This window comes from Candidatus Zixiibacteriota bacterium (assembly GCA_016933955.1).
Taxonomy (GTDB): domain Bacteria; phylum Zixibacteria; class MSB-5A5; order GN15; family PGXB01; genus JAFGTT01.
Window position 1 is genome coordinate 1 of sequence record JAFGTT010000002.1, and the last position, 47,942, is coordinate 47,942.

Annotated in this window: 45 protein-coding genes; 15 read left to right on the forward strand and 30 right to left on the reverse strand. The window is 50.1% G+C overall.

What is annotated here, in order from left to right; translation table 11 throughout:
* On the reverse strand, positions 1 to 1,506 hold a 1,506-nt coding region (locus JXQ28_00265), incomplete at its 3' end, for a thrombospondin type 3 repeat-containing protein (GenBank protein ID MBN2276157.1).
* A gap of 503 nt (positions 1,507 to 2,009) precedes the next feature.
* Between JXQ28_00265 and JXQ28_00270 the strand changes: the two genes are divergently transcribed.
* From JXQ28_00270 to JXQ28_00305, 8 genes are read left to right on the forward strand one after another with little or no spacing between them, the layout of a single operon-like run.
* Complete coding sequence (locus JXQ28_00270; protein MBN2276158.1) at positions 2,010 to 2,501, forward strand: Rrf2 family transcriptional regulator; 492 nt, start codon at positions 2,010 to 2,012, stop codon at positions 2,499 to 2,501.
* Between the two features lie 39 nt (positions 2,502 to 2,540).
* On the forward strand, positions 2,541 to 3,314 hold the full coding sequence (gene sufC, locus JXQ28_00275; protein ID MBN2276159.1) for a Fe-S cluster assembly ATPase SufC: 774 nt from the start codon (positions 2,541 to 2,543) through the stop codon (positions 3,312 to 3,314).
* A 2-nt stretch (positions 3,315 to 3,316) separates the two neighbouring features.
* Positions 3,317 to 4,747 (forward strand): Fe-S cluster assembly protein SufB, encoded by a 1,431-nt coding sequence (gene sufB, locus JXQ28_00280; GenBank protein ID MBN2276160.1) that lies wholly within the window; start codon positions 3,317 to 3,319, stop codon positions 4,745 to 4,747.
* Positions 4,748 to 4,781: 34 nt separating this feature from the next.
* On the forward strand, positions 4,782 to 6,071 hold the full coding sequence (gene sufD / locus JXQ28_00285; GenBank protein ID MBN2276161.1) for a Fe-S cluster assembly protein SufD: 1,290 nt from the start codon (positions 4,782 to 4,784) through the stop codon (positions 6,069 to 6,071).
* Positions 6,064 to 6,384, forward strand: a complete 321-nt coding sequence (locus JXQ28_00290) for a non-heme iron oxygenase ferredoxin subunit (protein MBN2276162.1) — start codon at positions 6,064 to 6,066, stop codon at positions 6,382 to 6,384. Before sufD ends, JXQ28_00290 begins: the two co-directional genes overlap by 8 nt.
* Positions 6,385 to 6,410: 26 nt before the next feature.
* A complete protein-coding gene (locus JXQ28_00295) occupies positions 6,411 to 7,682 on the forward strand; it encodes a cysteine desulfurase (GenBank protein ID MBN2276163.1) in 1,272 nt (423 codons plus the stop codon).
* Complete coding sequence (locus JXQ28_00300; protein ID MBN2276164.1) at positions 7,675 to 8,142, forward strand: SUF system NifU family Fe-S cluster assembly protein; 468 nt, start codon at positions 7,675 to 7,677, stop codon at positions 8,140 to 8,142. Before JXQ28_00295 ends, JXQ28_00300 begins: the two co-directional genes overlap by 8 nt.
* Before the next feature lie 3 nt (positions 8,143 to 8,145).
* The gene (locus JXQ28_00305; protein ID MBN2276165.1) at positions 8,146 to 8,454 is read left to right on the forward strand and encodes a DUF59 domain-containing protein; all 309 of its coding nucleotides are present in this window, start codon (positions 8,146 to 8,148) and stop codon (positions 8,452 to 8,454) included.
* 30 nt (positions 8,455 to 8,484) lie between these two features.
* Here the strand turns inward: JXQ28_00305 and JXQ28_00310 are convergent, their stop codons facing one another.
* From JXQ28_00310 to JXQ28_00320, 3 genes are all read right to left on the reverse strand, one after another.
* Positions 8,485 to 9,243 (reverse strand): SDR family oxidoreductase, encoded by a 759-nt coding sequence (locus tag JXQ28_00310; GenBank protein ID MBN2276166.1) that lies wholly within the window; start codon positions 9,241 to 9,243, stop codon positions 8,485 to 8,487.
* Positions 9,244 to 9,288: 45 nt separating this feature from the next.
* On the reverse strand, positions 9,289 to 9,492 hold the full coding sequence (locus JXQ28_00315) for a DUF2892 domain-containing protein (GenBank protein MBN2276167.1): 204 nt from the start codon (positions 9,490 to 9,492) through the stop codon (positions 9,289 to 9,291).
* A 146-nt stretch (positions 9,493 to 9,638) separates the two neighbouring features.
* The gene (locus JXQ28_00320; GenBank protein ID MBN2276168.1) at positions 9,639 to 10,394 is read right to left on the reverse strand and encodes a ZIP family metal transporter; all 756 of its coding nucleotides are present in this window, start codon (positions 10,392 to 10,394) and stop codon (positions 9,639 to 9,641) included.
* 283 nt (positions 10,395 to 10,677) lie between these two features.
* Here JXQ28_00320 and lipB point away from each other — a divergent pair, with 283 nt between their 5' ends.
* The 3 genes from lipB to JXQ28_00335 all read left to right on the forward strand — a co-directional run bounded on the left by lipB (position 10,678) and on the right by JXQ28_00335 (position 13,198).
* A complete protein-coding gene (gene lipB, locus JXQ28_00325; GenBank protein ID MBN2276169.1) occupies positions 10,678 to 11,373 on the forward strand; it encodes a lipoyl(octanoyl) transferase LipB in 696 nt (231 codons plus the stop codon).
* An 88-nt stretch (positions 11,374 to 11,461) separates the two neighbouring features.
* On the forward strand, positions 11,462 to 12,088 hold the full coding sequence (locus JXQ28_00330) for an O-methyltransferase (protein ID MBN2276170.1): 627 nt from the start codon (positions 11,462 to 11,464) through the stop codon (positions 12,086 to 12,088).
* Between the two features lie 57 nt (positions 12,089 to 12,145).
* The gene (locus JXQ28_00335) at positions 12,146 to 13,198 is read left to right on the forward strand and encodes a class I fructose-bisphosphate aldolase (GenBank protein ID MBN2276171.1); all 1,053 of its coding nucleotides are present in this window, start codon (positions 12,146 to 12,148) and stop codon (positions 13,196 to 13,198) included.
* 65 nt (positions 13,199 to 13,263) lie between these two features.
* Here JXQ28_00335 and pgeF read toward each other — a convergent pair whose 3' ends face one another.
* From pgeF to JXQ28_00420, 17 genes are all read right to left on the reverse strand, one after another.
* The gene (gene pgeF / locus JXQ28_00340) at positions 13,264 to 14,163 is read right to left on the reverse strand and encodes a peptidoglycan editing factor PgeF (GenBank protein ID MBN2276172.1); all 900 of its coding nucleotides are present in this window, start codon (positions 14,161 to 14,163) and stop codon (positions 13,264 to 13,266) included.
* A 31-nt stretch (positions 14,164 to 14,194) separates the two neighbouring features.
* On the reverse strand, positions 14,195 to 15,592 hold the full coding sequence (gene lpdA, locus JXQ28_00345; GenBank protein MBN2276173.1) for a dihydrolipoyl dehydrogenase: 1,398 nt from the start codon (positions 15,590 to 15,592) through the stop codon (positions 14,195 to 14,197).
* 20 nt (positions 15,593 to 15,612) lie between these two features.
* Positions 15,613 to 16,899, reverse strand: a complete 1,287-nt coding sequence (locus tag JXQ28_00350; GenBank protein ID MBN2276174.1) for a 2-oxo acid dehydrogenase subunit E2 — start codon at positions 16,897 to 16,899, stop codon at positions 15,613 to 15,615.
* Between the two features lie 6 nt (positions 16,900 to 16,905).
* Entirely contained in the window at positions 16,906 to 17,889 is a 984-nt protein-coding gene (locus tag JXQ28_00355) for an alpha-ketoacid dehydrogenase subunit beta (protein MBN2276175.1), read from the reverse strand.
* A 60-nt stretch (positions 17,890 to 17,949) separates the two neighbouring features.
* Positions 17,950 to 18,981, reverse strand: a complete 1,032-nt coding sequence (locus tag JXQ28_00360; protein ID MBN2276176.1) for a thiamine pyrophosphate-dependent dehydrogenase E1 component subunit alpha — start codon at positions 18,979 to 18,981, stop codon at positions 17,950 to 17,952.
* 115 nt (positions 18,982 to 19,096) lie between these two features.
* Positions 19,097 to 20,113, reverse strand: coding sequence for a cytochrome d ubiquinol oxidase subunit II (gene cydB, locus JXQ28_00365; GenBank protein ID MBN2276177.1), 1,017 nt, complete (start codon positions 20,111 to 20,113; stop codon positions 19,097 to 19,099).
* On the reverse strand, positions 20,113 to 21,456 hold the full coding sequence (locus tag JXQ28_00370; protein ID MBN2276178.1) for a cytochrome ubiquinol oxidase subunit I: 1,344 nt from the start codon (positions 21,454 to 21,456) through the stop codon (positions 20,113 to 20,115). The genes cydB and JXQ28_00370 overlap by 1 nt, the downstream gene beginning before the upstream one ends.
* A gap of 154 nt (positions 21,457 to 21,610) precedes the next feature.
* On the reverse strand, positions 21,611 to 22,429 hold the full coding sequence (locus JXQ28_00375) for a ferredoxin--NADP reductase (protein ID MBN2276179.1): 819 nt from the start codon (positions 22,427 to 22,429) through the stop codon (positions 21,611 to 21,613).
* Positions 22,430 to 22,445: 16 nt separating this feature from the next.
* Complete coding sequence (locus JXQ28_00380) at positions 22,446 to 22,940, reverse strand: ferritin (GenBank protein ID MBN2276180.1); 495 nt, start codon at positions 22,938 to 22,940, stop codon at positions 22,446 to 22,448.
* A 23-nt stretch (positions 22,941 to 22,963) separates the two neighbouring features.
* Entirely contained in the window at positions 22,964 to 23,434 is a 471-nt protein-coding gene (locus JXQ28_00385) for a ferritin family protein (GenBank protein MBN2276181.1), read from the reverse strand.
* An 88-nt stretch (positions 23,435 to 23,522) separates the two neighbouring features.
* Positions 23,523 to 23,897, reverse strand: a complete 375-nt coding sequence (locus JXQ28_00390) for a desulfoferrodoxin (GenBank protein ID MBN2276182.1) — start codon at positions 23,895 to 23,897, stop codon at positions 23,523 to 23,525.
* Positions 23,898 to 23,934: 37 nt separating this feature from the next.
* Positions 23,935 to 25,341: an aspartate ammonia-lyase gene (locus JXQ28_00395; protein MBN2276183.1), complete on the reverse strand. Its 1,407-nt coding sequence runs from the start codon at positions 25,339 to 25,341 to the stop codon at positions 23,935 to 23,937.
* Positions 25,342 to 25,380: 39 nt separating this feature from the next.
* On the reverse strand, positions 25,381 to 25,896 hold the full coding sequence (tpx, locus tag JXQ28_00400; protein MBN2276184.1) for a thiol peroxidase: 516 nt from the start codon (positions 25,894 to 25,896) through the stop codon (positions 25,381 to 25,383).
* Positions 25,897 to 25,921: 25 nt separating this feature from the next.
* Positions 25,922 to 26,359, reverse strand: coding sequence for a hypothetical protein (locus JXQ28_00405; GenBank protein ID MBN2276185.1), 438 nt, complete (start codon positions 26,357 to 26,359; stop codon positions 25,922 to 25,924).
* Positions 26,360 to 26,464: 105 nt separating this feature from the next.
* The gene (locus tag JXQ28_00410) at positions 26,465 to 26,896 is read right to left on the reverse strand and encodes a transcriptional repressor (protein ID MBN2276186.1); all 432 of its coding nucleotides are present in this window, start codon (positions 26,894 to 26,896) and stop codon (positions 26,465 to 26,467) included.
* A 346-nt stretch (positions 26,897 to 27,242) separates the two neighbouring features.
* Positions 27,243 to 28,628 carry a S41 family peptidase gene (locus JXQ28_00415; GenBank protein ID MBN2276187.1) on the reverse strand — a complete coding sequence of 462 codons (1,386 nt, stop codon included), beginning with the start codon at positions 28,626 to 28,628 and terminating at the stop codon, positions 27,243 to 27,245.
* Between the two features lie 11 nt (positions 28,629 to 28,639).
* Positions 28,640 to 28,840 (reverse strand): GNAT family N-acetyltransferase, encoded by a 201-nt coding sequence (locus tag JXQ28_00420; protein ID MBN2276188.1) that lies wholly within the window; start codon positions 28,838 to 28,840, stop codon positions 28,640 to 28,642.
* A gap of 171 nt (positions 28,841 to 29,011) precedes the next feature.
* On the opposite strand from JXQ28_00420, the gene JXQ28_00425 reads away from it, so the two are divergent.
* Positions 29,012 to 30,367 (forward strand): NAD(P)/FAD-dependent oxidoreductase, encoded by a 1,356-nt coding sequence (locus JXQ28_00425; protein MBN2276189.1) that lies wholly within the window; start codon positions 29,012 to 29,014, stop codon positions 30,365 to 30,367.
* Positions 30,368 to 30,404: 37 nt separating this feature from the next.
* Here the strand turns inward: JXQ28_00425 and JXQ28_00430 are convergent, their stop codons facing one another.
* Positions 30,405 to 31,610 (reverse strand): cation:proton antiporter, encoded by a 1,206-nt coding sequence (locus JXQ28_00430; protein ID MBN2276190.1) that lies wholly within the window; start codon positions 31,608 to 31,610, stop codon positions 30,405 to 30,407.
* A gap of 161 nt (positions 31,611 to 31,771) precedes the next feature.
* Here JXQ28_00430 and JXQ28_00435 point away from each other — a divergent pair, with 161 nt between their 5' ends.
* Complete coding sequence (locus tag JXQ28_00435) at positions 31,772 to 32,632, forward strand: metallophosphoesterase (GenBank protein ID MBN2276191.1); 861 nt, start codon at positions 31,772 to 31,774, stop codon at positions 32,630 to 32,632.
* Here the strand turns inward: JXQ28_00435 and JXQ28_00440 are convergent.
* The 3 genes from JXQ28_00440 to JXQ28_00450 all read right to left on the reverse strand — a co-directional run bounded on the left by JXQ28_00440 (position 32,624) and on the right by JXQ28_00450 (position 38,964).
* Positions 32,624 to 35,809 carry a nucleotidyltransferase domain-containing protein gene (locus JXQ28_00440; GenBank protein ID MBN2276192.1) on the reverse strand — a complete coding sequence of 1,062 codons (3,186 nt, stop codon included), beginning with the start codon at positions 35,807 to 35,809 and terminating at the stop codon, positions 32,624 to 32,626. The two genes, JXQ28_00435 and JXQ28_00440, sit on opposite strands and share 9 nt — an antisense overlap.
* Positions 35,806 to 37,560 (reverse strand): hypothetical protein, encoded by a 1,755-nt coding sequence (locus JXQ28_00445; GenBank protein ID MBN2276193.1) that lies wholly within the window; start codon positions 37,558 to 37,560, stop codon positions 35,806 to 35,808. Before JXQ28_00445 ends, JXQ28_00440 begins: the two co-directional genes overlap by 4 nt.
* Positions 37,561 to 37,677: 117 nt before the next feature.
* On the reverse strand, positions 37,678 to 38,964 hold the full coding sequence (locus JXQ28_00450) for a Glu/Leu/Phe/Val dehydrogenase (GenBank protein MBN2276194.1): 1,287 nt from the start codon (positions 38,962 to 38,964) through the stop codon (positions 37,678 to 37,680).
* Between the two features lie 211 nt (positions 38,965 to 39,175).
* On the opposite strand from JXQ28_00450, the gene JXQ28_00455 reads away from it, so the two are divergent.
* Positions 39,176 to 40,441, forward strand: coding sequence for a YcaQ family DNA glycosylase (locus JXQ28_00455; GenBank protein MBN2276195.1), 1,266 nt, complete (start codon positions 39,176 to 39,178; stop codon positions 40,439 to 40,441).
* A gap of 87 nt (positions 40,442 to 40,528) precedes the next feature.
* On the opposite strand, the gene JXQ28_00460 is transcribed toward JXQ28_00455, so the two are convergent.
* The 3 genes from JXQ28_00460 to JXQ28_00470 are packed head-to-tail and all read right to left on the reverse strand — an operon-like array spanning position 40,529 to position 43,831.
* On the reverse strand, positions 40,529 to 41,746 hold the full coding sequence (locus tag JXQ28_00460; protein MBN2276196.1) for an ABC transporter permease: 1,218 nt from the start codon (positions 41,744 to 41,746) through the stop codon (positions 40,529 to 40,531).
* On the reverse strand, positions 41,746 to 42,537 hold the full coding sequence (locus JXQ28_00465; protein MBN2276197.1) for an ABC transporter ATP-binding protein: 792 nt from the start codon (positions 42,535 to 42,537) through the stop codon (positions 41,746 to 41,748). The genes JXQ28_00460 and JXQ28_00465 overlap by 1 nt, the downstream gene beginning before the upstream one ends.
* A 34-nt stretch (positions 42,538 to 42,571) precedes the next feature.
* Positions 42,572 to 43,831, reverse strand: coding sequence for an efflux RND transporter periplasmic adaptor subunit (locus JXQ28_00470; protein ID MBN2276198.1), 1,260 nt, complete (start codon positions 43,829 to 43,831; stop codon positions 42,572 to 42,574).
* A 261-nt stretch (positions 43,832 to 44,092) separates the two neighbouring features.
* Here JXQ28_00470 and JXQ28_00475 point away from each other — a divergent pair, with 261 nt between their 5' ends.
* The gene (locus JXQ28_00475; protein ID MBN2276199.1) at positions 44,093 to 45,376 is read left to right on the forward strand and encodes an NAD(P)/FAD-dependent oxidoreductase; all 1,284 of its coding nucleotides are present in this window, start codon (positions 44,093 to 44,095) and stop codon (positions 45,374 to 45,376) included.
* Between the two features lie 122 nt (positions 45,377 to 45,498).
* Here JXQ28_00475 and JXQ28_00480 read toward each other — a convergent pair whose 3' ends face one another.
* Both JXQ28_00480 and JXQ28_00485 read right to left on the reverse strand, forming a co-directional pair.
* Entirely contained in the window at positions 45,499 to 46,071 is a 573-nt protein-coding gene (locus JXQ28_00480; protein ID MBN2276200.1) for a hypothetical protein, read from the reverse strand.
* Between the two features lie 333 nt (positions 46,072 to 46,404).
* Positions 46,405 to 47,079, reverse strand: a complete 675-nt coding sequence (locus tag JXQ28_00485) for a hypothetical protein (GenBank protein MBN2276201.1) — start codon at positions 47,077 to 47,079, stop codon at positions 46,405 to 46,407.
* Positions 47,080 to 47,942 lie beyond the last annotated feature (863 nt).

Below are 47,942 nucleotides of genomic sequence, written 5' to 3' on the forward strand. Positions count from 1 at the left end.
GGCATCGGCCTGATCCTGGTTGGTCACATCCGGGCAGTTGTCGCAGGCATCGCCAAAAGTATCCTCATCGGAATTGACCTGATCCTCATTGGCCACATCAGGGCAGTTATCACAGGCATTTCCCCAACTGTCCGTATCCGAGTTTTCCTGCCCGGGATTGGCCACCGCCAGGCAATTGTCGCAGGCATCGCCCACCGTATCACTGTCGCCATCGGCCTGATCGGGATTGGTTACGGTCGGGCAATTATCGCAGGCATTGCCATACTCATCGCTGTCGGAATTCTGCTGATCGGTATTGGGGGTGCTGATACAATTGTCACATATATCCCCGACATCGTCGCCATCGCCATCTTCCTGAAGCGGATTGACATCATCGGGGCAATTGTCACAGGCATTACCCAGTTCGTCATTGTCATTATCGAGCTGATCCTGATTGGCCACATCCGGACAATTATCGCATAGATCGCCGACATCATCATTATCCACATCATCCTGCTCCGGATTGTAATCGGTTGGACAATTGTCGCAGACATTACCGACCTGATCGAAATCGCCGTCGGCCTGATCATTATTGGCGACACCGGGACAATTATCGCAGGCGTCACCATAATTATCGCCATCGGCATTCTCCTGCAATGGATTATATATCGATATACAGTTATCGCAGGCATTACCGACCCCATCACCATCGTTATCCTGTTGATTGGGATTATATGTCGACGGGCAATTATCCACATCCGCACAATAACCATCGCCGTCGGCATCGTTATCGGGGTCATACGGACATTCATCGCAGACATCGCCGATATCATCTTCATCGACATCATCCTGATCGGGATTGGCTATCATGGGACAATTGTCAGCGGCGTTGGGAATACCATCACAGTCATAATCATTTACGCAACCGATTGTCCAGCAATGCGGCCCGTAAAACGGATAATTGGAGCCATCCGGTTCAAACAACCAGTCAAATTTTCCGGGAGGCTCCACATTGGGAACACTGCAGGAATCGATACAGAACGTCCCGGCATCATCGATTTTAAAGGCAAACCGAAAATACAATTGCTCGCCGAGATCGGTCGGCCAGCCGGTTGTCGAGGCCACGGTGTTATTAAAGGTGTCCGGCAGATTTCCATCCCAGCCAAAACCCCACAGATCAAATACAAAATTCCAGAAGGTATTGAAATCATTGACAATAAGAATGGAACTGTCATTATAGCTGACGGCCGGGTAGGTGGGTGTCTTGGCGCTGAAACCCTGCACATTCCAGTGCTGGGCATAAGTGATACTCTGATCCGGACTATAAAAGTACAAAGGCCAGCTGTAACCGGAATGCTGGAAACCATCATTGTTGTTCATGTAAATGTCGATGGTAAAAGGAACCCCGACTTCCAGAACACCGGGATCGATTTCCGGATCGGCTTCAACTCGGAAGGTTATGGCGTTGGCTTGTCCGGCTATCAGAATTAAAGCGGCCAAGACAAGAAGGAGCGAAATAGGTTTCATCAAATCCCTCCTTGGGCTGTGATAGGTTAGTACTATTATTTTCAGGCGGTTTGCTTTATTTTATAAGTCAATTATTTATAGCCTGATGCCCATCGGGAACCCTTTACCCCCTCTGATGTGATTAAAATAAAAAAACCTCCCAGTTATATTATAATATAAATCCAAAACTATGTTTCTGTCAAGCAGAAAATGGTATAATACGGGAAGAAACGGAGTTTTGATTATTGATATATTGGAATTGTTATTCCAATTATTGTATTACACGTCACACGCAGAAATCCGTCCCCGGTCACAGGATTATTCCAAACCGTAAATGAAAGAGGGATTTGTTTTCCCCGCCCCCCTTAATCAGAATCCGGATCCTCGTATATCATTTAATCATAATAACTTATCGGGAATGTCGGGATCGTTGACGAATTCAAATATTCAGCCTGGGAACTTTTTACTTTACTTTTATGTATAGTATTCGTATGTTATTAAAAGGCCTGCTATAAGGATAAGTTATGAAGATTACAGCATTAGAAGAATACGGCCTCCGGTGTATGTTGCAATTCGCCATAAGCGATAACGGCAAACCACTGACCCTTCCTGAAGTCAGTACAAAGGAAGGTCTATCTATTCCCTACACCGGAAAGCTCCTGATGATTTTAAAACAGGCCGGGCTTCTCAAGGCCATGCGCGGTCGCAACGGCGGTTATGTCCTGGCCAGACCCGCCACCGAAATGATGCTGGGTGAAATTTTCCGGGTGCTTGGCGATCGCTTCTACGGTCCGCATCACTGCCGGAGATACAGCGGCAATAGCGATGCCTGTGTTCACGACCAGGATTGCACCGTTCGTAATATATGGAATACTTTCGACCGCTTTATTAGCGGCATTCTCAATAAAGTCACCCTGGCCGATCTGGCGGCCGGCAATCTGAATTTCGTCGGAGCCTTGAATCCCATTCTCGATACCAGACTGCCGGACCGGACAATCCGGGGAAATAGATCCTGAGTAAATTATGATTGTGATTCCAATAATAATGAGGTAATTATGACGGCAACAAAGAAGATATTATCGGTCATAAATGTCCACGTTGAGGTGGAAGGTAAAGAAGTCGTCCGGGGTGTTTCCCTTGAAATTCACCAGAACGAGAAACATGCCCTGATGGGCCCCAACGGTTCCGGTAAATCCAGCCTGGCCAACGCCCTGGCTGGACATCCCAACTATACCATTACTTCCGGAGAGGTTCATCTTAACGGTAAAAATCTGCTGGAAATGGATGCCACCGAACGGGCGCTGGCCGGTCTTTTTCTGGGATTTCAGTACCCGCTTGCAATCCCCGGGGTCTCGGTGGCCAATTTCCTGCGGGCGGCCATTAAAGCCCGGGAAGGAGAAAAATCGCCCGCCCTCAAAAACTTTCGCAAAGATTTAAAAGAGCAATTCGAGCGCCTGGAAATCGACAAGGCCTTTGCCACCCGCTATGTCAACGATGGTTTCTCCGGCGGCGAAAAAAAACGGCTGGAAATTCTGCAGATGGCCATGCTGAAACCAACCATGGCAATTCTTGATGAAACCGATTCGGGACTCGATATTGACGCTCTTAAGATAGTCTCCCGCGGTATTAATGAATCGGCCCGGCCCGATGGCGCCGTTCTCCTGGTGACCCATTACCAGCGCCTGCTCAACTATGTCAAACCTGATAGGGTGCATGTTATGATAAAGGGACGGATTGTCCGGGCCGGAGGTCCGGAACTCGCTTTGCAACTTGAAGATCAGGGTTATGATTGGCTTCATTCCGAGGCCATCGAGGAAGTCGGGGTGTAAGTATGAGTGAGGTTTTGAAAAAAAACGCCGGTATTGCCGATATCGGCGATAATTATGCCGAAAAATACGGTTTCCACGATCCCGAGGAGTATTTCCACAAGGGGGCCAAGGGCCTCAATCATGAAGTCGTCGAAATGATCTCCCGCATGAAACAGGAACCGGACTGGATGCGTGATTTCCGGCACCGGGCCTTAGATACTTTTCTGGCCAAACCGATGCCTCGCTGGGGAAATACCGAAATTCTCAATGCCATCGATTTTGACAATATTTACTACTATATCAAACCAATCGAAAAACGCGGCGAATCATGGGAAGATGTTCCTGAATATATCAAGAACACCTTTGAAAAACTGGGTATCCCCGAAGCCGAACGCAAATTTCTGGCCGGGGTTTCGGCCCAGTATGAATCGGAAGTGGTGTATCATTCCTTCAAGGAAGACCTGGAAAAACAGGGCGTGATTTTTCTTGACATGGACAGCGGCTTAAAGCAACACCCCGAACTCGTTAAAAAATATTTTTCCACCGTTATACCCATGGCCGACAACAAATTTGCCGCCCTCAATTCGGCCGTCTGGTCGGGCGGTTCATTCATTTATGTCCCGCCGGGAATTGATGTAAAGATCCCGCTCCAGGCCTATTTCCGGATTAACGCCGAAAACATGGGCCAGTTCGAACGAACCCTGATTATCGCCGATAAAGGTTCCCGGGTGCATTATATCGAGGGATGTACGGCTCCGGTTTACAGTTCCAATTCGCTCCATTCGGCGGTCGTGGAACTGATCGCCCTGGATGGTGCTTATATCCGCTATACCACCATCCAGAACTGGGCGCATAATATTCTCAACCTGGTCACCAAGCGGGCGGTGGCACACAGCCATGCCACCGTGGAATGGGTTGATGGAAATATCGGTTCCAGACTGACCATGAAATACCCCTGTGTCTATCTGGTCGGTCAGGGAGCTCGAGGCGAAATTCTTTCCATTGCCTTCGCCGGAAAGAACCAGCATCAGGATGCCGGGGCCAAAGTTATCCACGCCGCTCCCGACACCAGTTCCCGGATCACTTCCAAATCGATCTCCAAGGCCGGTGGACGAGCTTCGTACCGCGGCCTGGCCAAGGTCTATCCCGGCGCCGAAAACAGCAAAATCTCCGTAGAGTGTGATGCTCTGTTAATTGATGACGCCTCGCGTTCCGATACCTACCCGACCATGGAAATCGATGCCGATAACGTTCGGATCGAACATGAAGCCCGGGTCAGTAAAGTGGCCGAGGAACAGATTTTTTATCTGACCAGCCGGGGATTATCCGAAGATGAAGCCCGTCTGCTGATAATCAATGGTTTTATCGAACCGTTTACCAAAGAACTGCCGATGGAATACGCCGTTGAGCTGAACCGATTGATTGAACTCGAAATGGAAGGATCGGTCGGCTGAGGACCGATCCTGGTAAAAAGATTGAGGAGCTGTAATGGCAACTAAAACGACCGCATTTAGAAAAGCCTCTGATAAAGAATCAAAATGGCTTTACAATAAACGCAAAAACGACTGGGCCGCATATCTCGAGAGTAATCTTCCCGACCGGGTGGTCCATCTCTGGAAATATACTGACCCGGCCCAATTTCTTCTCGATAACCAGCATAAAATATCCACTAATCACTCGGTTCAATCCAATTTATCCGGTCTGGACAAAGACCTGCTAAAAGCCGAATTCGCCGGTTACGGTTACAACCGCCCCGACCTCATGACGATCGCCATGTTGAATCCCGAATTGAATGAAACCGGGATTATATTCAAAGACCTCAACACGGCTGTCTTTGAAAACGAAAACCTGGTCGGTAACCATCTGGGTCATCTTATCGGAAGTGATTTCGGGAAATTCGAGGCCATGAATTCCGCCCTTTGGAATTCGGGCTTGTTTCTTTATATTCCCGATAATACCATTATCGAAAAACCGATTCAATTGCATCGTCACCCGGTCGGAGCGGCAACATTTTTAAGATTATTGGTCATCGTCGGAAAGAACGCCGAAGTCACCCTGATTGACGATTATCATGGTCAGATTACCGAGGGCGAGGGCTTACTCAACAGTGCCGTGGAAATTTTCGCCGGAGCCGCATCGCGAGTCCGTTATGCCAACCTGCAACGTCTGCCGCACAATTGCCGTGCCTATATCACCTATCGTTCGCGCGTTGATCATGGTGCCAATATTTTCTCGGCCCTCGGCGCTCTGGGCGGTTCGGTATCCAAGGTCAACACCGGAACCGTTCTCAATGGCCGCGGATCCGAAAGCCGTATCGCCGGAATCGTCTTTGGCGGCAAAGATCAGCATTTCGATTACCATACCCTCCATGAACACCGGGCCGATGAATCGTTTTCCAATATCGATTTCAGGGTCATTTTGAAAGATAAAGCGGTTTCGGCTTACACCGGTCTGATAAAAATCGACGAACAGGCTCGTAATTGTGAAGCCTACCAAATCAATCGTAACCTGCTTCTCAATCCGGGAACGAAAGCAGAATCCATCCCGGAGCTTGAAATTCTCAATGATCAGGTTCGCTGTACTCACGGAGCCACTATGGGTCCGATCGATCCCGAGATGCTTTTTTATCTCAGAAGTCGGGGTATTTCCAATCAGGAAGCAGTTAAAACCGTGGTCTCCGGTTTTGTCGAACCGATGATCAATGAGCTTCCGGAATCACTCCGGGAAACTCTCAGGAATATGGTGGTCGGCAAGCTGACCGGAGAAGATAATGACTGAGGAATATATCAGGGTCTGCCGCCTCGATGACCTGCAGGAAGCCCGGACCAGGGTCTTCGAGATCGGCGGTAAACAACTGCTGGTCGCCCGGGAAAAAGACCAGGTCTATATAATCGACAATACCTGCACCCATGACAACGGCATCATCGGTGACGGTAAAGTCATTCAGGGCGAGGTTCAGTGTCCGCGCCATGGGGCGCGGTTCGATATCAAAACCGGACGGGCCATGCAACTGCCGGCCATAATGGATATCAAAACCTATAAAACCATGGTTGTAAATGGCGATGTCATGGTATCGCTGAAACGATATTGACGCATATAAAACCGGAATAATTTTTTATGCATACGATAACCAAATCCAGGGCTACTGTTAATCGGAATAAATTCGATCCGGCCCTAATAAAAAGGGATTTCCCGATTCTGCAGAGGAAAATCAACGGCCACCGGCTGGTCTATCTTGACAGCGCCGCCACCACCCAGAAACCGATCTCGGTGTTGAAATCTCTCGATGATTATTATCGGGCGCACAACGCCAATGTTCACCGGGGGTTGCATACCCTTGCCGAGGAAGCGACCTTGGCCTTCGAGACCACCCGCGAAAAAACCGCGCAATTCATCGGCGGAGTTAAATCCGAGGAAATCATCTACACCCGTAACGCCACCGAGGCCATCAATATGGTCGCTCAATCCTGGGGCCGGGCCAACATAAAAAAAGGGGATCGCATCGTTACCACCCATATGGAGCATCATGCCAATCTCATCCCCTGGATAATCCTCGCCCGCGATACCGGGGCTGAATTGCAATATATCCCGATTGACAACGATGGTTTCCTGGTGCTGGATCATCTTGAGGACATCATCGATACCCGCACCCGGCTGGTGGCCCTGACCCAGATGTCGAATGTCCTCGGGACCATTAATCCGGCTGATAGAATCATCGACCTGGCTCACCGGCGCGGCGCCCTGGTCTTAATCGACGGCGCTCAAAGTGTCCCCCATATGCCGGTTAATGCTGTCGAATTGGATACCGATTTCCTGGCCTTCTCGGCCCATAAAATGCTCGGGCCAACCGGAATCGGAATCCTCTATGGGAAAAAAGAAATTCTGGAAAGCATGGAGCCGGTTCAGTACGGCGGCGAGATGATCAGTGCCGTCACCTTCGAATCCGCCACCTGGGCCGATCTGCCTTACAAATTCGAAGCCGGAACACCCAATATTGCCGATGCCGCCGCCTTCTCCCCCGCTCTGGATTATCTGATCAACCTGGGCATGGAAAATATCCGCCGACATGAAATGGAATTGACTGCTTACGCTTTGGAAAAACTCGCCAGTTTGAAACATATCGAAGTTTTCGGACCCAAAAATCCCGAACTTCGAGGCGGAGCCATTTCGTTCATCGATTCTGCTATCCACCCCCACGATCTGGCCCAGTACCTTGATTCGTACGGAATCGCCATCCGGGCCGGACACCACTGCGCTCAGCCCCTGGCTCGTTTGCTGGGTGTCTCATCCACGGCCCGCGCCAGTTTTTACATTTACAATACCCTCGATGATATCGATACCATGGTGGAGGCTCTCAAAGAGGCCCGGAGGTATTTTGGTCATGTCTGAAAATCTGGCTGATCTCTACCGCGATATCCTGATGGAGCATTACCGCTATCCCCGGGGACATAATCTGGTAAGGCATCCCGACTATATCAACCAGGGGCATAATCCGGTCTGCGGCGATGAAATCGAAATAAAAGTAAAAATGGACGGCGATAAAGTTAAGCATGTTTATGTCAATTGTGTCGGATGTGCCATATCGGTAGCCTCCGGTTCCATGCTGGCGGAAATCATTGAGGGGAAGACTATTCCCGAGGTCAAACATATCGCCGCAATTATAAAAGCCATGCTAAAGGGCGAGGAATATGACCCCGGAGATCTCGATCTGGGCGATCTGGAAGCTCTCCGGGGGGTCAAGAAATTCCCGGTCCGTATCAAATGCGCCCTGCTGTCTTGGACTACTCTGATCGATGCCCTTGAGGCCGGTGAGATCGGTCATCCGGCAATGCCTTCATCGATAGAGTGAATTATGAAACTGACTCGCGAGTTGATCCTGGAACATATCAGCCCGATTGAAGATCCCGAAATGCATATCGGACTGGTCGATCTGGGTTTGATTTATGATGTCGATATAAAAAAAGACGGCGTGGTCAATGTTACCATGACCCTGACCTCGCCGGTCTGCCCGATTGGACCGGAACTTTCCATGATGGTGCAGAAAAAAATCGAGGAACTTGAGGGAGTCACCGATGTCAATGTTTATATTGTTTTCGACCCGCCCTGGGACCCGGCGGAGATGGCCTCTGATGAGGCTAAGGATGAACTGGGGATCTGGTAAGTATGGTCTCTTTGATTCGTCCTGACATTTCTAACCGACAATATTCCGGCCGCCGTCAATCACCACAAACTGACCGCATATCATAGCGGCTTCATTGGAAGCCAAAAACGCCACCACCCGGGCAATATCCTCCGGCTCGACAATTCTTCCCGCCGGGGTATGATAACGGGCATGGCCGAGAACTTCCCCGGCCCCGGGAATGGAACGGGCAGATTTGGTATCGGCCAATCCAGCCAGAACTCCGTTGACCACAATTCCCTTCTCCGCCAGTTCATATGCCAGACCACGGGTAATCGATTCCAGTGCCGCTTTGGCCGGGCCAACCACCCCATAGCCGGGGATAACTTTCTGACCGCCGTCACTGGTGATACTGATAATCCGGCCATATCCGCCGTTCATCAGCGGAACCGCCCGCCGGGCCAGATCCAGTAGAGATCGGGCCGAGGCCGCCATGGTGATATCCCAGTGTTTTCGAGTGACATCCATAAGCTGACCGGGCACTCCAAAAGCGGCATTGGCAATGACAATATCAATTCCGCCGTAAATATTTTTTATTTCATCGAAGAGGCGATCAAGAGCTTCTTCATTTCCCATATCGGCCCGAAGCGCCACTGACTCTCCTCCGGCGGCCCTGATTTCCCCGGCCACCGCTTCGGCATCACTCCGACTCCTCCGATAATTGACAATTACCCGGCATCCCTCACCGGCCAAACGGAGGGCAATAGCTTTTCCGAAACCGCGTGACCCGCCGGTTACAAGAGCCCGCTTTCCATGCAATTCAGCATACATACCTGTATCCCCCTCAGTTTTCAAATTTTTAATAATCGGATCGGTTTATGAGTTTTCGGCCCGGTGTTTGGTTTTGCAGGTGGAAATTCCGAACGGCACATATAAACAGCAGAGTCCGGTAACGGCCGTTAAAATTGGGATTATTCCGAGTAGTCCCCACCAACTGCCATAAGCATAGCCAAGAGCGATAATTATCACCCCGACAATAATCCTGATCAGCCGATCAAGGCCGCCGATGTTGGTCTTCATTTTTATCACCTTTCTTTGGATGTGATTGATTTTATTTTGCAATTCAAATCTGGACCAGATAAATCATCTTTTGAGACTTAACAAGATGACCGGCGGTTTAGTTCCCGGCTTTTATTATGATATTGAATAACAGCAGATTACGATTTTTACCCGAGAGCGACATCCAATGTCATCATGACCGCAAAACCGATAATGGCTCCGAAGGTGGCGGCATGAGAGTGTCCCCCTCTCTGTGATTCGGGGATTAATTCCTCGACCACGACAAAAATCATGGCTCCGGCGGCAAAAGCCAGGGCGTATGGAAGAATCGGCTGCGCGACCAGAACCAGTCCCGCCCCCAGAACCCCTGCGACCGGCTCCACCAGACCGGACAACTGACCGTACCAGAAGCTCTTGAGACGGGAAATTTTCTCCCGGCGTAAAGGCATCGATACCGCCATTCCCTCGGGAAAATTCTGTATCCCGATCCCCAGCCCGAGGGCGATTGCCCCGGCCAGGTTGGCCGACGGGTAGCCGGCCGCGACCGCTCCGAAAGCCACTCCCACCGCCAATCCCTCGGGGAAATTATGCAGGGTGATGGCCAGAACCAGCAAAGTCGTCCTTCGCCAGGAAGTTTTGATTCCTTCTTCTTCAACTTCATCCGAGCCGGGAGCGAAGTCAACATGGATATGGGGCAGAATCCTGTCTATCAGGCGAAGACAGGCCGCACCCAGTAGAAAACCGGCGGTGGCCGGAATCCACGATGGTAAACTCTTACTCTCCGACATCTCGATGGCCGGAGCCAGTAGCGACCAGAAACTGGCCGCAATCATCACCCCGGAGGCAAATCCAAGCATCCCGTCAAGGGTCTTACGCGATAATTCTTTCGCGCTAAAAACACCGGCGGCCCCGGCCGCCGTCATAAGCCAGGTAAAAATAGTGGCAATCAGGGCCTGGATAATTGGATTCAATCCGGAAAACCATTCCGCAATACTCACGTTTATTACCTTTCCCTTTAGATGGATTATATAATAACAACGGCATCGGGTAAAATCAATTACAAAAAGCCTGATGATTGACACACTTAATTATGGATGTCGCCAATGAGTTATCATGACGGAACCGCTTGACGCCGATATTTGTTGAGAAGTATTATATTTATTGATCGGCAGACGGCAACGCTATTTGGCAGGACAATAAAATATTATGAACGGAAACGGTTACAGGCGCCTGTTAAGGTTCGACCTGGGAAGAACTAAATACGAAGAAACCTGGAAACTGCAAAAAAAACTGGTTACCTTACGTTCTCAAAAAAAAATCCCCGATTGCCTGATTATAACCGAACATGATCCCGTCATTACCATGGGCCGCGGAACCGACCCCGATAACCTTCTGGTCACCCCTGAGAAACTGCTGAACGGGGGTATCTCTCTTTTCGAAGTGGAGCGTGGCGGCGATATCACCTTTCACGGACCGGGCCAGACTGTCCTGTATCCCATCATTGATCTCCATAATCGCGGTTGTGATGTTCATCAATATCTCCGCGATCTCGAGCAATTCGTAATCAATACTCTGGAGGAAATAGGCCTTGAAGCTGAAACCCGGCCCGGCCCGACCGGAATCTGGGTCGATGATTATAAAATCGGGGCGATCGGGGTGGCGGTTTCCAGGTGGATAACCTATCACGGACTGGCTCTTAATGTAAATACCAATCTAAAATATTTCGATCTGATAAATCCTTGCGGAATTACCGAATATCCGGTGGGGTCAATAGCCGATCTCCTCGGCGAAGAAATCGACATGAAAGAAATGAATAATCTTCTTGCAGAAATGTTTGCAGAATACTTTAATTACCAGATAGAGGAAAATAACAATTTGAATGCCCTTCCGGGCTCTGTTTAAATTCTGCGCCGGCGGTTATGGAAGAAAGGGATTTTCTTCCCGGTAAGTTTTATCGCCACGCGGATCACCATGATCGGGAGCAAAGCGGATGCATATTACCGAACCCCGTCTCAATGAATACATTCTCAATTCCCTGCCGGAACGCGATCAGGTTCTACTTGAGATGGAAGCTTATGCCCGCGAGAATCATTTCCCGATTATCGGTCCGATGTGCGGTACCTTTCTGCGCCAGATGGCTCTGCTGGTTGATGCCCGCGATATTTTTGAAATGGGTTCGGGATTCGGATATTCCGCTTACTGGTTTGCCGGGGGTATGAGAACCGGGGGGAAAATAGTCTGTAGCGAGGGATCCGAAAAAAATCGTGACCGGGCCATGGAATATCTCGGCCGCGGCGGATTTGAGGCCATGGTGGACTTCCGGATTGGACGGGCCCAGGATATTATCCGGCAGTTTGACGGCCCTTTCGATATTATCTTAAACGATATCGACAAAGAGCAATATCTCGAGGCTTTTGATTTGGCCATTCCAAGACTTCGCCGCGGGGGATTGTTTATCACCGACAATGTCCTCCGGCACGGACGGATTCTCGAGCCGAATCCCGATGAGGAAGCCAGGACTATTCTTGAATTCAATAAAAGATTATTTGCATCAAAAGATATATTTTCATCGATAATTCCAATCCGCGATGGATTGGCGATAGCGGTTAAACTATAATTATAACAATAAACCGGGCAAAAGGACTTTGCTCGAAAAATCTGCGAGGTGTTTATCATGATAGACAAAATAACCAAAATGCTGGGTGATGATGCCGACAATCTGCTCAACCATAAGTCCAAAACCATCAGTAAAGACCAGTTGCATCTTCCGGGACCGGACTATGTCGAACGGGTCATGTCGATTTCCGACCGGCCCGCCACAGTGCTGAGGAATATGCAGACTTTGTATAATCACGGACGTCTGGCTGGAACCGGCTATCTATCCATCCTTCCGGTTGACCAGGGGATCGAGCATACGGCCGGGGCCAGTTTCGCCCCCAACCCCGTTTATTTCGATCCCGAAAACATTGTCAAGCTGGCAATCGAGGGCGGTTGTAATGGAGTGGCCTCAACCCTTGGTGTCCTCGGATCGGTGGCCCGGCGTTATGCCCACAAGATACCCTTTATCGTCAAGATCAACCATAACGAATTAATGACGTATCCCAACAAGTACGATCAGATTCTCTTCGCCTCGGTTGATCAGGTCTTCGAAATGGGCGCTATCGCCGTCGGAGCCACTATCTATTTCGGCGCCCCCGAGAGTAACCGCCAGATTGTGGAAATCGCCGAGGCGTTCGAGTACGCTCATAGCCTGGGCCTGGTCTGTATCCTGTGGGCTTATCTGCGCAATTCGGCCTTCAAGCATGATGGTACCGACTACCATGTGGCCGCGGACATGACCGGTCAGGCCAATCACCTGGGAGTAACCATTAAAGCGGATATCATCAAACAGAAACAACCGCAGACCAACGGCGGTTTTAAGGTCCTCAAGTTTGCCAAAACCGATGAGAAGGTTTATACCGAGTTGACCAGCGACCATCCTATCGACCTGACCCGCTACCAGGTAATAAGCAATTACATGGGCCGGGCGGGTCTGATTAATTCCGGCGGCGCCTCGGGCAAAAAGGATCTCGAGCAGGCCGTCAAGACCGCCGTGATCAACAAGCGGGCCGGCGGCATGGGCCTTATCAGCGGCCGTAAGTCTTTCCAGAAACCGATGAAAGATGGCGTTAAACTGCTTAATGCCATTCAGGATGTTTATCTCTGTAAAGAAGTCACGGTTGCCTGATTACCATTTGATTTAATAAAAAAAGGCGGATGATCACATCCGCCCTTTTTCTTTCCATCACATTTCTATTCCCACAGCATTATCCCCGCCGCCATTCGGCCCGATTTGGACCCCTGGTAACGGTACGAGAAGAACTGTTCCGGGTGGCTGTATGTACAAATCCCGGCAATTTCTATCTGATTCTCCGGGACACCCGCTTCAATCAACTGCCGCCGGTTGGCCTCCCAGAGATCGAAATAGCCTTTTTCACTTTTTTTATCAATTCGTATCAGACCATCAATAGTACCGAAACTTTTCTCTGCTTCTGTTATCACTTCCGGGCCAACCTCATATTTTTCCGGGCCGATCGATGGGCCGATCCCGACCACAAGATCACCGGGTTGACAACCGAACCGGTCATGCAGGACTGTCACCACCTCGGCCGAGATTTTCCCGACAGTTCCCCGCCACCCGGCATGAGCGATCCCGATTACATTATTTTTGGGATCGTAAAACATGACCGGGGTACAATCCGCTATAATAACCGTCAGACAAACATTCGGCAGACCCGTCACCATTGCATCGGCATGCTCCTTGGGGACTTTCATATACGACGTTTCCCGCTCGAAACTCTCCCGCGTGATAGCCCGCACACTGTTGCCGTGCTCCTGCCAGCTGCTGACAAAACATCCGGCTTCAATGCCGAGAATCGAAGCCACCAGCTCACGGTTGCGGATTACCCGGAGGGGGTTGTCACCGGCGGACAAACCCATGTTAAGAGTATCATAGGGCTCCTGGCTGAAACCTTTGTGGCGGGTCGTAACGAAATTCAGGATTCCGTCATATTCCGATAATCGATCACAATGCCAGAGCCTGACTGATTTTTCATAATCTTTAAACATTACCTGATTATACGGATTAAAAGCTATTTCAACCAGATTAAAAGCGAGGACCGGACAACCGCCGATCCCCGCATTTTGAATCAAACTTTTATCTTCAGTGGCGTATTCGCCGGACTCAATTAACGATATGAATAGCCCGTTTGTTGACATTCAGGGCCGCTTCCATCAGCGCTTCGGATAAAGTCGGATGAACCGCCATCATATGCCCCAGATCCTCCGCGGTACCATCCATCTCCATCATCGCCGTAGCGGTATAGATAATATCCCCCGAATGCGGCCCGAAAATATGCACTCCGAGAATCTCATCGGTTTCGGCGTCGGCAATCACCTTGGTAAAACCATCGACGGCCAGCGTGGCGATACCTTTGCCGACCGCCCGATACGGGAATTTACCGATCTTGATTTTTCTCCCGGAATCATCGGCCTCTTTCTCGGTTATCCCCACTCCGGCGATTTCCGGGTCGGTGAAAACCGCGTATGGGACCGCTTTCCAGTCGGCGCTCTCGGCGCTTCCGGCAATGGCCTCGACCGCCACAATCCCTTCATGCGAGGCTTTGTGCGCCAGAAGAATTCCTCCGGCCACATCGCCGATCGCGAAAATATTGCTCTTGTTGGTCCTCATGTACTTATCGACTTTGACAAATCCCCTCGAATCGAGCCCCACCCCGGCTTTCTCCGGGTTAAGAAGCCGTGTATTGGGTTTCATCCCGGCGGCCACCAAAACCATATCGAAAGTCATATTTTTGTTACCGTCCGGCGTTTCGATAACGACATTTATCTTATCCCCGGTTTTTTTCGAGGATAAGACTTTCGAAGAAAGCATGATTTCCATACCCTGTTTTTCAAGGGCCTTCTGACTGGCGGCGGAGATATCCTGGTCGAGCATCGGCAAAACCGCCCCGAGCATCTCGACAATAGTCACTTTGGACCCCAGGGTGCTGTAAACGGTTCCCATTTCCACCCCGATCGGCCCGGCTCCGACCACCAGCATGGTTTCCGGGATTTCTGGAATGTTGATCGCTTCCCTGGCTCCGATAATTTTCTTGCCGTCGAATTTTAAAACCGGCAATTCCATCAGATGAGTTCCGGTCGCAATAATAAAATTCTCCGCCTCGACCTTGATTTTCGTTCCGTCTTTATCGATCTCGATTTCCTTATCCGAAACAAAGACCGCTTCGCCCTCGAAGATCTTCACCTTAGCCTTGTCCAGAAGGAGTTTCACTCCTCCGGTCAGCCGTTTCACAGTGTCATCCTTGTGCTTGCGAAGTTTATCGAGATCTATAGTAACCTTTTCGGCGCCCAACCCGATTCGCCCGGCATGTTCCATAGTTCTTTTCAGTTCCGTAACGTACAGAAGCGTTTTGGATGGGATACAGCCCCAGTTAAGGCAAACCCCGCCCATATACTCTTTTTCGACAATGGCCGTTTTCAATCCCAGCTGGGCGGCCCTGATAGCGGCCACATACCCCCCGGGACCGGCCCCGATTACGACAACCTGGTATTTATCAGCCATAGCACTTGTCCTTTTTCTATTTAGATTACATCCACCAGCCAGCTCTCGGGATCCTCGAGATATTCAATCATTTTTCTTAAGAACTGCACGGCATAACCACCGTCAATCACCCGGTGATCGAAAGACAAACCGAAATTGAGGATCGGCCTTATAACGATTTCACCGTTGCGCACGACCGGTTTGTCGACAATCTTGTGGACACCGAGAATCGCTACCTGAGGCTTGGCAATAATCGGGGTTGATCCGAGCGCACCCAGACCGCCGGCGTTGGTGATGGAAATCGTTCCGCCCGAAATCTCCTCCATGGAGAGTTTGTCGGCATTGGCTTTCTCGGTCAATTCTCTCATCTCATGGGCGATTTGCAGCAGTGATTTCTGCTCGCAATGCTTGACGACCGGAACGATCAGGGAATTCTCGCGGGCCACCGCCATACCGATATTGAAATATTTCTTGACCCGCAGGATGTCTTTTTCATGAGTGGCATTGATCCAGGGAAAATCTCGCGCCGCAAAAATAATGGCCTTGGCGATAAACGGCAAAAAGGTAATCCGCACCCCGTGCTTCTCCTCAATCCGTTCGACATTCTTTTTCCGCCAGGCTTTTAACTCCGACATATCGCACTCATCGAAGGTTGTCACATGCGGAATGGTGAAAGCCGAATTGACCATATGATCGGAAATAACCTTGCGCACCCCGACAATCGGAATAACTTCTTCGTCTTCCTGGTCGGGCCAGACAAAATTCGGTCTGGTGACATCGGCCGAATGACGCATGTTGATATAATTGATGACATCTTCTTTGGAAACACGGCCGTCGTGCCCGGTGCCCTTGATCTTTCGCAAATCGATAAAATGCTCACGGGCCAGGCGGCGAACCACCGGCGATGATTTGGCGGCCTTGATTCCCGCCTCGATCGCCTCTTTGTCGGCATGGATACCCATTTTTTCGTGGTGTTCCATGGTTCCCACGAACTCCCGCGGGACTTCCTTGACCTCCTGCTCCTGCGGAATTCTCTCCTCGCCGGATTCAGGCTTGGTTTGGAAGGTTCTGGCTTCGGTGACTTCGCCCTCGACCTCCATCAGAGCAATCGCCTGACCGATCTCGACCACGGTATCCGGAGCAACCAGGTGTTTTTTCATGACGCCGTCATGGGGAGAGGGAATTTCCACATTGATTTTGTCGGTCATGATCTCGACCAGGGTATCATCGGTTTTGATTTGATCGCCCTCGTTCTTGAGCCATTTGACAATCGTCCCTTCGACAACCGATTCGCCCAACGGGGGGACAACAACCTTATATTCCATCATACCTCCCTAATATTCCAGAACTTTTTTAACAACATTGGTAATTTTCTCGGCATTGGGCAGAAAAAAGTGCTCCATCGGCGGCGCAAATGGTATCGCCGGGACATCCAGACCGCACACCCGGCTGACCGGGGCGTCAAGATAATCGAACAATTCTTCGGCTATGGCCGCTCCTACTTCGGCCATAACTCCGCCGGTCTTGGTGCCTTCCTGAACCAGGACCACTTTCGAGGTCTTCTTAACCGATTCAAAGATCGTTTCCCGGTCCCAGGGCAGAATCGTCCGCATATCGATAACTTCCGCCGAGATACCCTCTTTTTCCAGACCGGCCGCGGCTTCCATCGAGCGATGAGCCATCAAACCGTAGGCAACCAGAGTAATATCTTCCCCTTCTTTTCTTATGGCCGCCTTGCCGATCGGCACGGTGAAATCCTCATCGGGTAATTCTTCCTTTATCCAGCGGTACAACCGCTTATGTTCGAAAAAAATCACCGGATCCTCGCCGCGGATGGCCGATTTGAGCAATCCTTTGGCATCGTAGGCAGTCGACGGTAATAAAACGATCAAACCCGGCTGGGAGAAAAACCACTGCTCGTTTATCTGCGAATGGTACAATCCGCCGCCTACATCGCCGCCGCAACACACCCGGATGGTCATCGGGCAGGACCACTGCCCGCCGGTCCGGTAGCGCATTTTGGCCATCTGCTGGATGATCTGGTCCATCGAAGGCGTGATAAAATCGGCGAATTGGATTTCGGCCACCGGCCGGCATCCCACCAGGGCCGCCCCGACCGATCCGCCCGCAATATATACCTCGGATATCGGAGCATCAATCACCCGCTCGGCCCCGAATCGATCCAGCAAACCTTTGGTGGCTTTAAAAACGCCGCCGTACACGCCGATATCCTGGCCGATCATGAACACCCGTTCATCGCGCTCCATTTCTTCATAAAGCGCCTGGGTGATGGCTTCAATAAAACTCGTCTTTTTCATTCTATCTCCCGATACCTATTATCCTGTCTGAAGGCACGATCATCGACATCGCCGGATTCCTCAATATTCATCCCGGCGGACCGGAAAATACTTGGAGTACACATCATTGTAAGCTTCTTCCGGTTCCACATATTTTTCTTTCTCGCAGATATTCACGGCTTCATCGATTTCATGATTGATGTCTTCGATCATGGCCTCTCTCTGCTGATCGGTCAATAATCCCAGATCCATCATCATTCGCTCGGCCCGGGTCACCGTATCCTTTTTCTTCCACTCCTCGATTTCTTCCTCGCGGCGGTAATCGGCCGGATCGATTTCGGAATGCCCATAATAGCGATATGTCTTGCATTCGATCAGGGTCGGACCCTCCCCGGCCCTGGCCCGTTTGATGGCTTCCGCGGCAGTTTTGTGAACCAGGACGATATCATTACCGTCGATGGTAATACCAGGAAAACCGTAAGCTTTGGCGCGGTCGGAGAAATTCTCTATACCGGCCTGCATATGCGCCGGAACCGATTCGGCCCAGAGATTATTCTGGCAGATATAGACAATCGGTAATTTATGTATGCCGGCATAATTGACCGCCTCATGCCAGCCGCCGCGGGCGGTGGCGCCTTCCCCGAAAAAGGCAACCACGACATTGTCCTTTTTCTGAAGTTTGAAACCCATGGCACATCCGGTTCCAACCACCGTCTGCCCGGCCAGCGTTGAGGCCGGAGTAAATACTCCTTTATCCCGCCAGGAATAATGGCAGGGATGAGTCTTCCCCTTATCGGGTGAATTGGCCCGTGCGTATACCTGGGCGACAATATTAACCAGCGGAATTCCCTTGGTCACCGCGGCGCCAATCTCGCGATGCGACGAAGCCAGAATATCATCATCACGCAATCCGTAAGTCGGGCCCACCGTGGTGGCCTCCTGTCCCACGGCCGAAAAATAGGTCCCGGCAAAACGCCCCTGACGGAACAGCTTACGAAACCGCTCGTCCAGCGTCCGGGTCTTCAGAAGATTATAATATAGACCCCTAAGGGTTTCTTCCGGCAGACCGACCTGTTTTAAGCCGGGTTTGGCGGCCTTCTTCGTGGCTGGCATCCATCCTCCTTAAAACCATATAAAAAATTGAATATTCCAATTATAGATAATCCCGGTAAAGATTCAAAGGATATTATCTTTCCATTGATTTCCAACCGTTGCCAACCGGGAAACCTCAATAGCTTTCTTCCCCTATTACGGTGGTCCCCCTGAAAACCCGGTATATATAGGCCGAATAAATTATCACCAGGGGCATTCCAATACCCGCAATAATCAGCATCACCGTCAGCGTCCTCGACGTCGAAGAGGCATTATAAATGGTCAGGCTGTAAGCCGCGTTAATACTCGAGGGAACCAGCGCCGGAAACATCCCGACCGCCGCCAGCCCGATCATGCAGGCAATCATCACCGACGATGACAAAAACGAACGTCCATACCGGCCCGCCTTCAACGACAGCGGTATATAGACAATGGCCCCGAGCAGAAGCAAAAACAATATCCAGAAAACCGGATTGTCCAGAACACCGTCAAAAAGATAGGCCGCCGTGAATATGGATGCCACCGTTGCGGCAATATAAACAGCAATCATCATCATCCACATCGTTGATGCCCACCGGATCATCCGGTCACGAAGTTCTCCATCGGTTTTCATGGTCATATAGATAGCCCCGTGCATCAGGAACATGACCATACTCAGAACTCCGATCAAAATCGCATAAGGATTCAAAAGCCCGATAAAGGAACCGGTAAAAATACCATTGGAATCGATCGGGATTCCGCGCAGGATATTACCGACCGCAACCCCGAATAGAATCGCGGGAAGAAGCGAGCCCAGGCCGAACGACCAGTCCCAGAATTTTTTCCATCCCGGGGAATCGACCTTACCCCTGAATTCCAGCGATACCGCCCGAAAAATCAGGGCTACCAGAAGAAGCATCAAGGCCAGGTAAAAACCGCTGAAGACGGTGGCATAAACAAACGGAAAGGCGGCAAAAAGCGCTCCCCCGGCCGTCAGCAACCAGACCTCATTACCGTCCCAGACCGGACCGATGGCGTTGAGATTTATACGGCGCTCTTTTTCATCCCGGGCAAAAAGATGCAGTATCCCCACTCCGAAATCGAAACCGTCCAGGATGGCGTAGCCGATTATCAGAACACCCACCAGCAAAAACCAGACTGTGTTGAGATCCATTACGCCGTCACCTCCTTGACTGCCCCGCCGTGCAGACTGTGATTGGCCTCCCGTACCAATAGAAAAACATACAGGATAAACAACATCAGGTAAACCAATCCGAAAAGTATGATCGAAAAGAGAATCTCCCCCGCCGAAACCGTCAGCGAAATGGCATCAGCCGTTTTCAGCATCCGGTACACCACCCAGGGCTGCCGGCCGACCTCGGCCGCGACCCATCCGAACTGACAGGCCACTACCGGTAACGGCAAAGAAACAATCAGGAGTTTATAATACCATTTTTTATCATAGAGCCTTTTACGATACAGGAAAAACACGCCCAGTCCCGTTACGCCAATAAAAAACAGCCCCAGGATAACCATGTTATGAAACGAGACGAACGTCAGCCATAACGGGGGGATTTCATCGGCCGGAAACTCATCGATACCCTGCACATGGGCATCGATATCTCCGAAAGCCATCCAGCTCAACAATCCCGGAATCTCAACAGCCGCCTGCATCTCCGGAGGTGGCGCGGCATTGACAAATCCAAACAGGAGCAGTGGCGCCTGTCTTTGCCCGGAATACAATCCCTCGATCGCCGCGAATTTTTCCGGCTGGGTCCGGGCCACCTGCCTGGCATGTTCATGACCGGTTGGAAACACCGCTAGCAAAGAAAATATCAGGCCCGCAATAATCGCAACTTTCAAAGCCTTCCGGGCGAATGGCAGTTCCTTTTTCTTATGCAGTAAATAAGCTGAAATACCGGCCAGGAAAAAAGCTCCGGATATCACTGAGGCCGTCATGGTGTGGAAAAATCTTATCAACGTGGAGGGATTGAAAACCGCTTCATAGAAACTGGTCAATTCCGCCCGACCATTCTGCAAAACATACCCGGCCGGAGTCTGCTGCCAGGAATTGGCCACCAGAATCCAGAAAGCGGAAATAGTTGCCCCCACCGCCACCATCAAAATCGAAAACCAGTGAATCCCCTTGGAAAGGCGTTTGCGTCCGAACAGGTACAAACCCAGAAAGGCCGACTCCATAAAAAAGGCGAAAATACCCTCGGCCGCCAGCGGTGCGCCGAAAATATCGCCGACGAATTTCGAATACTCGGCCCAGTTGGTCCCGAACTGAAACTCCATGACGATACCGGTGGCCACTCCCATGGCAAACGTCAGAGCCAAAACCTTGCTGAAAAATTTCCCCGCCCCAATATAGGTTTCATTCCCTGTCTTCCATCCGATTCCCTCGATTATGACCAGCAACCAGGCCAGTCCGATCGAAACCGGCGGGAATATGAAATGAAAACCGATCGTCATCGCAAATTGAATCCGCGACAGTACAACCGGATCTAAATCCATTGAGTCTCCTCCATGTGTATTATTTCGCGGGTCAGCAATACCCCGGCATCTGTATTTTTAAATTAACTCCCAAATTCTAATGACTGAGACAGGTTATTTCCATCACTCGGTCCCGGCCGGCGATACCCCATTTCATCAATGGCGGTATCCCGGTTCAATCATACTTCTCGAGATGAATCTGCCCCGGCCTGTCCGAACCGCTTTCGATAAAACCCTCTTTCCCCAGGAGTCTTATCATACCATCGATCATCATCGGGTTGCCGCAGAGAAAAATATGAGTGTCCTTCGGCGTCGGATGAAATCCCCAGGCTTTATCAAGAGCCCCATCTTCCCAGATTTTCTGGACAAAACCGCGGTATCCTTTCCAGGGTGTCCATTCTCTTTCGGGTTCACTGATGATGGGGAAATAATTGAAATTTTTGGCCATCAAATCCAGAGTTCGCAGTTCATTGTTGTAACCCAAATCCCACGAATGCCGGGCTCCATGAATGACGGCGAAACGATGTCTCAAACCTTCGGCGGCTTCGGTCCGGATCATACTCATATAAGGCGCCAACCCGGTCCCGGTGGCAATCAGAACGGCATTTAACTCATTCGGAACATCCGAAAGAGTGAACATTCCGGAAAAGTGAGTCGATAGCCACAGCTTATCCCCGATCTTCAGGTTAAATAAACGCGGTGTGAGCGATCCGGAGTACACCAGAGCGATATAATATTCAAGGTATGCCTTGGCCACCGATGACGAGGCTACTGAATATGCCCTGAGGATGAGTTTGTCCGGATCAGCCAGAGGATCCCCCTGAGGATCGGCCGAAGGACACCGGGCCGCAGAACCCGGTAATCCCAGAATACTGTACTGTCCGGGGGTGAAGTCGGGCAGTTCCCATCCATTGGGAACAACCCGTAACTTAATCAGCCCCGGCGCCACCTCGATACGCTGGGCGACAATCGCATTAGCTTCCCTGGTTATCATAGCCGTAGGTAAGCTTCTACTTGGCCGCGCCTCGTTTTCCGGCTTCACGATCCATCATGAAAAGAGCACCGGTGCTGTCGGACACCATCTTCATATGCTCGACCATCAATCCCACCGAGGCTTCTTCTTCCACCTGCTCGTCGATAAACCAGTTAAGCATGCTGTTCGAGGCAAAATCATTCTCCGCCATCGACAGCTTGACCAGCTTCTCGATGCAACCGGTGATATGCTTCTCATGTTTCAACGACTCCTGGAATGCCTCCAGAGGTGATTTCCATTCGGTCTTGGGACCTTTGATCGGCTGCAATTTAACCGTTCCGCCCCGTTCCTGGATATGATCGAAAAACTTCATGGCATGGACCATTTCTTCCTTTGCCTGGGCTTTCATCCAGGCCGCGAAACCCTCGAAATTCTTCGTACTGAACCAGGCCGACATGGACAGGTAAAGATAGTACGAAAACAACTCCTCATTAATCTGATCATTGAAAGCCTTTTCGATTTTCTTATTCATATTCTTATCCTTTCAAAAAAGTATCAGTTTTCCGTCAATACATTTTCATCATACTCGATTTCAAAACGAAGTTTGTGCTTGGCCTCTTCCTGGGCCAGTCCCAGAAACATATTTTTGATATTGGGATCATCGGTTAACGCGGCCAGATCGGTATAAAGCTTGAAGGAGGCTTTTTCGGCCTTCATGGCCACAATCAAAGCCTGCTGGAAATCCATTTCCGCATCCCACGGGATATCAATCAATCCTTCGGCGATTTTAAGATTCATGATTTTCTGCTTGGTCGAGGATAAATCCAGCTTACCACCTTTGATTTGCTGCAACTTGGCCTTGTGACTCTTCTCTTCAAGGGAAAATTGTTCGAAAACTTCTTTCATGTGTTTTTTCGTCATCCGGGCGGCCAGATCGGTATAGAAGTCGGATGCGTCCTGTTCTTTTTCGATTGCAAAATCAAGTACTTTTTCGATTGAATCTAATTTCACGACTCTCTCCTCCAGTAAATTAATGTCCCACCGGGTATCAACCCGAACCGGCTGTTTAAGCCATTATCAGCCCTATATTTATTAAAATTTCCCGAAAAAGCAACTACGCTTTCCATAAACCGTGTAGATTGCAGTATTCCCTGGCTACAATCTTATCCGCTTCGATCTCAAACATAGCCTCGGGAACCTCTCCCGGCTTTAACCAGCGACGATAAACCCGGCCGTCGGCAATTACTTCGATCCATTCGATAAAATGTTTTTCTTCCATCGGGTGGGCTACCTGACCGACCTTGACTTTAAAGCCGCCATTGACTTTTTCAATGACCGGCACATGCTTTTCAAGGGCGGCATCGACCGTTCCCGGCTTCAACAGGGTCATATTCTGACCACAGCAAGCCAGTGTCCCGCCGGAAGCATGCACCACCTCAACCATGTTACCGCACACCTCACATTTGTAAACCTGCATTTTTTCCGTCATACCCCAAGTCCTCCACTGAAAAATTTCATAGCCCGGATTATTTTTTACTCTTTTCCTCCGGATTAATCGTCATCGACCGAATATCAAGAATTTTATCCGCCTGGTCCGGGTCGATAATCTTGTGTGATATTACCAGGTCGCGGATAAGTTCATCCTTTTCCAACGCCTCTTTGGCCAGTTCGGCGGCCTTCTGATAACCGATATGCGGATTCAGCGCTGTCGCCAGGGCCGTGCTTTTTTCCGCGTACAATCGGCATTGCTTTTCATCGGCCGTAATACCCGTGACACATCGTTCGACAAAACTGTTGATTCCGCCGGTCAGAATATCAACCATCTGAAGCAAATTATAACCCACAATCGGCATCATAACGTTAAGCTGCAACTGCCCGGCCTGGGCCGCATACAAAATGGTGCTGTCACACCCGAGAGCATGAAAACACACCATATCCAGCATTTCCGCCAGGACCGGATTGACTTTCCCCGGCATGATCGAAGAACCCGGCTGTACCGCCGGAAGTTGTATCTCGGCCAGACCGGTTCTCGGCCCGGAACTGAGTAAACGAAAATCATCGGCGATTTTCTTCAGACCGGTTACCAGAACCCGCAGGGTCCCCGAGACCTCGACCACGGCATCAAGATTCTGCATCGCCTCGAACAGGTTGTTTGCCTTGCGGAAATGATACCCCGTGGCTTCATTGATATATCTGATAGCCTCTTCCTTATAACCGGCTTCGGTGTTCAAACCGGTTCCGACCGCCGTCCCTCCAAGACAGAGTTCCAAAAGTCCCTCGGCGGCATGTTCCACCCGGCGACGGCTATTACCCGCCATGGCCGCGAAACCGCCGAATTCCTGTCCCAGCCGCATGGGAACGGCATCCTGAAGATGCGTCCGGCCCGACTTGATGATATCATCGAACTCGGCCGCTTTCCCGGCCAGAGCCTTTTCCAGTCGTTCAATCGCGGGCAGTAATTTCTGTCTGATTTCGATATAACCGGAAATATGAATGGCCACATGAATGGTATCATTGGTGGACTGCCCCATATTGGCATGATCGTTGGGATGAACCCGGCCGAAACCGCCAGTGCGGCCGGTTATTATTTCCGAGGCCCGGTTGGCCATAACCTCATTGACATTCATATTTTGCGAGGTCCCGGCCCCGGCCTGAAAGGCATCGACCACAAAATGCTCATCGAATTTGCCGGCGATAATTTCATCGGCCGCACGGACAAGCGCCTCACCGATGGTTTTGTCGAGCAATCCGGAATCCATGTGCGCCCGGGCCGCGGCTTTCTTGATAATTGCCTGGGCCGCCACAAAACTGCGCGGTAATCGCAGGTTGCTTACCCGGAAATTATCCACCGCCCGTTGCGTTTGAGCCCCGTAATAAGCCCCGATAGGAACCTTTACTTCACCCATGCTGTCTTTTTCAATTCGATATTCCATTTCCTATGCCTTCTTCCGGATCGTTCCAATACCATCCAATCATACCGTCTTTTTAACCGCTTCGATCACCGCGGCATAATCCGGCTCGGATGCAGTCTCCTTGACATACTGCACGTAGGTTACCTTGCCGGTCCGATCAATAACGAATACTGTCCTGGCCAGCAAACGAAGCTCCTTGATTAAAACCCCGTAAGCATTACCCAGCGAGGCCTCGCGATAATCGGAGTAAACCTTAACGCTGTCTATTCCGGCCGCCCCACACCATCGCTTCTGGGCGAAAGGCAGATCCATACTGACCGTCACAACCGCCGCATCTTTACCGAACCCGGCCGCCTCTTTATTGAAACGCCTTGTCTCGGTATCACATACCGGCGTGTCAAGCGATGGAACCGTCACCAGAACCACCACCTTGCCGTGAAATGACGACAACTTGACCGGTTTTAAACCCTCATCCAGAACCGTCGCCTCGGGAGCCATATCCCCGACCCTGACTTCATTCCCAACCAGGGTCACAGGGTTACCTTTCATCAAAATCACATTCTTGCGTTCACTCATAAAAGTCCCTTTTAAAGCATCCTTATCAGGCGTACGGATAGGCGCCCTTCTTTATCTTCTCCAGGTGGCCCAGTATTTTGTTGTGCTTCGCTTCATCTTCCATCAGGTAGTTGAGAAGGTACTCCTGGACCAGCATCTTCTTTCCCTTGAGAGCGCCGAGAGACTCTTTGGCCAGCTCCATCGTTTTCTCCTCCAGTTGAATATGTTTCTCTATCATATCCCAGACCTCGCCCAGTTCATCGGTACTGAAAGCCACCGTCTTGGTGGTTAGACTGTCGGCGATAAATTCCTGGACCCGGTAATGAAACTGGGAATCTCTCTGGATGATTTCCATAATCATACGAACCACCGGATTATCGGTTGATTCGATGATTCTGCCGGTCGAGGCTACCGAAGCGTTTTCGATTTTCTGCCAGCGCTTCATATTCTCGACCAATTTTTCCTGAATCTCTTTCGTAGACATATAGTCAGCCTCCATTAAATTGGTATAAATTAAAATATTACTGATAAATTCCCCAATGAATTAGAGAAAGTGTACTATAAAAGCCCGTCAAAGTCAACCTCATCATCACTCAATATTTTTTTGACGTGAATTTAATCCGGCTTTGTTTTTTCCCCGGCATTCCCGGCAGATGCCGGAAAATTCCAGATTGTAGCCGAAAACCTCGAAATCACTATTATCCCCCGGTCCGCCCTGAATCCGCACCGATACCGGCTCGTGAATATCATCAATCCGGTTACAGCGCAGACACCGGATATGATAATGTTCCGATAAATCGGCATCGAATCGTCCCTGCCCGCCCCCATCAAGCTTTCGAACCTGCCCGGTTTCGACCAGCCTGTCAAGATTACGGTAAACCGTTCCCAGGCTTATTTGGGGAAGCTTTCTGCGAACTATATGATAAAGCTCGTCGGCCGTGGGATGGGTTTTCAGGCTCTGTAGCTCCTCGTAAATCGCCGCCCTCTGCCGGGTCATTCTCTGTTTAACTGTCTTTTTCATATATTAACTTAATAAAAGTAATTCCTATTACCAATAAATTCACGAATTGTTCCCGGCCTATCAAAATTTATCATTAATTTTATAAACTTTATGTAGAAATAGCAGGAAGCCCCTTTTCATAATCCTTTCCGATGACTGTCCGGTCTCTTTCAATCGCTCTTAACCGGTTATAAAATAATATAATTATAATTTTAATAAGCATACGCAGGCTTTGTCCTGAAATGCGAAAGGATTTTGAATGTTAATTGTATCTTGAGTTCTATTTGAGGCGACTGATTCTAAATTTCATCGCGCAGAAAAGGCCGAAGGGACTCCCTTCGGCCTGATAATGTCAATAATTTCACCGTTATTTCTTGTCGGTTCGCGGTGATATATCCTTGTACCCGCCCTGGTAATGCCCGACCAGTTCAACCGGATGTCCGTTATTATCCTTAACCACTTCCAGACGGAAATAATCGAGTTCATCAAAACGGAAAAGATTATCCGACATCGGGATCATCTTATATTTTGGACGGTTTTCCCGCTGATAATACAACTCGCCATTTTCAAATATAATCGTCCTCGGTCCATAAATACCGGTATATTTCTTTGCGACTTTCGCATCCAGTTTGACCGGGTTCATTTTGCTGTCAATACCTGTTTTAACCCATTCCAGATTGGCCTTCACATCATCATCTTCCACTTTTTCATACAGCTTGTTAATAGCCTCGCGGTAAGCCACATCCAGAGCCCGGTCACGAGGGACCTTTATATCCGGATCCACTCCGGTTCCCTCCCAGTTGGTCCCGCTTATCGGATTGATTGCCCGACCGTAAGGAAGCGACATGGAGATATACAGGTTGGGGAATATCCGCCCCTCGACCGGATGGGCCCCTCCTCCGGTGGTCTCGCCGATAATTGTCGCCCGTTTCAGGTTCTTCAAATTGTACGTAAACTCCTCGGCACCCGAAAAGGTAAAACTCGAGGTCAACACATACAGATCGACTTTGGTCATTTTCTTCCCCGGCACATAACCCGAGGTCCAGAATTGCTGAATCGAATCCGTCTGGCGGATATAAAAACTGTTCAGATGGACCGTTTCTTCAAAAAAATAACTGGTGATAAATTGTATCAGGCTCGGGGAACCCCCGCCGTTGTCCCGCAGATCAATAATCAGGGCATCGCAGTGGGCCAGAAAGCCCAGAGCCGAAGCGGCCGTCTCACCCGCTAATGATGCTTCATTGAAGCTGTTGAACTTCATATATCCGATATTCCCCGGCATCCATTCCACTTTTATAAAGTCAAAATTATTATAACTCAACTGGCGGTACAGCTCCTCACTCTGGGCATCCGTAACCGTGTCAATCTCGGTCAAAGTCAAATCGGAGGGATCATACAACCCTATGCTTAGATGACGATCCCGGCTGATTTCCCGGAGATCGGCGGTCAATTGCTGAGTAAATTCCGGAAGAGATTTAATGGCATCATAATTGTTTTCTTTAAGTTTGGTTCGCAGCTGCTCTTCCATCTTGCGGGCTGTTTCGGGGAAAACATAAACCTCATTCAAAGCACCCGAAATACTGTCGATAATTTCGGTCATGATGGCCCGGTTCAACTCCGGAAAAACCGTTTCCTGACCGGCTTTGGTAACCTGGGCCGATACTGTTACCGCCCAACCGCCCGCCAGCAAAACTGCCGCAACAAGAACCACAACCGTTTTCAAAGCCCGCGGCATTAATTTGATTGCCTTCATCTTATCCTCCTTTATTTAACAACTGATTTTAAATCCAATTGCATCATCAGAGATAATCGCCGGTATTTTGACCGTTCGGCCTTGCCGGGAGTTTTTTTCTTAAATCCGTATTTCTTATAAAAGCCGATTGCAGGTCTCAGTCTGGAGCTTGTCTCCAGTATCAGACGATTCGCGCCAAGTTTACGGGCGTATTCAATTAAAGCCGCTGTCATTTTCTCCCGGGCCCTGTAATCCGGGCAACGCAAGTCCTGCAATTTTACGTGAGCGCCTACATAAATGTTTCAATTCCTTGACAATCATCAATATGACTCCACCGGAACTCTATACCTGCAATCATGTTTTTATATATAGTCGTATGGTCTATAATTGATTAGAGGTCAGGAATGAGCGACAATACATCAATCCGGAATAATCCCAAAATAGACCAAAAGGTCATAACAGAAAACCCGTTTCCCATCATTGGTCAGGCCCCCGGTGGACATCATCGAGTGGTTATTGTCGGCGGTGGCTTTGCCGGTCTCTATGCGGCTCGATCCCTCAAACGCGCCAGGGTTTCTATAACCATAATAGACAGGCGGAATTTTCATCTTTTCCAGCCGCTTTTATACCAGGTGGCCACCGGAGAATTATCTCCCGGAGATATAGCCTCTCCTCTTCGGGCGGTTTTCCGCCATAATAAAAATATTACGGTTGTGAAGGATGAGGTGGTCGATATAGAACCCGGCCAGGGTTATATCGCGACTTCTACTGGTCAAATACCCTATGATACCCTGATACTGGCCCCCGGTTCTCAGCATCATTATTTCGGCCATGATGAATGGGAAAAATCAGCGCCGGGTTTGAAAACTATCGAGGATGCTCTTGAAATTCGAAAACGAATTTTTGAGAATTTCGAACTGGCGGAACAGGAAAAAAATCCTGACAAGCGTCGGCGTCATTTAACCTTTGTCGTCATTGGTGGTGGACCCACGGGAGTGGAGTTGACCGGGACAATGGGCGAACTGGCCCTGAAAACCCTTCGAGGTGAATTCCGCAGTTTCGACACCATTCAGGTTCGAATTATTCTGATTGAAGGAAACCGCCGGATTTTGCCGACCTACCCTGAAAAATTGGCGGGTAAGGCCCATAAGACCCTCACCAAACTCGGGGTCACGATTAAAACCGGATGCCTGGTCACCTCGATCGAAAATGACCTTATCAAAATAAAATCCGGAGACGATGCGGAAACGATCTCAGCCGGAACCATCCTCTGGGCCGCCGGTATCAGACCATCGGCACTCGGTAAGATTATTTCCCAAAAAACGGGGACCGAACTGGATCATCTCGGTCGGATCATGGTCGCCCCGGATTTATCACTGCCAGGTTATCCCTCAATCTTCGTTATTGGCGATCTGGCTCATTTCTCTCATGGCCGCCATGAGCCTCTTCCCGGTATAGCGCCGGTAGCCATGCAACAGGGTCGCTATGTCGCGGGGCTTATTAAAAGACGGCTGAAAGGCGGCAAGATACGGCCTTTCCATTATTCCAACCGCGGCAATCTGGCCGTCATTGGACGAAATGCCGCTATTGCCGATTTTGGCCATATCAGATTCAGCGGTTTTATTGCCTGGCTGATCTGGGTCTTCGTGCATATCGGCTATTTGATTGAATTCGACAATAAACTTTTGGTGATGATTCAATGGGGCTGGAATTACTTTACTCGTAAACGCGGCGCCCGTCTTATTACCGAGAGAAAATAGACGAGACCCGGATTGCCGCTTTTAATCGGAATGGCCTTTACTCCTGAAGATGAATCTCCCCGGCCCGGGACAGGGCCAGTCGGGTTAGAAACGGTCCGATACCCTCATAGACAATTATTGATGACAGGATCACCGTCCCGATAACCCGCCCCATCTCCGGATGAGATTCACTCACGGTGATAACCAGCCCGATCGCCACCCCCGTCTGGGGCAACAGCGCCATTCCGAGATTATTTATTACCTGCGGTTCCGCTTTGTATCTGCGCCCCGCCAGGTACGACCCAAGGTACTTACCCGCCGGACGCATAACCAGATAAGCCGTTCCCAGGATTCCCAGACCGGTTAATTCCCCCAGATGCAGGCTGGCCCCTGATAGAACGAAAAAGGCAATATAAAAGGGCATTTCGGTTTGCCGTAATTCGCCGTACACCAGCCGATGCATCATCGACAGGTTATTGGTAATCGCCCCGATAATCAAACAAACCATCAGGTGTGATATTCCAATGGTCTTGGCCAGACCGATACCCACCAGAAGCCCCCCTATTATGACCAGCAGAAGTTCCGATAAATCATCGATTTTCTGTTCCCAGAATGTAATCGCGGCCGCCACCGCGCCTCCGATCAAAATCGAGCCGAGCAGTTCCTTAAACAATTCGTAAACAATTTCGACCAATTCAATGCCCTGATCCAGAGAATAGACCGCGAAAATTAGACGGAAAACGATCAGGCAGAGAACATTATTAATGGCCACCACCGCCAGCAGAGTATCCGTCAGCGGGCCGCGGCCCCGGTACTCCCTGATAACCAGCAGGGTGACTCCCGGCGCCGTGGCAATACTTATAGACCCCAGTAAAACGGCCAGCGACCAGTCTCGCGAGATGAGAAAAGAGAAAATGAAAACGGCGGCAAAAGCGCCGGCGCTTTCGGCCAGGGCGATATAAATCACTCGGAGCCCCATAGCTTTCAGGTGCTGGAGTTCGATTTCGCCCCCGATGGCGAAAAGAATCAATCCCAGGGCAATATCGTTGACCATCCGGATATCGACCAGCGTCTCCGATGAAAGCAGTCCCAGGACCGATGGTCCAAGGACCAGACCGGTCAGCATATATCCGGTTACGCGGGGAATTTTGAAGCGGTGAAAAACCTTTCCGCCCAGAAGTCCCAGCAGAATCACCATTCCGACACTGAGTAATTCATACACCTGCAACGGCAAATCCCCGAATGAAAGGCTTATGACTGGCAAAAAATACGCCCCACCCCGAACTTATGTCAACTAATAAAGCCCCTCCATAAATCAATGATTCTCTTCCTCGATCTGTCCTTTTTAGATGGATAATAAAGGACTTTTTTTTATATTGATAAAAACCGCCGTTGAGGAAATTGGACTGAACCGGTCAGAGTGATATGAATTGTTTTTTTGTTTCGGATCTGCATGGTAAAATCGGGCTTTATCGCAAGCTCTTTGATATAATACAGCGCGATTGCCCCGAGGCTCTTTTTCTCGGCGGCGACCTTTTGCCATCGGGCTTGAATCAGCTGGCAGAAGATGATATCCAGCCGGATAATTTTATCCTTGATTTTATCCGTCCACAATTAACCCGATTAAAAACGAATCTGTCCGATAAATTTCCCCGGATATTTGTCATCCTCGGTAACGATGACAGCCGTCTCGAAGAAACCGCCGTCATGGATATCGAAAACGAGAGCCTCTGGGAATATATTCACGGGAAAAAAACGGCTCTGGATCGGTTTCCTGTTTATGGATATGCCCATATTCCCCCCTCTCCTTTCCTTCTGAAAGATTGGGAAAAATATGATGTTTCCAGGCATGTCGATCCCGGCAGCTTATCGCCGGAAGCGGGATACCGAACCATTCCGCGGGAAATTCAAAAGATCAGGTACAGTACGATTGCCCGGGACCTGGCCGACCTGACCGGAGATTTTCGGCTCGACCACTCCATATTTTTATTTCACTCCCCGCCCTACCGGACCAGACTCGACCGGGCCGATCTCGATGGCCGGATGTTTGAGCATGTTCCTCTCGATGTTCATATCGGGAGTATCGCCGTGCAGAGGTTTATTTCGGAGCGACAGCCGCTTCTGACTCTTCATGGTCACGTTCATGAATCTTCGCGCCTTACCGGCACCTGGAGCGATCGGATAGGAAAAACGGTGTGCCTTTCGGCCGCTTATGATGGTCCGGAACTGGCCCTGGTTCGTTTCGATCCGGATTGCCCGGAAAAGGCCGTTCGGGAATTATTGTGACGATTCCGGCTGTCTGCCTATCTGCAATGGCCGGGCGGCATCCGTAACGGCATCGATCTTGAGAGCGTAACTGGTCTTCGAGGCGATATCCTCGTCGGTCACATAATGCACATCAAGCAAACCCCCCGTTCGATACCCGGTCCGCAAATAGTTGAAATCGGCCAGGCTTAAACTCCAGCCCTCCAGCCAGGAATCCAGTAACCGGCGTTGCTCCGGCGAACCCCGGAAATGTATCAACAGGTCAATATCGCTGGCCGGCCCGGCCGTGCGATTTTTGGTACTGCCGAAAATATAACATCCCGCCACCCCGAAACGGGCCTGATCGATTTGAGAAGCAATCATCTCGGCCGACCGCAGGCGCCAGTGCCAGTAATTCTCTTTATGATGCTCCTCGGCCTGAACCAGCCCGATCGGGGCCGTATCGGTACTCGGTTGCACCAGCACCCCCATGGCTTCATCCAGATCGGCATTCATCAGAACTCGTAGAATCCGCCCCTCGGCATTGCTGGGAACATCGATCAACCGGACCACTTCAGCCAGGGATTGATACTCCGGCAGAAAATCGGCCAGAATGTTTTTCGACCGCGTCAGAAACAGCTCGTTGAACTCCACTCCCTTATCATCCGGATAAAGCGGTAAATAACGGATATTGGCCTCCACCAGATCCTGGAAAAAATGCGTTCCAAAAGAAAGATCGGGCAAATAATTACCCTTTTTGAAAGCGATCTCGATCAGAACCGCGGTATTGCTGATATCCGAATATGTAACACTGACTCCGAGTTTGATATCTCCCCGACTTCCCCAGCGTCCCGGTCCCATCAGGATGAATTGCCGTTTGGGAAGAAGCTTGTTGAGTTTGCCGACCACCCGGCCAACCTTGGCCATCGAGTTGTAGTCAGGCAGATTATCATATTTCTTGGGATCGACGTAAACAATATGCGTCACATCAGGAACCCGGCCGTTGGAGACAAACCGGTTGGCCGAAAATACGATTTGCTTCTTGGGGAAATCCTTTGGGATCGGGGCCGGCTTTCCCCGATCCGAATGACTCTGGGGCCGGCACTGAAGTAGATAAAAATCCTGGCCATCGGAAGCGAATTCGATGTCGACCGGGTACCCCAGTCGCTGTTCAAGAGTTTTCAAAATAGCATCGATCTGTTTTACAAACGACGTCCCGGCTATCAAACCTTCAAAAGTAACCACCAGTTTATCGTTATCATAATCAATACTCAGTCCGCTTGGCTGGCTGAGATGCCCATCCTGGTAAACGGAAACCAGGTTATGGACCCCTTTCATTTCCCCGCCAACTTCTCTCAAAAATTCGCGGATGGGGATTGTCTCGAAGCTGTTAGTCTCCAGATTGATGACGTCAATTTCCCGAGGTGAATACCTGACCACTTCATCAGCCGTGACATTGACCCTCATACCCGGCTGTCCCGGAGCGACCAGGACCGGATAATCATTCCCCAGCCGATCGACCGCCCGTGTTCCCAGACCCGGTACCAGCCGAATCAAACCATCTTCACGCCGGATACTCGGCGACCAGCGGAATTCATTATTGCTGAAGGCCACACCGGCATAGGCGGGCAGGAAATAGCGGCCGTAACGTTTGCCGACCACTTCCTGAATCATGATGCCCATTTCCTCGCCGAAATCAATCAGGCCTCGTTCGGTGCGATACTCTATCGGGTCGGGACTGAAGGTCGAGGCATAGACTTCCGCGATGGCATCCATAAGTGCCTCCAGCCGTTCCTGTTTGGTCCCCTGATTGGCCAGAAAAAGGCTTTTGTACTTACCGGAAAAAGCCGCGCCCACCCGATCTTCGAGCAGACTGGAACTGCGGACAATTATCGGTCGTTTACCGAAATCATCGAGAGCCACCGATAATCCTTTGACAATATCGGCCGGGAAACGGGCGTTTTTGAACGTCTGGACGATATGGGGGTACTCCAGCCGGACCTGGTTGATGCCTTTGTATTTCTGCTCGACCACATCATCGAAATTATTATAGTGCATGAAATGTAGAAGAATATCCGAAGTAACATGCCAGGTTCGCGGAATTCTAATATTTTTCAGGATATCCAGTTCTTCGGATTTCTTACGAATTATCTGGGCCGCAAGGTAAAGCCCGGCGCTTTTCCCGCCCAGCTTACCGTGACTCTCGGTCGTGAAAATCATCTTCTGCAAAAGATGATAAAAATCATTAACGTCAATATAATCCTTGGCGACGCTGACATAGGACAACTGGTCCGATAAGAACCGCCGAATCAGGGAAACATGAATACCGATCTTGCTCGGCGAAAAAATATCCGGGTCATCGGCCGCGATATGATGATACCGCCGGATGGCATCGGCCACCTCGGCCAGAGCCAGATTCCGGTTGACCACCTGGGCCAGAAAGCTCAATTTATCTTCCTGGATCCATCTCTGAACCAGTTCAAGTATCTGCTCGTCCTGGAGACTCTCCGCGGCGATCCGAAAAGCCCCTTCACAGAATTCCGTGGTCATTTCAATCTCGCGTCTCTGGTGCGGCTGGTTCCAGTCCTCTTCCAGCCCTTCATTGGACATGAAAGCCGTCCCCTCCCGCGAATGCAGGAATTCCTCGGCCTCCTTAATCCCGCTCCAGCAAAGATGGTTGAGCATCTTCCGGGCAATATTGAAATAAAGGTTACGGTCGGTCTGACGAAGCATTTTCAGCACCACCGACCATTCCTGGCGGCTGGCTCCGTTCTTCCAAGAACCTTCCAGCTCCTGGACAATTGTGGACATCTGCTGATGCATGATATGACTGCCGAGTCGTTCGGCAATGGTCCCGATCAGTTTCGATTCCTCTTTCAAAAACGGACCGTCATCGGCCGGCGGCATTTCCTCGGTATAATATACACTGATTTTGCCCAGGACCACCTGGTGGACGATTATATCGACACTCTGGTACCAGGGTGTCTCGAAAAACCGCGGCGAGGCATAAACCTGGTCCTCAAAAACTATTTTCGCCTGGCAGACATCGGGGTACTGCCAGCCCGGCGGTATCGCCTCGACTACCTTCTGAAAAATGGAATCGAGCGGTTCATTGGGTTCGCGAAGGATTTCCTCAATCCGGTACAGACAATTAAGCTCCTTGGCCCGTTCTCTGAGCGATTCTATCAGTTTCTCGACCGGTTTTTTATGATTGCTCATTTGAAAATTGCTCCCCGGCCGGTTCGGCCATCGACTTTTATGGTCAGCGGTGCGGCCGTTTTGACATGACTGACGAATTCCTTCCTGCTTTCTTCCTTCTGCTTACCCAGCCAGTCCCAGTCGATCCGGAATTTCCCCGTATGCGGTACCATAAAATAGCAGATCTGAAAACTCGAGATATTATGGAAAAAATGTGAACCCTGGCTGAGATCGACATTCATATCCGGCATCGTGGCCTCCACAATTGCCCCGGCCCCGGAAATCTGACTCCATTCGACCGGAATCCCCAGCCAGGGATCGGAACTTCCCCACCGTCCGAAACCGATCAGAAGATATTTGCGCCCGGTATCCGCCATTTTGCGGTTGATCGCTTCCAGTTCGGAGGCGATTTCGCGCGTATATTGGGCCTTAAAGGTCTCTGGCCGAATATAAACAATATCGACTATATTTTCAACCACGCCATTACCCATAACGTTTTCCGAAGCCGCCAGGACCTTTTCTACGGACATCTCGACCGAAGCGACCTCGACTTTTGAATGCGAAACCACCATCGGCCGGACCTGCAGAAATCCGAACCGGGCCGGAAGACCATGATTACGGTCAAGGGTTACCGCAAACTCGATTTCCACCTCACTGCCGACTGACTCCTCGCACATCTTCAGCAACGATGTCACCAGCTGATTGAAGGGCATGGCATAACCGCTTAAGACCGGGGCGAAGGTTAAAACCCGCGGGCCATCATGACCGATCCCCGAAACCAGTCGATCATCCTGGGGCCGGTAGGTTGAGGCGATATATTTCAAAACACCGTCATATTCGGCTTCGGCCAGCGTTCTTTTAACCATGTACTCGGTTTCCTTAATCGGATCATGCTCCGGCGGTTTTCCCATATTTACCGCCCAGAATTCCGTCTGGGTCGTTTTCATAAGCTCACCGACTGAGCCGACCGGCGGGGTCACCTTCGGAAACGATGGCGAATAACACCACACCAGCCCGCCGTCGACAATCGTCTTACCCAGTCCCAGTGCCAGATCAACCACACCCTGGTCCGGCCGGGCCCGTCCGATCGGATAAAAATTATAAGAACGGGCCACTCCGGAAAAAGTCGGGTAAAAAAACTCACCGTTTTTCAATCCGACTACCTCCTGGATAATCACCCCCATCTTTTCATCGCGGGGCGATTTCCCGGTCGCCCGGATATAATCCCTGGCACTCTTGAAAAAGGTCGAGGCATAAACATATTTTATCGCCTCCATCAGTTTGACAAACCGGGTATCCGTATCGGGCTGGTTATTGGGAATCATCTTGGTGGCGTAAACCCCCGCAAAAGGCTCATACATGGCATCTTCAAGAAGGCTTGATGACCTTATGGCCAGCGGAGTATGAACCGAACCGGTCAGGGCCCTCAGATCCCCTACCATCTCGGCCGGAAAGTCGGCCTTTTGAAAAGCATGGGCGATTCGGTTGTCCGGCTCTTCGGATTGCACCGTTTCCCAGAGACCATTACGCTCCATGAAACTGTCGAATACATCCGTGGCCAGTACCGCCAGCCGGGGAATATTTATCGTTATCTGATTGAAAGCCCGATGATCGAATTTGTCAGCCAGAAAATCTTTGATAAAAGCCAGACCGGAGGCCTTTCCCCCGATAGCCCCGGTTCCGATACGGGTCAAAACCTCGTCGGAGCCGAAAAAATCACGGCTGAACGGTTTGATTTTGTCTATATCGAATTTGATCGAGCGGGTTTCCATCTGTCAATCCTGTCTATCAGTCTATCTCAACCGTCGGCCGTCATTTAGTATTTTCGTCATCATTGATAATATCCTGAGACCGCAGTCTTAAATCAAGATCAAAACCGCTCTCCACGGCTAAACCCAGCCTCGATCCCGGCAGGCCTGGGCAACCCGCGAGATTCCAATCAGATGGGCCGCGTCACGCATATTCAGACTCTTCTTTAGGGCCAGTTCACTGACATCCTGAAAAGCCGTCGTCATCCTGACATCAAGCTTACCGAGGACTTCGTCTGTGGTCCAGTAATAATTCGAATTGCTCTGAACCTGCTCGAAATAACTACAGATAACCCCGCCGGCATTGGCCAGAGTATCGGGAATTAAAAATATATTCCGTTCGGATATTATCCGATCAGCCTCCGGCGTCACCGGCCCCCTGGCTCCCTCGGCAATAATTTTAACCATGGGATTGATTCCCGGGGCATTCTCCTTGGTAATCTGGTATTCCAGCGCGGCCGGAATCAAAATATCTACCTCCTGCTCCAGCCATTCTTCCCCGGGTCGAACTTCATAGCCAAGGTCCTGCGCCCGGTCTTTGGAAATGCCCCCGAAATCATCGGTGATCTTCAGCAATTCATCCGGTTTGATGCCTTCTTTTCTAATGTAAGCGTACGAAATCTGGTCATACTGATCCCAGCAGGAAACGCATTTAACCGTCCCGCCGATTTGATTATATAGACGGATGGCGTGCTGACCGACATTACCGAAACCCTGCACACTGGCGGTGGTGTTCCGGGGAGACAGGTTAATCCTTTTCAACGCCTCACGCAAAGCATATATAATCCCGAAACCGGGTGCCTCCCGCCGTCCCAGGGAGCCGCCCTGACCAACCGGCTTCCCGGTTATAAAACCGGGATAACGCCCGCCATGAATATTTTCATATTCATCCAGCATCCAGAGCATATGTTGCGGGGTCGTCATAATGTCGATCTCCGGGATATCCGCCAGCGGACCCAGCACCCGGGCCAGTTGCCTGACCCACCCCCGGCAGATCAATTCCTGAACCCGGATACTCAGATCATGCGGATCGCAGATAACCCCGCCCCGACTTCCACCCAGCGGGACATCGACCACCCCGCATTGCCATGTCATATTCATGGCCAGAGCCCGTACTTTGTCTATCGTTTCCTGAGGATGAAAACGGATCCCGCCTTTACACGGTCCGCGGGCATCATTATGTTGAACCCGGAATCCGCGAAAAACCCGCGTCGAACCATTATCAAGGCGAACCGGAATACTGAACTGATATTCACGAACCGGTTGCCGCATAAACTCCCTGGTGCCGCTGTCCAGATCAAGCATATCGGCAATACGATCGAATTGATCCTGGGCCATCCCGTAAAAATTGAAAGCCTTGTCATTCATATAGTAATCCTGAATATATGTCACACGGATAATTATTCATAATAATAGGCTCTCTGTAGCCGTCATAACAATAGATTATGGAATATTTAAAGTCAAGGGACAATGGAGAGAGCAATCAGATCGGAAAATAGGGATTATTTAAAAAAATGTGATTCTCATTTGCATCTTTCTTACTTATAATTGACCTTCGGGAAAGTTGCCGGAATTGTCAATGAAAATACAAACCGGATATTACAAGGAATATATGTCCCTGCCGGAAATCCCGTTATCAATCGCACGGAGAATGGCTCTTCGAGCACAGCTTTTTGGTAATAATTCCCGTCTGCCGAAAGGCAAAGAGGGCGTCGCCCGGATTGTGGATAAACTCGGCTATATCCAGATCGATACCATTGCCGTTATTGAAAGGGCTCACCACCACACTCTCTGGACCCGTTTTCACGAATATACGCCGGCTATGCTCCACGATCTGCAGGCCGTCGACCGCCGGATTTTCGAATACTGGGGCCATGCCGCTTCCTACCTGCCGATTTCCGATTATCGCTTCTACATTCCCCGCATGCACCGATTCGTCAATCCCGGCAATAGTTGGGAAAAAGAAAGACTGAAGAAATATGGCCACCTGATGAAACCGATTCTGGAACGTATCCGCAGTGAGGGTCCTCTGGGATCCCGTGACTTCGCCTCAACGGGCAAAAAAAGGGGCACCTGGTGGGACTGGCGCCCGGCCAAAACCGCTCTGGAAATGCTCTTCTGGCGTGGTGAACTGATGATCACCGAACGACGTAATTTCTCCCGAATTTATGATCTGACCGAAAGGGTCCTGCCCGAACAGGTTGACACCCGGGTTCCCGAAACCGATGAGCTGGGGCGGTTTTTGGTCCGCCGGGCTCTTGATGCTTTCGGTGTCGCGCGTTTGGAAGAAATTTGTGATCATCTCCATGCCGCCCCGAGAGAGACAATAGCACAAGCCCTGAAACAGCTTCTGGATTCCGGCGAGGTGACCGGGGTGCAAATCGCGGAGGATCAAAAAGTTACTTACTATGCACACACGGAATATCTTGAAAGATCCGGGCGTCTTCGAAAATCTAAACCCCGGCTTCACATTCTCTCGCCCTTCGATAATCTGATAATTCAGCGCCATCGGACAAACCGCCTTTTTGGATTTGACTATTCTCTCGAATGCTATCTTCCGGCGCACAAAAGAAAATATGGGTATTTTGTTCTGCCGATTCTCTGGAACGAAAACCTGGTGGCCCGGCTGGATGTTAAAGCCGACCGTAAAAACCAGAGGCTGATTTTAAATAGCCTTCAGTTTGAACCATCATTTAAATCTTTCAATGAAATGCTACCGGCCTTGGTCGAGAAACTCCGGCGGTTCGCGGCCTTTAACAACTGCCGCGATATATGCATCAAGAACGTCTCCCCCGCCAAATTCAAACGGGAAATAGCCGGACTGATGACCCGTAACTGCCCATGATGATTGTATATGTCGGGGTAATAAAAATCCCGGCCTCAACTGGATTCCGGGATTTACATAAGAATTAAATACCTCTCGCCTTGATTCTTATTCGTAACGAAGAGCGTCAATCGGATTTAAAGCGGCCGCCTTTCGGGCCGGATAGTAACCGAAAAAGATGCCCACCACCGCTGAGAAAATTACTGATATAAAAATAATCTGCGGACTTATAACGGCGCTCATCGTGGTAAACTGATTGAGAATGTATGTCACCGCGAAGGAGAGAATGATACCGACCAGCCCGCCGCTCAAACTGAGAACAACCGCCTCGGAAAGAAACTGAATCAGAACATCGCTTCCTCTGGCTCCGACCGATAGTCTGATACCGATCTCGCGAGTCCGCTCCGTCACCGAAACCAGCATAATGTTCATAATTCCGATCCCCCCCACGACCAGCGAGACCGCCGCGATAGCTCCCAAAAGCAGGGTCATGGTTCGCGACGTTTGAGTGACAGCATCGGTAATCTCGGCCTGGTTGGAAATGGTGAAATCATCGGCATCACCTTCATTCAGACGGTGTGCATCCCGAAGAATCAGCCGCAATTCCTCCTGAGCCTGGTCCATGACTTCGGTCGAGGCCGCGCTGGCATTGATCATATCAACAAATTGCCGACCCTTGAGACGGTACAGCACGGTGGTGGATGGAGCCAGGATAACATCATCCTGATCCTGTCCCATACCGCTTTGCCCTTTGGAAGCCAGAATCCCTATTATGGTGAACGGGATATTGCGGATACGAATTTCCTTGCCAACCGGGTCCTGGTCGGGAAACAATTCATCGGCCACGGTCTTACCGAGCACAGCGACTTTTTTGCGTGAAGTCACATCTCTCTCGGTGAATGCCTCTCCCGATTCGACAATCCAGTTGCGAATTGTAAAATAATCTGGAGATACACCATAAATAGTCGTGTACCAGTTGCTGCTGCCGCCGATCACCTGGCCGCCGGATCGTACGACCGGCGAAATACCGCTGAGTAAAGTGGCCTGCTCTTTTATTTTCTCGACATCTTCAAGCGTGAACCGGTTAAACGATCCGGCCCCCTGACGAACCCCGCCACTACTGCTTACTCCGGGGAAGACAATAATCAGATTGGTTCCCAGAGCGTTTATCTGTTGCTCGATTGCCACCTGACTGCCCTTTCCGATCGCTACCATAATTATCACGGCGCTGACACCGATAATAATGCCCAGCGATGTCAACAAACTGCGCATCCGGTTTTTCATTATACTGGAAAACGCCACCTTAAGAAGATTCGTGATTTGCATCATATATTATCTCCCGCGGCCGTCCCCGCCAAGGAAGCCTGCCACCCGGCCGGGGCCTCGATATCCTTGAAATTGGCCAAATCTTCTCCGGCATTACGCCGGTTTACAACTTTAAAATCCCGCAGTATCACTCCGTCCCGCATCTCGATTATTCTCTTCGCGTACGAGGCGATGTCCGGTTCGTGGGTGACCAGCAAAATGGTAATTCCCTGATCGTTAAGTTCCTGGAATACCGAAAGAACATCGATTGAGGTTCGCGTATCGAGATTCCCGGTCGGCTCATCGGCCAGTATTATTGCCGGTTGATTCACCAGTGCCCGTGCGATCGCCACCCGTTGTTGCTGTCCCCCCGAAAGTTGATTCGGCTCATGGTCATACCGGTCGCCCAGACCGACTTTCTTAAGAGCCTCAATCGCCGCCTGGCGGGGATTTTTTATCCGCATGGTACGATCATATATCAACGGCAATTCGACATTCTCAAGCGCCGAAGTCCGCGCCAGAAGATTGAATCCCTGGAAAACAAAACCAATTTTCTGGTTGCGGATATCCGCGTAATCCCGCCCGTTCCGTAAATTCATATCGGTCCCGTCAAGGAAGTAATTCCCCGCCGTCGGCATATCCAGACAGCCCAGAAGATTCATCAGGGTCGATTTACCCGACCCGGACGCCCCCATGATGGCCAGGAATTCGCCGCGATTTATTTTCAGATCGACTCCCCTCAGAGCTTTGACCTCGATATCACCCATCCGGTAAATTTTCGTCAGTCCTTTTATTTCAATAACCGTTTCCATTGTCTTATCCAGTTTTTTTCTCGTTGTATTTATCTTAAAATCCGGGACCCGGCATCGGCGGCCGAGTTTGCATCTGGCTTTTCTGCGTCGATGAACTTGTACCGGTGCTTGTCGCCAGACTGCTGATCACCTGCATCCCTTCTTTCAAATCACGGCTTTCCACGATCTCGGTTTTGCTCCCGTCGGTCAAACCCGTTTTCACCATGGCCATGGCCAGCGAGCCGCCGCTATCCAGGTACCAAACCTCCTTGAGATCACTGGGAAAATCTTTTGCCTTTCCTCCACTCGCGGCCGGTTGCTGCGGCCGAGGCGGCTTCAGTGAATCGGGCATATTCTCGAACCGGGTTTTGCGCTTTTCGAAGGCCTTGGCCATCTCCTCTTCCGATGGCTGAAAACGCAGACAGGTGTTGGGAACCAGAAGGACATTCTTTTTTTGCTCGATTATGAAATCGACCGTCGCCGTCATTCCGGGAAGCAATAAACCTTCACTGTTGGCCGCATCGACAATCACCGTATAAGTCACTACATTCGAAACCGTCTGGGGCTGCAATCTGATCCGTGTCACTGATCCCGTGAATTCTTTATTGGAATACGTCTGGACATCAAAACGAACCTGTTGCCCTTCTTTTATCGAACCGATATCGCTCTCGTCAACGTCAACCTCTATCTGCATATGGTTCAAATCCTCGGCGATCATGAACAATGTCGGCGTCGAAAAACTGGCCGCCACCGTCTGCCCCCCCTCAACATTTTTCTCGATCACGATGCCGTCTATCGGTGAGGTGATAACCGCATACTGAAGATTCTTCACTGCTCTCTGGTAAGCCGCCTCGGCCGATTTCAATGAAGCCTTTTGAGTCTTGACACTTATCTGATATGGCAAAAAATCCGCTTCCGATATCAAATCTTTCTCAAATAAACTGTGGTAGCGCTCAAAATCCGCCTGGGCCTGCTCCAGCTGAGCCTCCACCCGCTCCATCCCCGCCTCGGCATCGAGCAAAGATGCCTTCAGCAAGGTCGTATCAAGAACCGCCAGAAGCTGTCCCTTTTTTACGTGATCGTTATAATCGACATATATGGAATCAATTGTACCCGACACCTGCGTGCCGACCTCGACTATGGTCACCGGGCTCAATGTCCCGCTGGCCGATATTACTGTCTCCAGATTACCCCGTGTAACCTCCGCAAACTGGTACCGGGTATCATTCTTGCTGATTGCGAAACTGTAAATCAATTTGGCCGCTCCCAGAAGAACAATCAGGACAATTATACTGACAATTATTTTCTTTTTCATGCCACCTGTCCTTTTTGATGTCACAATCATCATATAAACCATTCCTTTTAATCTTCCCTTTTTTGACAATCGGAACCATCAAAAGACTAAAGTAAATTGATACAAATCTTTCAGCCGGTTTTCTAACCGCTATAACAATCAATCCCATATCGGGTTATGGTGAACCACTAAAAATACCCGGCGTTATCCCGTGCCAATGCCGAAACTATCTGACCATTAATTTTATTCCCGCTTATATACCGGTATAATTATCTTATGCATATGGATGAAAATACCATTATCGTTATTGGTGCCGGCCCCGCCGGTCTGATGGCCGCCGGGCAGGCGGCCATGTGTGGCGCGGCAACCATGGTTCTGGAGAAAAAATCCCGCCCCGGTCGTAAATTGCGTCTGTCCGGCAAAGGACGATGCAATATCACCAACCGGGCCCCTCTTTCTCAATTTATTGCACCCTTTAATTCCGGGGGCGATTTCCTCCGTCAGGCTTTCGCCCGGTTTTTCGCACCCGATTTGATCTCCTTCTTCCATGACCTCCATCTATCCACCGTAACCGAACCCGATGGCCGCGTGTTCCCTGCCGACAACGACGCCCGCCGGGTGGTCGATACCCTGGAAGGATGGGTTGCTCGTGCCGGGGCGCGCCTTATCACTTCCGTCCGGGTCGAATCCCTCACGATAGAGAATCACCGTATCACCGGCGTCGAATGCCGGATCGATTCCCCCAAAAACCAGCCCGGCCATCACCGCTTTTATCCCGCCGCGGCCGTGATCATCGCCACCGGCGGTAAATCATACCCCGCCACCGGCTCGACCGGCGATGGTTACCGCCTGGCGGAATCCGCCGGGCATACCATCATACCCCCTACCCCCGCTTTGGTTCCGATTATCACCGCCGGGGATATTCCCCGCCGCCTTCAGGGTCTTAGCCTTAACAATGCCGGGGTGAGACTTATCATCGACAGAAAAAAACAGCCCGCCCGAACCGGAGAGATTCTTTTCACCCATTACGGTCTCTCCGGCCCGCTGATCCTGTCGCTCAGCCGCAAAATCGTTATGGCTCTCCGGGACAAACAAAAAATTGAACTGGTAATCGATCTTTTTCCCGATCAAGACCAAAACAAACTCGAAACCAGCCTGCTTGACCTGATAACCCGTCATGGCAGACAGAAAATTTCCGGCCTGCTGAAAACCTTTCTTCCCCCCAAGATCATCCCTCTCGCCTGCGAGATCAACGGTCTTGCTCTCGACAAACCCGGACATCAACTGACCGCGACTGAACGCCGTCGGCTGGTCGTCTGGCTCAAGGGTATCTCCCTGGAGGTGGTAGACCACCGCGATTTCAATGAGGCTATTATTACCGCCGGAGGAATCGATACCGCTCAGATCGATCCTCGCACCATGCAGTCGCGTCTGGTCAGCGGTCTTTACTTTGCCGGGGAAGTGATGGATATCGATGCTGATACCGGAGGGTTTAATCTTCAGGCGGCTTTTTCCACCGGTTTTGTCGCCGGCTTCTCCGCCGCACGGGATGTTCTTCACTCCTGATTTATACTAAACTCATTTATATTATTCCCGCTCTCTACCTGTCATTCCCGAAAAAAGCCCGTCATTCCCGACCTGATCGGGAAGCCAAAGTCTCCAATATATCGTAACCAATCGATAGGCACTTAAGCAGTGTGGGCGTTCACGTACTTGTTCAACGATGATGCCGCTATCGGCGGAAAGATCACCAGCGGCAACAATCCCAGTGCAAAAACAACATTTATTAAAACGAGAATAACAACTCGTTCTTTCCCGCCCGATAGAAGCCATGCATCCACCCGATCTGGCCCGATTATCGACATGGCGTTTCTGACTTCAAAAATGACCGATCCCCAGGTTACACCTACCAATGCCAGGTCAATCCAGCATAGAAACCAGAAAAATTCCTCATTAATCTCAAAAGGACCATTGTTCGCCGTAACATCCCAACCCGTAACCAGTGAAAGAACTATAAAAAAAAGTAAAACCATCCCCAGGCTTCCGGTCATTACCCCTATAACCGTACTCCTCCGGGTTTTCGGGAGCTTTTGACCAACGATTTCCTGGTGCTTGCGTGCCCAGCACGCGAAGTAGAAGGACCAGAATACACCACCTGTCAATAAACCGAGTAGTGTGTATCCCAATGTCGGGATATTCAATGTGTTGCGTTCGGTGTTTTCCAAAGAAGAACCACTGCTTGAACCTGTTTCATTACTCATATAATCGACCCTCCTCGGCCATTGTATTTACCTGAGAAATAAACACTAATCCATTTGATTAGAACCACCGCCTGCAAAAGCAGAATTAATTAGTGTTATCAATCGGCTATGGCATGAAATATATCTAATTAAGAACGTCCTGAAAAGCAATTAATATTTATGCGGCAATCAAACCATGTGGCCCACTCAATAGATGGGTAAAGTAACATAAAAAGCAAAAAACCAGGCTTTTGACTTACCCCGATTTTTGTGTCGTATGCAATGTAATAGCCTGGTTTTTCATTCGGCCGCCGATTCGTTCGGAACCCGACCTGCTGTTTCCGGGGCGAAGTGTTAGAAGTAAACCGATATTCCAAACCGCACTTCATCGCCATCGAATCCGAAGGATGTTGTCTTCCTTTCATCCGCCTGGAAATACCCGCCGTTCGCTGTTAGTTCGGATGTATATTTGGCATGTGTATACATTAAAGTCGAACCGTACTCCGCCAGGAAACTGATGTTTGACCATACAAACCATTCCACCCCGAGTATTCCGGACATACCAAATGAGTAAGTCGTACTGACACCGGTTTGTTTGTTCCACCAGCCACTCAATGGATTTTCCGACGTGTACTTACGCTTATATCTCCCGTAGCCAAAATCCGGGCCGAATCCCCAGTAGAAATTGATCTTGGCATCCGGACGCGGATAAAAAACCCTCTGAATATGAAGGACAAAGGAATAATCATCCATGTCATTGTTCGTCTGTCCAATGGTAGTGTCGATCCTGTTTCTTGAATTTTCATCTTCACGGAATTCAATGTCGGTCGAAAGTCCTAATCTCCAGGCGGCACCATCCGATGTATGTTTCTTGCAGGATATGGTGCTTCCCTGAAATGCCGTAAGTTCCAAATCTCTGTTTGCTTCAAACTGGAAAGACCAGGATCCCGCCTTGAGTGAATTTTCCGCCGATTGAACAGCCACGGGAATCATTAAGGCACACAGGATAATTGAAACCAGCCTGTTCATATCATCCCTCCCAAATTGATTATAATGAAATTGGTTGAATTAAGTTTAGTAATTATAAATCATTCTGGATATTTGTCAAGTAGTTCTGGTAATTCAGAACCCCCGCGTCCCCGGTTATTCGCTGTCATTCCCACCTTTTATTGGTCATATCCGCCCATTTTTATCATTCCCTCTTTCTTGTCATTCTCGCCCTCTTTTTTGTCATTCTCGCCCTTTTTCTTGTTATTCCCCCTTTTATGTCAATCCCCCTTTCTTGTCATTCTCTCTTTCTTGTCATTCCCTCTTTCTTGTCATTCCCTCTTTCTTGTCATTCCCTCTTTCTTGTCATTCCCGACTTGATCGGGAATCCAGCTTTATCCCCTCTTGAGAGGGGTGGATCCGCCGGAGGCATTTATGCCGCAGGCGGAGACGGGGTGTGTTCTCCAATCTGCTTTACAAACCCGCAAATCCGCTCTCAAGAAGGGACTTTGAACCATTTCGTGAGCGGCCATGTGGCCCGCCTTCTGGGCGGGTTTCTTATTCTGTTCTTTCCCTCCTCCCATTTTTTCCACCCCTTCACCCCTGATCCATACCCTTCGCCATAATGTATGAATACCCGTACCTCAGGTATGCACCGGACAAAAATCACACAGCTTATATACCGAATCCCGCAAGAAACTTTTTACTGAGGAAACGAACCCATTTTTAAAAAAATATCCGGAGGATGAAACGAACCCATTTTATAAAATTCCCGGGTAACCCAGGTCTTCAGACCTGAAAATTAGTGAGCGCACCTAAATGTGAATTCGAGAGAAACCCGACAAAATAATGATGAATACTGGAGATAATATAACAATAATATGCCGGAATCGTTTGGTTTTCGA

Coding starts and splice junctions, on each gene's coding strand:
- JXQ28_00370 (MBN2276178.1), bottom strand. CDS start 21,456: ATGGATTTAGATCCGGTTGTACTGTCGCGGATTCAATTTGCGATGACG.
- JXQ28_00350 (MBN2276174.1), bottom strand. CDS start 16,899: ATGATGGAATATAAGGTTGTTGTCCCCCCGTTGGGCGAATCGGTTGTC.
- JXQ28_00425 (MBN2276189.1), top strand. CDS start 29,012: ATGAGCGACAATACATCAATCCGGAATAATCCCAAAATAGACCAAAAG.
- JXQ28_00290 (MBN2276162.1), top strand. CDS start 6,064: ATGACTGAGGAATATATCAGGGTCTGCCGCCTCGATGACCTGCAGGAA.
- JXQ28_00315 (MBN2276167.1), bottom strand. CDS start 9,492: ATGAAGACCAACATCGGCGGCCTTGATCGGCTGATCAGGATTATTGTC.
- JXQ28_00360 (MBN2276176.1), bottom strand. CDS start 18,981: ATGCCAGCCACGAAGAAGGCCGCCAAACCCGGCTTAAAACAGGTCGGT.
- sufC (MBN2276159.1), top strand. CDS start 2,541: ATGACGGCAACAAAGAAGATATTATCGGTCATAAATGTCCACGTTGAG.
- JXQ28_00455 (MBN2276195.1), top strand. CDS start 39,176: ATGAAAATACAAACCGGATATTACAAGGAATATATGTCCCTGCCGGAA.
- JXQ28_00445 (MBN2276193.1), bottom strand. CDS start 37,560: ATGGAAACCCGCTCGATCAAATTCGATATAGACAAAATCAAACCGTTC.
- lipB (MBN2276169.1), top strand. CDS start 10,678: ATGAACGGAAACGGTTACAGGCGCCTGTTAAGGTTCGACCTGGGAAGA.
- tpx (MBN2276184.1), bottom strand. CDS start 25,896: ATGAGTGAACGCAAGAATGTGATTTTGATGAAAGGTAACCCTGTGACC.
- JXQ28_00320 (MBN2276168.1), bottom strand. CDS start 10,394: ATGACGGCGGCCGGGGCCGCCGGTGTTTTTAGCGCGAAAGAATTATCG.
- JXQ28_00305 (MBN2276165.1), top strand. CDS start 8,146: ATGAAACTGACTCGCGAGTTGATCCTGGAACATATCAGCCCGATTGAA.
- JXQ28_00470 (MBN2276198.1), bottom strand. CDS start 43,831: ATGAAAAAGAAAATAATTGTCAGTATAATTGTCCTGATTGTTCTTCTG.
- JXQ28_00405 (MBN2276185.1), bottom strand. CDS start 26,359: ATGTCTACGAAAGAGATTCAGGAAAAATTGGTCGAGAATATGAAGCGC.
- JXQ28_00475 (MBN2276199.1), top strand. CDS start 44,093: ATGGATGAAAATACCATTATCGTTATTGGTGCCGGCCCCGCCGGTCTG.
- JXQ28_00380 (MBN2276180.1), bottom strand. CDS start 22,940: ATGAATAAGAAAATCGAAAAGGCTTTCAATGATCAGATTAATGAGGAG.
- JXQ28_00310 (MBN2276166.1), bottom strand. CDS start 9,243: ATGTATGCTGAATTGCATGGAAAGCGGGCTCTTGTAACCGGCGGGTCA.
- JXQ28_00270 (MBN2276158.1), top strand. CDS start 2,010: ATGAAGATTACAGCATTAGAAGAATACGGCCTCCGGTGTATGTTGCAA.
- JXQ28_00415 (MBN2276187.1), bottom strand. CDS start 28,628: ATGAAGGCAATCAAATTAATGCCGCGGGCTTTGAAAACGGTTGTGGTT.
- JXQ28_00480 (MBN2276200.1), bottom strand. CDS start 46,071: ATGAGTAATGAAACAGGTTCAAGCAGTGGTTCTTCTTTGGAAAACACC.
- JXQ28_00420 (MBN2276188.1), bottom strand. CDS start 28,840: ATGACAGCGGCTTTAATTGAATACGCCCGTAAACTTGGCGCGAATCGT.
- JXQ28_00485 (MBN2276201.1), bottom strand. CDS start 47,079: ATGAACAGGCTGGTTTCAATTATCCTGTGTGCCTTAATGATTCCCGTG.
- JXQ28_00410 (MBN2276186.1), bottom strand. CDS start 26,896: ATGAAAAAGACAGTTAAACAGAGAATGACCCGGCAGAGGGCGGCGATT.
- JXQ28_00435 (MBN2276191.1), top strand. CDS start 31,772: ATGAATTGTTTTTTTGTTTCGGATCTGCATGGTAAAATCGGGCTTTAT.
- JXQ28_00300 (MBN2276164.1), top strand. CDS start 7,675: ATGTCTGAAAATCTGGCTGATCTCTACCGCGATATCCTGATGGAGCAT.
- JXQ28_00335 (MBN2276171.1), top strand. CDS start 12,146: ATGATAGACAAAATAACCAAAATGCTGGGTGATGATGCCGACAATCTG.
- lpdA (MBN2276173.1), bottom strand. CDS start 15,592: ATGGCTGATAAATACCAGGTTGTCGTAATCGGGGCCGGTCCCGGGGGG.
- JXQ28_00295 (MBN2276163.1), top strand. CDS start 6,411: ATGCATACGATAACCAAATCCAGGGCTACTGTTAATCGGAATAAATTC.
- JXQ28_00465 (MBN2276197.1), bottom strand. CDS start 42,537: ATGGAAACGGTTATTGAAATAAAAGGACTGACGAAAATTTACCGGATG.
- JXQ28_00330 (MBN2276170.1), top strand. CDS start 11,462: ATGCATATTACCGAACCCCGTCTCAATGAATACATTCTCAATTCCCTG.
- JXQ28_00395 (MBN2276183.1), bottom strand. CDS start 25,341: ATGGAATATCGAATTGAAAAAGACAGCATGGGTGAAGTAAAGGTTCCT.
- sufD (MBN2276161.1), top strand. CDS start 4,782: ATGGCAACTAAAACGACCGCATTTAGAAAAGCCTCTGATAAAGAATCA.
- JXQ28_00375 (MBN2276179.1), bottom strand. CDS start 22,429: ATGATAACCAGGGAAGCTAATGCGATTGTCGCCCAGCGTATCGAGGTG.
- cydB (MBN2276177.1), bottom strand. CDS start 20,113: ATGGATCTCAACACAGTCTGGTTTTTGCTGGTGGGTGTTCTGATAATC.
- JXQ28_00460 (MBN2276196.1), bottom strand. CDS start 41,746: ATGCAAATCACGAATCTTCTTAAGGTGGCGTTTTCCAGTATAATGAAA.
- JXQ28_00355 (MBN2276175.1), bottom strand. CDS start 17,889: ATGAAAAAGACGAGTTTTATTGAAGCCATCACCCAGGCGCTTTATGAA.
- JXQ28_00450 (MBN2276194.1), bottom strand. CDS start 38,964: ATGAATGACAAGGCTTTCAATTTTTACGGGATGGCCCAGGATCAATTC.
- JXQ28_00390 (MBN2276182.1), bottom strand. CDS start 23,897: ATGACGGAAAAAATGCAGGTTTACAAATGTGAGGTGTGCGGTAACATG.
- sufB (MBN2276160.1), top strand. CDS start 3,317: ATGAGTGAGGTTTTGAAAAAAAACGCCGGTATTGCCGATATCGGCGAT.
- JXQ28_00440 (MBN2276192.1), bottom strand. CDS start 35,809: ATGAGCAATCATAAAAAACCGGTCGAGAAACTGATAGAATCGCTCAGA.